At 64.9% G+C, this 57,671-nt stretch carries 56 protein-coding genes (1 of these 56 running past the window's edge); 30 read left to right on the top strand and 26 right to left on the bottom strand.

What is annotated here, in order from left to right:
- Positions 1–128: 128 nt before the first annotated feature.
- Complete coding sequence (gene dapD, locus CH294_RS16560; protein WP_032403011.1) at positions 129–1,082, bottom strand: 2,3,4,5-tetrahydropyridine-2,6-dicarboxylate N-succinyltransferase; 954 nt, start codon at positions 1,080–1,082, stop codon at positions 129–131.
- Positions 1,083–1,264: 182 nt separating this feature from the next.
- Between dapD and CH294_RS27530 the strand changes: the two genes are divergently transcribed.
- From CH294_RS27530 to CH294_RS16615, 12 genes are all read left to right on the top strand, one after another.
- Positions 1,265–1,408, top strand: coding sequence for a hypothetical protein (locus CH294_RS27530; RefSeq protein WP_155289287.1), 144 nt, complete (start codon positions 1,265–1,267; stop codon positions 1,406–1,408).
- A 45-nt stretch (positions 1,409–1,453) separates the two neighbouring features.
- Complete coding sequence (locus CH294_RS16565; protein WP_037171558.1) at positions 1,454–2,398, top strand: NHL repeat containing protein; 945 nt, start codon at positions 1,454–1,456, stop codon at positions 2,396–2,398.
- Between the two features lie 10 nt (positions 2,399–2,408).
- A complete protein-coding gene (dapE, locus tag CH294_RS16570) occupies positions 2,409–3,494 on the top strand; it encodes a succinyl-diaminopimelate desuccinylase (RefSeq protein WP_037171557.1) in 1,086 nt (361 codons plus the stop codon).
- A gap of 10 nt (positions 3,495–3,504) precedes the next feature.
- The gene (locus tag CH294_RS16575) at positions 3,505–4,293 is read left to right on the top strand and encodes a TIGR00730 family Rossman fold protein (RefSeq protein ID WP_094616618.1); all 789 of its coding nucleotides are present in this window, start codon (positions 3,505–3,507) and stop codon (positions 4,291–4,293) included.
- 26 nt (positions 4,294–4,319) lie between these two features.
- Positions 4,320–4,883, top strand: a complete 564-nt coding sequence (locus tag CH294_RS16580; RefSeq protein ID WP_094609729.1) for a TIGR00730 family Rossman fold protein — start codon at positions 4,320–4,322, stop codon at positions 4,881–4,883.
- Positions 4,884–4,975: 92 nt separating this feature from the next.
- Complete coding sequence (locus CH294_RS16585) at positions 4,976–6,751, top strand: long-chain-acyl-CoA synthetase (protein WP_094738567.1); 1,776 nt, start codon at positions 4,976–4,978, stop codon at positions 6,749–6,751.
- 36 nt (positions 6,752–6,787) lie between these two features.
- Positions 6,788–7,648: a dihydropteroate synthase gene (gene folP / locus CH294_RS16590; protein ID WP_094738568.1), complete on the top strand. Its 861-nt coding sequence runs from the start codon at positions 6,788–6,790 to the stop codon at positions 7,646–7,648.
- Positions 7,645–8,574: a glucosyl-3-phosphoglycerate synthase gene (locus CH294_RS16595; RefSeq protein ID WP_032403017.1), complete on the top strand. Its 930-nt coding sequence runs from the start codon at positions 7,645–7,647 to the stop codon at positions 8,572–8,574. Before folP ends, CH294_RS16595 begins: the two co-directional genes overlap by 4 nt.
- Positions 8,575–8,605: 31 nt before the next feature.
- On the top strand, positions 8,606–8,956 hold the full coding sequence (locus CH294_RS16600; RefSeq protein ID WP_094738569.1) for a DivIVA domain-containing protein: 351 nt from the start codon (positions 8,606–8,608) through the stop codon (positions 8,954–8,956).
- Between the two features lie 26 nt (positions 8,957–8,982).
- A complete protein-coding gene (locus CH294_RS16605; protein WP_249305345.1) occupies positions 8,983–9,561 on the top strand; it encodes a DNA-3-methyladenine glycosylase I in 579 nt (192 codons plus the stop codon).
- 96 nt (positions 9,562–9,657) lie between these two features.
- Positions 9,658–9,825 (top strand): DUF3117 domain-containing protein, encoded by a 168-nt coding sequence (locus CH294_RS16610; protein ID WP_008714277.1) that lies wholly within the window; start codon positions 9,658–9,660, stop codon positions 9,823–9,825.
- A gap of 133 nt (positions 9,826–9,958) precedes the next feature.
- Complete coding sequence (locus CH294_RS16615) at positions 9,959–10,822, top strand: methyltransferase domain-containing protein (RefSeq protein ID WP_094738571.1); 864 nt, start codon at positions 9,959–9,961, stop codon at positions 10,820–10,822.
- Here CH294_RS16615 and glgA read toward each other — a convergent pair.
- Positions 10,792–11,955 carry a glycogen synthase gene (gene glgA, locus CH294_RS16620; RefSeq protein WP_094738572.1) on the bottom strand — a complete coding sequence of 388 codons (1,164 nt, stop codon included), beginning with the start codon at positions 11,953–11,955 and terminating at the stop codon, positions 10,792–10,794. The two genes, CH294_RS16615 and glgA, sit on opposite strands and share 31 nt — an antisense overlap.
- A gap of 76 nt (positions 11,956–12,031) precedes the next feature.
- On the opposite strand from glgA, the gene glgC reads away from it, so the two are divergent.
- Positions 12,032–13,246, top strand: coding sequence for a glucose-1-phosphate adenylyltransferase (gene glgC / locus CH294_RS16625; protein WP_094738573.1), 1,215 nt, complete (start codon positions 12,032–12,034; stop codon positions 13,244–13,246).
- 101 nt (positions 13,247–13,347) lie between these two features.
- On the opposite strand, the gene CH294_RS16630 is transcribed toward glgC, so the two are convergent.
- Entirely contained in the window at positions 13,348–13,959 is a 612-nt protein-coding gene (locus CH294_RS16630; protein WP_032375949.1) for an O-methyltransferase, read from the bottom strand.
- A gap of 239 nt (positions 13,960–14,198) precedes the next feature.
- On the opposite strand from CH294_RS16630, the gene sigE reads away from it, so the two are divergent.
- From sigE to tatB, 4 genes are all read left to right on the top strand, one after another.
- On the top strand, positions 14,199–14,825 hold the full coding sequence (gene sigE / locus CH294_RS16635) for an RNA polymerase sigma factor SigE (RefSeq protein WP_052058682.1): 627 nt from the start codon (positions 14,199–14,201) through the stop codon (positions 14,823–14,825).
- 16 nt (positions 14,826–14,841) lie between these two features.
- Positions 14,842–15,168, top strand: a complete 327-nt coding sequence (locus CH294_RS16640) for a zf-HC2 domain-containing protein (protein ID WP_094738601.1) — start codon at positions 14,842–14,844, stop codon at positions 15,166–15,168.
- Between the two features lie 102 nt (positions 15,169–15,270).
- Positions 15,271–16,782 carry a trypsin-like peptidase domain-containing protein gene (locus CH294_RS16645; RefSeq protein ID WP_249305339.1) on the top strand — a complete coding sequence of 504 codons (1,512 nt, stop codon included), beginning with the start codon at positions 15,271–15,273 and terminating at the stop codon, positions 16,780–16,782.
- 18 nt (positions 16,783–16,800) lie between these two features.
- Entirely contained in the window at positions 16,801–17,250 is a 450-nt protein-coding gene (gene tatB / locus CH294_RS16650) for a Sec-independent protein translocase protein TatB (protein ID WP_094738574.1), read from the top strand.
- A gap of 168 nt (positions 17,251–17,418) precedes the next feature.
- On the opposite strand, the gene CH294_RS16655 is transcribed toward tatB, so the two are convergent.
- The 6 genes from CH294_RS16655 to CH294_RS16680 form a co-directional block, all read right to left on the bottom strand.
- Entirely contained in the window at positions 17,419–18,192 is a 774-nt protein-coding gene (locus tag CH294_RS16655) for an amino acid ABC transporter ATP-binding protein (protein WP_094738575.1), read from the bottom strand.
- A complete protein-coding gene (locus tag CH294_RS16660) occupies positions 18,189–19,646 on the bottom strand; it encodes an amino acid ABC transporter substrate-binding protein/permease (RefSeq protein WP_037153377.1) in 1,458 nt (485 codons plus the stop codon). The genes CH294_RS16655 and CH294_RS16660 overlap by 4 nt, the downstream gene beginning before the upstream one ends.
- 92 nt (positions 19,647–19,738) lie before the next feature.
- Positions 19,739–20,875: an Mrp/NBP35 family ATP-binding protein gene (locus CH294_RS16665; RefSeq protein WP_032375923.1), complete on the bottom strand. Its 1,137-nt coding sequence runs from the start codon at positions 20,873–20,875 to the stop codon at positions 19,739–19,741.
- Positions 20,876–20,936: 61 nt separating this feature from the next.
- Complete coding sequence (locus CH294_RS16670) at positions 20,937–21,809, bottom strand: murein transglycosylase (RefSeq protein ID WP_170944759.1); 873 nt, start codon at positions 21,807–21,809, stop codon at positions 20,937–20,939.
- 122 nt (positions 21,810–21,931) lie between these two features.
- On the bottom strand, positions 21,932–22,477 hold the full coding sequence (locus CH294_RS16675) for a DUF1003 domain-containing protein (protein WP_052058645.1): 546 nt from the start codon (positions 22,475–22,477) through the stop codon (positions 21,932–21,934).
- 20 nt (positions 22,478–22,497) lie between these two features.
- Positions 22,498–23,772, bottom strand: a complete 1,275-nt coding sequence (locus CH294_RS16680; RefSeq protein WP_032375920.1) for a CBS domain-containing protein — start codon at positions 23,770–23,772, stop codon at positions 22,498–22,500.
- Between the two features lie 59 nt (positions 23,773–23,831).
- Between CH294_RS16680 and CH294_RS16685 the strand changes: the two genes are divergently transcribed.
- From CH294_RS16685 to ugpC, 6 genes are all read left to right on the top strand, one after another.
- Positions 23,832–24,788: a CoA ester lyase gene (locus CH294_RS16685; protein WP_037153371.1), complete on the top strand. Its 957-nt coding sequence runs from the start codon at positions 23,832–23,834 to the stop codon at positions 24,786–24,788.
- 65 nt (positions 24,789–24,853) lie between these two features.
- Positions 24,854–25,342, top strand: coding sequence for a general stress protein (locus CH294_RS16690; protein ID WP_008714301.1), 489 nt, complete (start codon positions 24,854–24,856; stop codon positions 25,340–25,342).
- Between the two features lie 195 nt (positions 25,343–25,537).
- Positions 25,538–26,860 (top strand): ABC transporter substrate-binding protein, encoded by a 1,323-nt coding sequence (locus CH294_RS16695; RefSeq protein WP_094738577.1) that lies wholly within the window; start codon positions 25,538–25,540, stop codon positions 26,858–26,860.
- Entirely contained in the window at positions 26,857–27,807 is a 951-nt protein-coding gene (locus CH294_RS16700; protein ID WP_032403029.1) for a sugar ABC transporter permease, read from the top strand. The genes CH294_RS16695 and CH294_RS16700 overlap by 4 nt, the downstream gene beginning before the upstream one ends.
- Complete coding sequence (locus CH294_RS16705; RefSeq protein ID WP_032375916.1) at positions 27,807–28,640, top strand: carbohydrate ABC transporter permease; 834 nt, start codon at positions 27,807–27,809, stop codon at positions 28,638–28,640. Before CH294_RS16700 ends, CH294_RS16705 begins: the two co-directional genes overlap by 1 nt.
- Positions 28,641–28,645: 5 nt before the next feature.
- On the top strand, positions 28,646–29,815 hold the full coding sequence (gene ugpC / locus CH294_RS16710; RefSeq protein WP_032375915.1) for a sn-glycerol-3-phosphate ABC transporter ATP-binding protein UgpC: 1,170 nt from the start codon (positions 28,646–28,648) through the stop codon (positions 29,813–29,815).
- Positions 29,816–29,880: 65 nt separating this feature from the next.
- On the opposite strand, the gene CH294_RS16715 is transcribed toward ugpC, so the two are convergent.
- The 4 genes from CH294_RS16715 to CH294_RS16730 all read right to left on the bottom strand — a co-directional run bounded on the left by CH294_RS16715 (position 29,881) and on the right by CH294_RS16730 (position 33,507).
- Positions 29,881–30,168, bottom strand: coding sequence for a hypothetical protein (locus tag CH294_RS16715; RefSeq protein ID WP_032403030.1), 288 nt, complete (start codon positions 30,166–30,168; stop codon positions 29,881–29,883).
- A 193-nt stretch (positions 30,169–30,361) separates the two neighbouring features.
- On the bottom strand, positions 30,362–31,798 hold the full coding sequence (locus tag CH294_RS16720; protein WP_094738578.1) for an MFS transporter: 1,437 nt from the start codon (positions 31,796–31,798) through the stop codon (positions 30,362–30,364).
- Between the two features lie 142 nt (positions 31,799–31,940).
- The gene (locus CH294_RS16725; protein WP_032375913.1) at positions 31,941–32,801 is read right to left on the bottom strand and encodes a hypothetical protein; all 861 of its coding nucleotides are present in this window, start codon (positions 32,799–32,801) and stop codon (positions 31,941–31,943) included.
- A complete protein-coding gene (locus CH294_RS16730; RefSeq protein ID WP_032375944.1) occupies positions 32,791–33,507 on the bottom strand; it encodes a metallophosphoesterase in 717 nt (238 codons plus the stop codon). The genes CH294_RS16725 and CH294_RS16730 overlap by 11 nt, the downstream gene beginning before the upstream one ends.
- Before the next feature lie 104 nt (positions 33,508–33,611).
- Here CH294_RS16730 and CH294_RS16735 point away from each other — a divergent pair, with 104 nt between their 5' ends.
- Complete coding sequence (locus tag CH294_RS16735) at positions 33,612–34,196, top strand: suppressor of fused domain protein (RefSeq protein WP_094738603.1); 585 nt, start codon at positions 33,612–33,614, stop codon at positions 34,194–34,196.
- 5 nt (positions 34,197–34,201) lie between these two features.
- On the opposite strand, the gene CH294_RS16740 is transcribed toward CH294_RS16735, so the two are convergent.
- Complete coding sequence (locus CH294_RS16740; protein ID WP_094738604.1) at positions 34,202–35,170, bottom strand: lipase; 969 nt, start codon at positions 35,168–35,170, stop codon at positions 34,202–34,204.
- 140 nt (positions 35,171–35,310) lie between these two features.
- Positions 35,311–36,399: a magnesium and cobalt transport protein CorA gene (locus CH294_RS16745; RefSeq protein ID WP_032375912.1), complete on the bottom strand. Its 1,089-nt coding sequence runs from the start codon at positions 36,397–36,399 to the stop codon at positions 35,311–35,313.
- 57 nt (positions 36,400–36,456) lie between these two features.
- Between CH294_RS16745 and CH294_RS16750 the strand changes: the two genes are divergently transcribed.
- The 4 genes from CH294_RS16750 to CH294_RS16765 all read left to right on the top strand — a co-directional run bounded on the left by CH294_RS16750 (position 36,457) and on the right by CH294_RS16765 (position 39,667).
- The gene (locus CH294_RS16750; protein ID WP_094738606.1) at positions 36,457–37,293 is read left to right on the top strand and encodes a PHP domain-containing protein; all 837 of its coding nucleotides are present in this window, start codon (positions 36,457–36,459) and stop codon (positions 37,291–37,293) included.
- Complete coding sequence (locus tag CH294_RS16755; RefSeq protein ID WP_032375910.1) at positions 37,290–37,904, top strand: MarC family protein; 615 nt, start codon at positions 37,290–37,292, stop codon at positions 37,902–37,904. The genes CH294_RS16750 and CH294_RS16755 overlap by 4 nt, the downstream gene beginning before the upstream one ends.
- Positions 37,901–38,194 carry a hypothetical protein gene (locus tag CH294_RS16760; RefSeq protein WP_094738579.1) on the top strand — a complete coding sequence of 98 codons (294 nt, stop codon included), beginning with the start codon at positions 37,901–37,903 and terminating at the stop codon, positions 38,192–38,194. The genes CH294_RS16755 and CH294_RS16760 overlap by 4 nt, the downstream gene beginning before the upstream one ends.
- A gap of 267 nt (positions 38,195–38,461) precedes the next feature.
- Positions 38,462–39,667, top strand: a complete 1,206-nt coding sequence (locus CH294_RS16765; protein WP_170944760.1) for an NADP-dependent malic enzyme — start codon at positions 38,462–38,464, stop codon at positions 39,665–39,667.
- A 106-nt stretch (positions 39,668–39,773) separates the two neighbouring features.
- Here CH294_RS16765 and CH294_RS16770 read toward each other — a convergent pair whose 3' ends face one another.
- From CH294_RS16770 to CH294_RS16785, 4 genes are read right to left on the bottom strand one after another with little or no spacing between them, the layout of a single operon-like run.
- On the bottom strand, positions 39,774–40,466 hold the full coding sequence (locus CH294_RS16770; RefSeq protein ID WP_032403035.1) for an ABC transporter permease: 693 nt from the start codon (positions 40,464–40,466) through the stop codon (positions 39,774–39,776).
- Positions 40,463–41,128: an ABC transporter permease gene (locus CH294_RS16775; RefSeq protein WP_032403036.1), complete on the bottom strand. Its 666-nt coding sequence runs from the start codon at positions 41,126–41,128 to the stop codon at positions 40,463–40,465. The genes CH294_RS16770 and CH294_RS16775 overlap by 4 nt, the downstream gene beginning before the upstream one ends.
- Positions 41,125–42,276, bottom strand: a complete 1,152-nt coding sequence (locus CH294_RS16780) for an ATP-binding cassette domain-containing protein (RefSeq protein ID WP_032403037.1) — start codon at positions 42,274–42,276, stop codon at positions 41,125–41,127. The genes CH294_RS16775 and CH294_RS16780 overlap by 4 nt, the downstream gene beginning before the upstream one ends.
- The gene (locus CH294_RS16785; protein WP_094738580.1) at positions 42,276–43,250 is read right to left on the bottom strand and encodes an ABC transporter substrate-binding protein; all 975 of its coding nucleotides are present in this window, start codon (positions 43,248–43,250) and stop codon (positions 42,276–42,278) included. The genes CH294_RS16780 and CH294_RS16785 overlap by 1 nt, the downstream gene beginning before the upstream one ends.
- 206 nt (positions 43,251–43,456) lie before the next feature.
- On the opposite strand from CH294_RS16785, the gene CH294_RS16790 reads away from it, so the two are divergent.
- Positions 43,457–44,344 carry a glycine betaine ABC transporter substrate-binding protein gene (locus tag CH294_RS16790; RefSeq protein WP_094738581.1) on the top strand — a complete coding sequence of 296 codons (888 nt, stop codon included), beginning with the start codon at positions 43,457–43,459 and terminating at the stop codon, positions 44,342–44,344.
- On the opposite strand, the gene CH294_RS16795 is transcribed toward CH294_RS16790, so the two are convergent.
- Genes CH294_RS16795 through CH294_RS16805 form a run of 3 tightly spaced genes read right to left on the bottom strand, consistent with a single transcriptional unit; the run spans position 44,300 to position 47,667 of the window.
- On the bottom strand, positions 44,300–45,253 hold the full coding sequence (locus CH294_RS16795; protein ID WP_094738582.1) for an alpha/beta hydrolase: 954 nt from the start codon (positions 45,251–45,253) through the stop codon (positions 44,300–44,302). The two genes, CH294_RS16790 and CH294_RS16795, sit on opposite strands and share 45 nt — an antisense overlap.
- 12 nt (positions 45,254–45,265) lie before the next feature.
- Complete coding sequence (locus CH294_RS16800) at positions 45,266–46,099, bottom strand: SDR family NAD(P)-dependent oxidoreductase (protein ID WP_032403040.1); 834 nt, start codon at positions 46,097–46,099, stop codon at positions 45,266–45,268.
- Positions 46,096–47,667, bottom strand: coding sequence for an NAD(P)/FAD-dependent oxidoreductase (locus tag CH294_RS16805; RefSeq protein ID WP_094738583.1), 1,572 nt, complete (start codon positions 47,665–47,667; stop codon positions 46,096–46,098). Before CH294_RS16805 ends, CH294_RS16800 begins: the two co-directional genes overlap by 4 nt.
- A gap of 69 nt (positions 47,668–47,736) precedes the next feature.
- Between CH294_RS16805 and CH294_RS16810 the strand changes: the two genes are divergently transcribed.
- Positions 47,737–48,387: a TetR/AcrR family transcriptional regulator gene (locus CH294_RS16810; protein WP_094738584.1), complete on the top strand. Its 651-nt coding sequence runs from the start codon at positions 47,737–47,739 to the stop codon at positions 48,385–48,387.
- A 223-nt stretch (positions 48,388–48,610) separates the two neighbouring features.
- On the opposite strand, the gene CH294_RS16815 is transcribed toward CH294_RS16810, so the two are convergent.
- The 4 genes from CH294_RS16815 to CH294_RS16830 all read right to left on the bottom strand — a co-directional run.
- Positions 48,611–52,432 (bottom strand): multifunctional oxoglutarate decarboxylase/oxoglutarate dehydrogenase thiamine pyrophosphate-binding subunit/dihydrolipoyllysine-residue succinyltransferase subunit, encoded by a 3,822-nt coding sequence (locus tag CH294_RS16815; protein WP_094738585.1) that lies wholly within the window; start codon positions 52,430–52,432, stop codon positions 48,611–48,613.
- Positions 52,433–52,542: 110 nt separating this feature from the next.
- Complete coding sequence (locus tag CH294_RS16820) at positions 52,543–56,271, bottom strand: ABC transporter ATP-binding protein (RefSeq protein WP_249305348.1); 3,729 nt, start codon at positions 56,269–56,271, stop codon at positions 52,543–52,545.
- Between the two features lie 231 nt (positions 56,272–56,502).
- Complete coding sequence (locus CH294_RS16825) at positions 56,503–57,273, bottom strand: ABC transporter permease (RefSeq protein WP_032403829.1); 771 nt, start codon at positions 57,271–57,273, stop codon at positions 56,503–56,505.
- Positions 57,270–57,671, bottom strand: partial view of an ATP-binding cassette domain-containing protein gene (locus tag CH294_RS16830; RefSeq protein ID WP_094738608.1) — the 3' end only. It continues 690 nt past the right edge of the window; only the last 402 of its 1,092 coding nucleotides appear in the window; its start codon lies off the right edge, out of view; the stop codon is at positions 57,270–57,272. Before CH294_RS16830 ends, CH294_RS16825 begins: the two co-directional genes overlap by 4 nt.

Here is a 57,671-nt window from a genome sequence, read left to right on the forward strand (position 1 = left end):
CCAGACAATCCCACGCCAGAGCCGGCCCCCACATCACATAAGCCCATACAAACAATCCAGCCCCGCACCGAGAACACGGTGCGGGGCTGGAAGAGGTTGGCTGTAAAGCTAATTCGAGAACGTAGCTCTCAGTCGTTGGCGTGCAACACTGCGTTGAGTTCGACTCCTGTGCCCTTCCATGGCACCACCTCGACCGCGCCCGAGAGCGAGTTGCGACGGAACAGCAGGTTGGACTTTCCGGTCAGCGTCGCCGCCTTCACGACAGTTCCATCCGGTCCGCTGACCTTCGTGCCGGCGGTGATGTACAGGCCCGCCTCGACGACGCAATCGTCACCGAGAGAGATACCGAGTCCGGAGTTGGCACCGAGTAGGCAGCTCTTCCCGACGGAGATGACGTTCTTGCCGCCGCCGGAGAGTGTGCCCATGATCGACGCGCCGCCGCCGACGTCGGAACCGTCGCCCACGATGACTCCGGCGGAGATGCGCCCCTCGACCATCGAGTTGCCGAGCGTCCCGGCATTGAAGTTGACGAAGCCCTCGTGCATGACGGTCGTACCGCTGGCCAGATGAGCACCGAGGCGCACGCGGTCGGCGTCGGCGATGCGAACTCCGGTGGGAACGACGTAGTCGACCAGACGCGGGAACTTGTCGACGCCGTACACCGTCACGTGCCCGCGGGCGCGGAGCTTCGCGCGCACCGTCTCGAAGCCGTCGACCGCTGCGGGGCCGAAGTTGGTCCAGACGACGTTGGCGAGCAGGCCGAACACTCCGTCGAGGTTCTGCCCGTGCGGCTGAACCAACCGGTGCGAGAGCAGATGCAGTCGCAGATACGCATCGTGCGCGTCGATCGGGGCGTCGTCGAGTGAGGCGATGCTGGTGCGAACCGCAACGACCTCGACACCGCGCGCGTCGTCCGGTCCGACGAGAGAAGAGAACTCCTCCGGGATGTCGGATCCCTCGAGTCGAGTGGTGCCGGTCTCGAAGCCCGACCCGAGCTCGGGGCTCGGAAACCAGGTGTCGAGAACGACACCCGACGTCGTGATGTTGGCAATACCTACTGCTGATGCTCCCTGTGCGCTCACGGCAGGAAGAATACGCGGTGGGTTTCGTGCGCGGGTTCACCCGTCATCGCGGGTACGCGGACTGGTTTCCGGAATCCGATCCTGATGCCGCGTCGGTTCGTTACCGATTCGACTGTCGAGTGTGATCGCATCGGGATGCGGGTGGACGGGTAGAGGGCGGAGGAGCTGACAGAGTTTCTCCGATGACCACCCGCATCGGCTCGCGCAGCCGTGGAGCCGCCGCGGTGGTGGCGGACGGTGTCTCTTTCACCGGATTGGTGACGACGCTGGCCACGACGATCGTCCTCGGAGTCGCCCTGGGTTTGGTTGTCGCAGGCGCGTGGTAGACATGCCCATCGGCTGACAGGGGGTCGCCGAGTCTGGGGGGCGTCATGAGTTCGAGCAAGTCCACACGCACGCGTTCGGCAGTAACGGTGATCGCTGCTGCGCTGATCGCCGTGAGCAGCGCCGTTGTCGGTTCGGGCACCGCTGCCGCCGATCCCAACTGCGCCGGAGCCGGCGGTTCGTCGGCCGTGGTCACGAGAATCCCCGGGGCAGCTCTCGAAGGCCTGGCCGTCGACGCGTCGGGCCGCGCCTACGTCACCGACATCGTCTCCGGCCGGGTGTACCGCATCGATGCGCCGGGCCGGGCCGCGTACCCCATCGCGAAGGTTCCGAGCGGCGGCGGCGGAGCTCTGGCCTGGATGCCCGACGGCACACTCCTGGTTGGCTACGGGGCCGACCCTCGCGTCTTCGTCGGCGACCTCGTCAAGGCGGCCGGCATTGTTCGACTCGACGTGAACACGCTTGCCGTCACCCCGTTTGCGACCGGCCTGAGTGCTGCCAACGGACTCGCTGTCGCTGCAGACGGAACTGTGTACGCCACCAACGACTTCGGCTCGCTCATCGGTCGGATCGGTCCCGACGGTTCCGTCGACCCGGACTGGGCTCGCTTTCCGAGCGCCAACGGCGCTGTCCTCGACGCCGCTGATCAGTATCTGTACGTCTCGCGAACATTCGTGAACCCAGGGGTCAGCCGAATTCCGATCGCCAACCCGTCGGCACCGGAGAGCCTGCTCGACCTGTCGGGACTGGGCTCCTTCGCAGCGCCGGACGGCCTGACTCTCGATTCCGCCGGACGCCCCGTGGTGCCGCTCAATGCCGGCGGATCCGTCGTCCGCATCGATGCGCCGGGGGCCACCTGCGTGATCGGCACCGGTACCCGATTGACGAGCGTTGTCGCTTACGGTCGCTCCGAACAGGGTTTTTCGAGCGGACGATTGTTCGGTGCAGGCTTCGACGGCGTGGTCCGCGAGATTCCGGGACCCAAAGCCTAGGGTTGTCGGCGTGACGCTCGAACTTCATGCCGACCCGATAGATCTCACTGCTGCGCTGGTGGACATCCCCAGTGTGAGTGAGGACGAATCGCGCATCGCCGACGAGGTGGAGCAGGCGCTCCGCGAGCAGACCACGGGCTTCGAGATCATTCGGAGCGGCAACGCCGTTCTGGCCAGAACCAACCGCGGACTCGGATCGCGGGTGATGCTGGCCGGCCATCTCGACACGGTGCCCATCGCCGACAACGTGCCGTCGAGGCGGGAACACGACAGTGCCGAGGGCGACATCCTGCACGGGTGCGGAACCGTCGACATGAAGTCGGGGGACGCCGTGTTCCTGCATCTCGCGGCGACCATCGACAACCCCGCGCACGACCTGACTCTGGTGTTCTACGACTGCGAAGAGATCGCGGCCTCGCGAAACGGACTCGGCCGCATCGAGCGAGAACTGCCGGAGTGGCTCGAAGCCGACGTCGCCATTCTCGGTGAACCGTCCGGCGGTTTCATCGAGGCCGGGTGTCAAGGGACGCTGCGGGTCCGGTTGACGGCGTCGGGAACGCGGGCGCACAGTGCCCGTTCCTGGCTGGGAGACAACGCAATTCACAAATTCGGTGCCGTACTCAACCGGCTCGCTGCCTATCGAGCTCGCACCGTCGACATCGACGGCTGCGTGTATCGCGAAGGGCTGCAAGCAGTTCGGATCTCCGGTGGGGTCGCGGGAAATGTCGTTCCCGACGCCGCCGAACTCGACGTGAATTTCCGGTTCGCGCCGGATCGCAGTGTCACCGAGGCCGTCGAGCACGTTCGTGAGGTGGTCGATGGGCTCGATCTCGGCTTCGAGGTCACCGACTCGTCACCAGGTGCCCTCCCCGGTCTGAACCAGCCCGCGGCGGCTGCGCTGATCGAGGCCGCGGGCGGGCAGTTTCGGGCGAAATACGGCTGGACCGACGTGTCTCGGTTCTCGGCACTCGGCATCCCGGCGGTCAATTACGGGCCCGGCGATCCCAACCTCGCCCACAAGCGGGACGAACGCGTCCCCGTCGAGCAGATCAGCCACGTCACACAGGTTCTCCGGAGCTACCTCTCTGCCGGATAGCCTGGACGCCATGAACAGCGTCGAGGGCCCAAGCAGTTTCGAGGGACACAGCAGTTTCGAGGAACACGGCACCGAGAAGCCGGCCAAGCACAAGGGATCCGTAGTACTCCGGCGTGGCCGAAACACCGAGACGTCCACGTCGGATCAACGCCTGCTCGACGAGCGAGGATCAGGTAACTGGATTCACTCCGATACCTGGCGGGTGTTGCGCATCCAAAGTGAGTTCGTCGAGGGATTCGGCGCTCTCGCCGAGGTACCGAAAGCTGTGACGGTATTCGGTTCGGCCCGCACCCCCGTCGACCATCCCGAGTACGCCCGAGCCCGGCAGCTCGGGGCCGCTCTCGCCGGTGAGGGCTTTGCCGTCATCACCGGTGGCGGGCCGGGCGTGATGGAAGGTGCCAACCGCGGTGCGAGCGAGGCCGACGGATACTCGATCGGATTGGGCATCGAATTGCCGTTCGAGCAAGGACTCAACGAGTGGGTCGATCTGGGCGTCAACTTTCGATACTTCTTCGTTCGCAAGACCATGTTCGTCAAGTACTCCCAGGCGTTCGTATGCCTACCCGGCGGCTTCGGTACCCTCGACGAACTGTTCGAGGCGCTGACCCTGGTGCAGACCGCCAAGGTCACGAAGTTCCCGATCGTGTTGTTGGGCAAAGACTTCTGGTCGGGACTGCTCGATTGGATCAAGACGACTCTCGTGAAAGAAGGCAAGGTGTCCGAGAAGGACCTCGATCTCATCCACTGCACCGACAGCGTCGACGAGGCCGTCCGCATCGTCCGCGAGGCCCAGCAGTGAACAATCCAGCAGCGAGCAACCCAGCAGTGAGCAACCCAGCAACTGGGGGACACACGCTCAGTGTCTGCGTCTACTGCGCGTCGGGTCCCGTCGACTCCTCGTTCATCGAACTCGCTCGTGACGTCGGAACCGAGATCGGCCGACGTGGCTGGCAACTCGTCTCGGGCGGTGGCAACGTCTCGATGATGGGCGCGGTGGCCGCGGCGACGCGAGCGGCAGGCGGGAACACCGTCGGCGTCATCCCGAAGGCGCTCGTGCACCGCGAGGTCGCCGACGTCGATGCCGATGAGCTGATCGTCACCGACACGATGCGCGAGCGCAAGAAGATCATGGAGGATCGCGCCGACGCGTTCATCACGCTGCCCGGCGGTATCGGAACGCTCGAGGAACTGTTCGAGACGTGGACTGCGGGCTACCTGGGCATGCACAGCAAGCCGATGGTGATGCTCGATCCGTTCGGCCATTTCGACGGGATGATGCAGTGGATCGACGGTCTCCGGTCGACCGGATTCGTGCAACAGCGAGCACTCGACGCACTGGTCAGGACGACGACGGTCGATTCGGCCCTGGATGCGTGCGCAACGTTGTGACAGGTCACGAACCGTGCCCGCGGAGTGAGCTCCTCAAAGTTGTTACTCTCAAGTAGGGTAAGAAATCTCACACTGTCTTCGAAGGGGAGTTCATGGCTGTCGATGCCCGTCAGAAAATTGGAGTGACCGACCTCGCGGTCGCGTTGCCGAAAATGGTGACGGAGGTGCCGAGCCTGCTCAAGGGTCTGGCGGGATTCACCCGCAAGCCCGATCACAAGGTGTCGATCGGCCTGATCTTTCAGGAGGCCGCTGCCAAGAACAGCAGCCGCCCGTTCGTGCGGTTCGAGGGTGAATCGACCTCGTACAAGGACGCCAACGAGCTGGTCAACCAGTACGCCGCAGTGTTCGCCGACCACGGTGTACAGCGCGGTGACGTCGTCGGCGTGCTGAGCAAGAACCGTCCGGAGGCGCTGTTCGCCGCGCTCGCTGCTGTCAAGCTCGGTGCCACTGCAGGCATGCTGAACTACAACCAGCGCGGCGACGTGCTCGAGCACAGCCTCGGGATTCTCGACGCGAAGGTCCTGGTACTGGACGAGAACGCGCAGGAAGCTCTCGATTCGCTCGACGCGGAGCCGAAGGTGGGAGCGGTGCTGCCACTGAAGAAGCTGGCCGAGCTCGCAGCAACGGCATCGACGGCAAATCCGAAGGTCACCGCCGAGATCCAGGCCAAGGAGAAGGCGTTCTACATCTTCACCTCGGGTACCACCGGTATGCCGAAGGCCAGCCTGATGAGCCATTTCCGCTGGCTGAAATCGATGTCCGGACTGGGCAACATGGGTGTTCGGTTGCGCAGCAACGACGTCATCTACTGCTGCCTGCCGCTCTATCACAACAATGCTCTGACGGTGACGCTGTCGTCGGTGCTCGCAGGTGGCGCGACCATGGCCATCGGCAAGCAGTTCTCGGTGAGCAACTTCTGGGACGACATCCGGGTCAACAAGGCCACCGCGTTCACCTACATCGGCGAGCTGTGCCGTTACCTGCTGACGCAGCCGAAGAAGCCCTCCGACCGCGACAACTCGGTCAAGCTGATCGTCGGCAACGGTCTGCGTCCGGAGATCTGGGAAGAATTCACCGAGCGGTTCGGCATCTCCCGCGTCGCCGAGTTCTACGGTGCCAGCGAGTGCAACATCGCGTTCATCAATGCCCTGAACATGAAAAAGACCGCGGGCATCTGCCCGCTTCCGTACGCCGTGGTGCAGTACGATGAGGAATCCGGAAAGGCCAAGCGCGGCCAGGACGGCAAGCTCCGCAAGGTCGGCAACGGCGAGATCGGATTGCTGCTGTCCAAGATCACCGATCGGGCACCGTTCGACGGCTACTCCGACGACAAGGCCACCGAGAAGAAGATGGTGCGCGACGGCTTCAAGGACGGTGACGCCTGGTTCGACACCGGCGACCTGGTCCGTAAGCAGGGCTGGATGCACGTCGCGTTCGTGGATCGCCTCGGTGACACCTTCCGCTGGAAGGGCGAGAACGTGGCCACCACCCAGGTCGAGGGTGCTCTCGGCGGACACTCGTCGGTCGACGGTGCCGTCGTGTACGGGGTCGACATCGAAGGAACCGACGGCAAGGCAGGCATGGCTGCGGTGACGTTGCGCGAAGGCGAGACCTTCGACGGCAAATCGGTCGCCGAGCACCTCTACGACAAGCTGCCGAGCTACGCGGTGCCGCTGTTCGTGCGTGTCGTGGACAGCCTGGAGCAGACGTCGACGTTCAAGAGCCAGAAGGTGGCCCTACGCAAGCTCGGGTACGAGGAAGACAGTGCCAGCGATCTGTACGTGCTGCGCGGCAAGTCCGGTGGCTACGAAAAGGCGTACGACGGATACGTCGACGAGGTCGCCGCAGGTAAGGCTCCCAAAGGCTGAGCACCCGAAAGATGCGCGCGTGTCACTATTGATTTCATGAGCACCCTCTGCGGCAAACCGGTTGCGGACGACCGCGCTTTGGTGATGGCCATCGTCAATCGCACCCCCGATTCGTTCTACGACGGGGGTGCGAATTTCACCGACGATGCCGCCATGGCGTCGGTGCACCGGGCAGTCGCCGAGGGTGCCGACATGGTCGACATCGGCGGTGTGAAGGCCGGTCCGGGCGACATCGTCGACGCCGAGGAGGAGATCCGACGCGTCGTTCCGTTCGTCGAGGCCATCCGGGGTGCTTATCCCGAGCTGCTGATCAGTGTCGACACCTGGCGTAGCGAAGTCGCCAGGTTGGCCTGCGGAGTGGGCGCGGATCTGATCAACGACACCTGGGCCGGGGCAGACCCCGAGTTGGTGCGCGTCGCGGCCGCCGAGGGTGTCGGCATCGTCTGTTCGCACACCGGTGGTGCCGTGCCGCGGACGCGTCCGTATCGGGTTCGGTATGCCGATGTGGTGGCGGAAGTGATCGCGGAAGTCACCGCAGCCGCCGAGAATGCTGTCGCCGAGGGGGTGAAGAAAGATTCGATATTGATCGATCCGACGCACGATTTCGGGAAAAACACCTATCACGGGCTCGAGTTGTTGCGGCGCGTGGACGATCTTGTAAACACCGGGTGGCCTGTGCTCATGGCGCTGAGCAACAAGGACTTCGTAGGCGAGACTCTAGGGGTAGAGCTCGTCGACCGGTTGGAGGGAACATTGGCAGCGACAGCATTGGCCGCAGCAGGCGGAGCCCGAATGTTCCGGGTGCACGAGGTTGCGTCGACCAGAAGAGTCGTAGACATGGTGGCAGCGATCCAGGGGCTCCGAACCCCGGCGCGGACGGTCAGGGGTCTGGCATGACACTTGCGGATCGAACGGACGTGACCATGGCATGGTCCGAGACCAACAGCTGGGACGTCCCCGACTGGACGATCGCCGAACTGGAAGCCGCGAAGGCGGGCCGGACGGTGTCGGTGGTACTCCCGGCGCTGAACGAGGAACAGACCGTTGCCGCGGTCATCGACACGATTCATCCCCTGCTCGGGGGACTCGTCGACGAGCTGATCGTGTTGGACTCCGGTTCGACCGACGAAACAGCCGTCCGGGCGACGGCGGCAGGCGCGCGAGTCATCAGCCGCGAGGAAGCGGTCCCCGGGATCGACCCGGTGCCGGGCAAGGGTGAGGTGCTGTGGCGATCGGTCGCAGCGTCGACCGGTGATCTCATCGCCTTCGTCGACTCCGATCTGATCAATCCCGATCCGGCGTTCGTACCGAAATTGCTCGGCCCGCTGCTGATGGGCGACGGCATCCACCTCGTCAAGGGCTACTACCGGCGTCCGCTGCGGGTCAGCGGGACCGAGGATGCCAACGGCGGTGGACGTGTCACCGAGCTCGTGGCCAGGCCACTGCTCGCTGCACTGCGACCGGAATTGACGGGCGTCATTCAGCCGCTCGGCGGGGAATACGCGGGTACTCGCGAACTGCTGTCCGCAGTGCCGTTCGCGCCAGGCTACGGAGTGGAGATCGGGCTGTTGCTCGATACGTACGACAGGCTCGGTCTGCAGGCGATCGGTCAGGTGAATCTCGGCGTACGCAAGCACCGTAACCGTCCGCTGGTAGAGCTCGGGGCGATGAGCAGACAGATCGTCGGAACGATGCTGAACCGGTGCGGCATGGTCGATTCCGGTGCCGGTCTGATGCAGTTCCGGGTGGACGGTGATTCCTTCCAGCCGTTCTCGACCGAGGTGTCGCTGATGGATCGACCGGCGATGAACTCGCTGAAGTAGTCGTGTCGGGCGGGCGTGACAAGATCGTGGCATGTTGACGCTGCTGATCTACGTCGTCGTCATTGCTGTCGTCGCTGCTGCATTGTTCTTCGCGGCGTCGACAGTGTTCGGTCGCGGTGAGGAACTGGGCCCACTGCCCGAGGGAACCACCGCGACCGTGCTGCCCGCGGAGGGCGTCACCGGTACCGACGTGCGCGCGCTGAAGTTCCAGCAGACCGTGCGGGGGTACAAGCCGAGCGAGGTCGATTGGGCACTCGAACGGCTCGGCGGCGAAATCGACATGCTTCGGTCGCGGTTGTCTGCAGCGGAGGCCGGCGCACAGTTGGGGTTCAGGCCCTCTGTCGACCACGAGCCGGGCACGACCGAACCGGGCGAGCGGTGAGCGCTGTCGCCGGACCGGACGGCAGGCTGCGCTGCCCGTGGGGTGCCACCGACGACGAGCTGTATCGGGATTACCACGACACCGAGTGGGGGCAGCCTCTTCACGGGCGAAACGAACTGTACGAGCGGCTGTGTCTCGAGGCGTTCCAGTCCGGCCTGGCGTGGATCACGATCCTGCGCAAGCGCGAGAGTTTCCGGAGCGCATTCGCCGGTTTCGACCCGGAACGAGTGGCACGATTCGGCACCGCAGATGTCGAACGGTTGATGAACGACGCGTCGATCGTGCGTAATCGCCTCAAGATCGACGCTGCGGTGAACAATGCTCGGGTCATCGTCGAGTTGAACGACACCGACCTCGACACCCTGCTCTGGTCCTTTGCGCCCGAACCCAGGCCGGGGCGGCTGACGCAGTCCTCCGACGTGCCTGCTTCGACCTCCGAGTCGAAGGCTCTCGCCAAGGAGCTCAAGCGTCGGGGGCTGCGGTTCGTCGGTCCGACAACCGCCTATGCCTTGATGCAGGCCACCGGAATGGTCGACGATCACCTGTCGGGGTGTTGTGTGCAGGTCACGAATACCGACTCCGATTCCCGGTATCGAGGTCGATAGGGAAGAATAGGACTCAACACCCGTCGCCCCGCGACGAAATTTATCTTTTAGGCCGAGGCGCCGTGCTGATGGGCGCAGATCTGGAGGGAGCAGAGGATGGCGGCGATGAAGCCCCGGACCGGGGACGGTCCCCTCGAAGCAACCAAAGAGGGACGAGGAATCGTCATGCGTGTCCCGCTCGAGGGGGGCGGCCGATTGGTCGTCGAATTGACCCCCGACGAGGCCGCGGCACTCGGAGACGAATTGAAGGGTGTCACCGGCTGATAGTCACGTCGATCGCTCGTCGCTCAGCCCCGCTCGCCGTACCGGCAAGCGGGGCTTTGTGTTGTGGCGACGAGTGTTGTGGCGACGAGTGTTGTGGCGAAGGGCGTTCGTTCCGGTGTGAGAGAGGTGCTCGATGCTGACCGATGTCGTCGATCTGCTGCTGTGTCCGCAATGCCGGGCGCGCGACGTCGAATCCGGCATGGACTTCGGCGATACCGATCGGACGCTGTTGTGCGATCGAGGACATTCGTTCGACGTGGCTCGTCAGGGCTACGTCAGTTTGTCGACCGGAGACGGCGGCAAGTTCACCGGTGACTCGGCGGAGATGATCGCCGCTCGCGACACGTTCCTGGGGAAGGGCCATTTCGACCCGATCGCAGCAGCGGTCTCGGCTGCCGTTCCGTCGAACAGCGAAGTGGTACTCGACGTCGGGGTCGGTACCGGTCACTATCTCGCGGCTGTGCTCGACGCCCGTCCCGATGCCCGGGGCGTAGGCGTCGACGTCTCGAAGTTCGCTGCACGCCGTGCTGCGCGATCACACGTTCGTCTGGGGTCCGTGGTCGCGGACATCTGGAGTGGCCTACCGGTGCGAACAGAAACCGCGTCCGCAGTGACGTGTGTGTTCTCTCCGCGCAACGCCGCCGAGTTCAGCCGAGTTCTCGTACCCGACGGCGTGCTCGTGGTCGTGACACCCACTGCGCGTCACCAGCACGAGCTGCGGGGCCCACTGGGCCTCATCGGCGTCGAAGAGAACAAGACGCGCAGGCTGGGTGAATCGCTGTCCGGCTTGTTCGAGCCGGTGGCAGAATCCCCGCTCGAGTACTCGATGATGCTCTCGCACCACGACATCGAGACATTGATCGGAATGGGCCCGTCGGCGCGGCACGGTGACCCCGAGTCGCGGTCCGCAGCGCTGGCACAGCTACCGGACGGCATCGAGGTCACCGCGTCGGTGACAGTGTCGACCTATCGCCGCCGCGCCAACGCTGCGTCGTAGACGGCGAGGGTCTGCTGCGCGATCGATGCCCACGAGAACTCGGCGACGGCGCGCTCGCGTCCTGCCTTGCCCATTGCCGTCGCGAGTGTGGGGTCGAGGGCGACTGCGTTGACGGTGTCGGCCAGATTCCGCTCGAATGCGTCGGGTTCGTAGGAGTTGTAGTGCACCAGGCGTCCGGTGCGGCCGTCGTCGACCACCTCGGGGATACCGCCGACGTCCGATGCCACAACGGCGGTTTCGCAGGCCATTGCTTCGAGATTGACGATACCGAGCGGCTCGTATACCGACGGGCACACGAATACTGCTGCCGCAGTGAGTATTTCGCGGATCTTGTCGGTGGGAAGCATGTCCTTGACCCAGAACACGCCGCCCCGCTGTTCGGCGAGCAGTGCCACCGCGCGCTCGGTTTCCGCAGCGATCTCGGGTGTATCGGGCGCGCCTGCGCACAACACGAGCTGGATGGACGGATCGAAGTGGTGGGCGGCCGCGATCAGGTGCCCGACGCCCTTCTGCCGGGTGATGCGCCCGACGAAGGCGACGATCGGCTTGCTTCGATCGACGCCGATCTCGTCCAGCGTCGAGGTGCCGTGATCGGCGAACCAGCGCTCGGTGTCGATTCCGTTGCGCACCACGTGAACCCGGCTCTTGTCGAGTCGCGGATAGGCGTCGAGCACATCTTTGGCCATGCCCTCGCTGACGGCGATGACGGCGTCGGCGTATTCCACGGCGTTGCGCTCGGACCACGACGAGATGCGGTATCCGCCGCCGAGCTGTTCGGCCTTCCAGGGCCGGCGCGGTTCGAGCGAGTGGGCGGTGAGGATGTGGGGAACGTCGTACAGCTCGGCTGCGAGGTGGCCCGCGAGGCCGGTGTACCAGGTGTGCGAATGCACCACGTCTGCGCCCGAGGCCGCGTTCGCCATTCGCAGCTCGGCCGACAACGTCGTCAACGCAGCGTTGGCTCCGGCGAGAGCGGGATCCGGGTCGTGCACCTGCGCAGTGTCGCGGGGCGCGCCCATACAGTGGATGTCCACGTCGCACAGCGACTTCAACTGCGCGGACAACTCGGTGACATGAACTCCTGCGCCACCGTAGATCTCCGGGGGATATTCCTTGGTCATCATTGCTACGCGCACGTGAACGAACCTACATTCCCCAGCAGTTGTGCGTGTACTGCTCGCAAGGTTCTCTCGGTGCGGATAGGTTGAGTGGGTGAGGACACAACCGCACGTACTAGGGATCGTGCTTGCCGGCGGTGAGGGTAAACGTCTTTACCCGATGACCGCCGACCGAGCCAAGCCGGCCGTTCCCTTCGGGGGCGCCTACCGACTCATCGACTTCGTGCTGAGCAATCTCGTCAACGCCGGTTACCTCCGGCTCTGCGTGCTCACCCAGTACAAGTCCCATTCACTGGACCGCCACATCTCGCAGACGTGGCGGCTGTCCGGGTTCGCCGGGGAGTACATCACTCCGGTGCCGGCGCAGCAGCGACTCGGGCCCCGGTGGTACACCGGCAGCGCCGACGCCATCTTCCAGTCACTGAACCTGGTGTACGACGAGGACCCCGAATACATCATGGTGTTCGGTGCCGACCACATCTATCGGATGGACCCCGAGCAGATGGTGCAGCAGCACATCGACTCCGGTGCAGGCGTCACCGTTGCCGGTATCCGGGTGCCGCGCAGCGAGGCATTCGCCTTCGGGTGCATCGACTCCGACTCCGACGGCAAGATCACCCAGTTCCTGGAGAAGCCGGCTCAACCGCCCGGAACCCCCGACGACCCCGATGTCACCTATGCCTCCATGGGCAACTACGTGTTCACCACCAAGGTGCTCGTCGACGCCATCAAGGCCGACTCCGAGAACAGCGACTCCGACCACGACATGGGCGGCGACATCATTCCGGCGCTCGTCGAAGCAGGCGTCGCGTCGGTCTACGACTTCAACGACAACGTCGTGCCCGGCGCCACCGAACGCGATCGCGGGTACTGGCGAGACGTGGGCACCATCGACGCCTTCTACGACGCCCACATGGACCTGGTGTCGGTGCACCCCATCTTCAATCTGTACAACCGACGCTGGCCCATCCGTGGATCGGCCGAGAACCTGCCACCCGCGAAATTCGTTCAGGGCGGCTTGGCCCAGGAGTCGGTGGTCGGTGCCGGCTGCATCCTGTCGGCTGCCACCGTCCGCAATTCGGTGCTCAGCTCCAACGTCATGATCGACAACGGCGCTACCGTCGAGGGCAGTGTCCTGATGCCCGGCGTCAAGATCGGTAAGGGTGCCGTCGTCCGGCACGCGATCCTGGACAAGAACGTCGTCGTGGGTGACGGCGAGATCATCGGTGTGGACCACGAACGCGATCGCGAACGCTTCAACGTCAGCGCCGGGGGAGTGGTCTCGGTCGGTAAGGGCGTCTGGATCTAGAGCCTGCGGCATGTGAGTGGTAGAGCCCTCGGGTCGTTTCGAGGGCTTCACTCCTGCCTCGTAGCCCGCTACGAGCTACCACTCACATGCGGCGCAGCCGCTCACGCTCTCGACGCGCAGATCAAACCGTCGCCGAGGGGCAGCAGCACCGTCGTGAGCCGCTCGTCCTCGGCGATCGCCCGCGCGGCCGATCGTACGGCCACCGCTGTGGCGTCGCGCTGAGTGGGATCGGCGACTCGTCCACCGAGCAACGCGTTGTGCAGCACCAGAACTCCGCCGGGGCGGAGCAGTCGAACGCTCTCGGCGACGAAGTGCGGATGGTCCGCGGGACTGGCGTCGATGAACACCAGATCGTAGGTGTCGTCGGCCAGTCGGGGGAGCACGTCCAGTGCCCAGCCGTTGATCAACCGGGTGCGTGAGGGTGCAATTCCTCCGGCGCGGAACGCTTCTCGGGCCGCGCGCTGGTGCTCCGGCTCGGTGTCGATCGTGGTGAGAACGCCATCGGCACGCATCCCGTCGAGCAGCCACAGCCCGCTGATTCCTGCGCCCGTTCCGATCTCGACGACCGTCTTGGCCCCGAGCATCTGGGTGAAGATACTCAGAATCGCCCCGACCGACGGCGGTACCGGGGCGGCACCGAGGTCGATGGCGCGCTCTCTGGCTGCGATGAGAACCTCGTCCTCCTGAGCGGAGTCTTCGGCGTAGGCGAGCATCTTCTCGGCGTTGGTCGGCACGCCCCGAGGTTATCGTGCCGGAGGCTCGATCTCACGCACACATTCTCAGGTGCGCCTCAGGTGATTCATACCGGACCCACACGCGGGTCGGTCAGGCTATGGAGGAATCGAAGGTCCGTCTCGATTGCGAAGTGTGAGCTGGAACATCCGAGGGTAGTCGTCGGTTGAGTCAGAAGGACGTACGCAGTCCTGAGCAGGAGGATCCAGCTATTTACAAGATCAACGGCGATCGCGACACCGCGCGTCTACCCGAGTCCGTACCCGCGCCCGAGGACCTCAGCGGAACCGCAGTGTTCGATGCGACCGGCGAGGACTCCACCATGCCGTCCTGGGACGAGCTGGTTCGCGAGCACGGCGACCGCGTCTACCGACTGGCTTACCGCCTGTCCGGCAACGCTCAGGATGCCGAAGACCTGACTCAGGACACGTTCATCCGGGTGTTCCGCTCCCTGTCCAACTACCAGCCCGGCACCTTCGAGGGCTGGCTGCACCGCATCACCACGAACCTGTTCCTGGACATGGTCCGTCGCCGTAGCCGCATCCGCATGGAGGCACTGCCCGAGGACTACGACCGCGTCCCCTCCGACCGGCCCAACCCCGAGCAGATCTACCACGACGCGCGGCTCGACCCCGATCTGCAGTCGGCACTCGACTCGCTGGCACCCGAGTTCCGCGCCGCAATTGTGCTGTGCGACATCGAAGGACTGTCGTACGAGGAGATCGGTGCGACACTGGGCGTCAAGCTCGGAACGGTCCGCAGTCGCATTCACCGTGGACGCCAGGCGCTACGCGAGTACCTTCGAGTGCACGGGAAGGTCGACTCCGGTCACGCAAGTGTCCACTAGCTACGAGGAGGGTTGGATGACGCAGGCGCGCAAGCCCCGGCAGTTCAGCTCCACCGAACATCTGGCCAGTGAGGCCGTTGCGGCATACGTCGACGGCGAATTGCGGATGCCCGCGTACCTTCGTGCTGCCCACCACCTCGCCGAATGCCCGGAATGCGCGGCCGAGGTCGAGGCCCAGCAGCAAGCGCGCAAAGCGTTGCGCGGGGCGGGTGAGATGTCGATGCCGCACTCTCTGCTCGGCCTGCTCAGCCAGATCCCGTCGTGCGTCGGCGAGGATCGGCCGGCCCACACCAAGCGAACCTTCATGTCGTCCGTCGCCGCTGTGCGTCGCCGCCGACGCTGACGACATCGAGATCTGCCCGACTTCTCACCTGCATCGAGCCGAGTCGACCGCTCGAGTGATACTGAACTCTCACACCGACGTATGCGAGGGGTAACCGGACGCGTGACATCGAATTCGACCAGCACCGAGACCGCAGGCACCGACCCGTCGGATTTCGAGGCCGCGCAGAACGGTCCGGAAGGTCCACGGTTGCCACCGCGTCCGGTGTATCGGCCCTCCGTCGATCCGGTGTCGGCTTCGGTGTTCGGACGTCCCGAGGACGTCGACGGCTCGTTCTCGCCGCGCCGCCCCGGCGAGCAATTGCCGTCGCGTGTGTCCGTTCGACCACCCGATCCGATCCTCGCCGAGGCATTCGGACGTCCGGACGACGCTCAGGAATCGCTCCAGCGTGATCCCGACGGACACAACGACGGCGACACCGCCGCGTCGGAGCCGGCCGATCCGTGGCGTGATCCCGCGTCCCAGGTATCTCTCGGCAGCGCAGCGGTCGATACTCCACCACCTCCTGTGCTTCCTCCCGGAACCAAACTCGGCGTCCGCGACGTGTTGTTCGGACGGTCGGTATCGGTTCGAGCTCTCGTCGTACTCGGTGTCCTCGCACTCGTCATCGGCTTGGTCGGTGGCCTGTTCGGTCGCCTGACCGCCGAGGTGACCGGCGCACTGACCAGCCAAAAAGTGACGCTGACCCAGTCCAGCGGTGACGACATCCCGCGCGGGCAGATCAGCAAGGTCGCCGACGCGGTTCTTCCGTCCGTCGTGTCGATCCAGGTGACGCTCGGGGAGACCGGGGGCACCGGCTCGGGCGTCGTGATCAGCGGTGACGGCTACATCGTGACGAACAACCACGTGATCTCCCTTGCCGCGTCCGACCCGGACAACTCGACACTCGAAGTCACCTTCTCCGACGGCACCAAGGTGCCCGGCCGCATCGTCGGCCGCGACACCAAGACCGACCTCGCCGTCCTGAAGACCGAGGTCGGCAACCTCACCGAGGCCCAGCTCGGTAGTTCCGGCGACGTTCGCGTCGGCCAGGACGTCATCGCCGTCGGATCGCCCCTGGGATTGAACAAGACGGTCACCTCCGGCATCGTCAGCGCGCTCGACCGTCCCGTCGCGCTGTCGGGAGAGGGCACCGACACCGATGCGGTCATCGACGCCGTACAGACCGACGCCGCTATCAACCCCGGCAACTCCGGTGGCCCGCTCATCGACTTCGAGGGTCGCGTCATCGGCATCAACTCGGCGATCCGAAGCGAGAGCGGCGGATCGGTGGGCTTGGGCTTCGCGATTCCGGTCGACGAGGTCACCGAGGTGGCACAGAGCCTGATCCGGGACGGCGTCATGAGACATCCGGACTTCGGCATCAACGCCCGCTCGGTCATCAACGACACCTCGGCCGGCGCCGAAGTCGCCAACGTGCGCACCGACGGCCCGGCGCAGCAGGCCGGAATTGTCGAAGGAGACGTCATCACCAAGGTCGGCGATCGCACTGTCGGAGACGCGGACGAACTGGTGGTCGCGGTGCAGGAGACCACGATCGGTCAAGCGGTACCCGTGCAACTCGTCCGTTCGGGACGGCTGGTGGACGTCTCCGTCACGCCGGTTTCGGACTGACGACGTAGGCTGGCAGGCGTGTTCGGCAACATCGGTTGGGGAGAGCTCGTAATCCTCCTCGTAGCAGCTCTGGTCATCCTCGGTCCGGATCGCCTTCCCGGCGCCATCAGCTGGGTGTCCAAGTCCATCCGCCAGGTCAAGGACTACGCCAACGGCGCTAGTCAGCAGCTCAAGGACGAGCTGGGTACCGACTTCGAGGACCTCCGCAAACCGCTCGCCGACCTCAACCAGCTCCGGGGCATGACGCCGCGTGCGGTGATCACCAAGCACCTGCTCGACGGCGACGATTCGATCTTCAAGAACCCCTTGGACGACACCTTCAAGGGCAAGCCCTTCGACACCAAGCCGAAGAACCTCGGCGGACCGATGCCGCAGACAGGTACTCCTCAGAGTGGGGTGTCGATGAGCAAGGACGCGCCGAAACTCGCAGCGGGCGAGACTCCGCCGATCGACGCCGACGCCACGTAAGCCTGAACCCTTCCTCGTTCGGTCTCACCCGTCCGCGTGAATGGACCCTTGCATACGTCTGGGCGCGGCAATGGTCCATTCACCCACACCCCGCTGCTGCGTGAATGGACCACTGCACACGTCTGAGCGCGGCAGTGGTCCATTGACGCAAACGGGAGAGCGGGCGGGCTAGAGAACCTTGTTCAGGAAGTCCTGGGTACGTGGGTTCTGTGAATTGCCGAACAACTCGTCGGGGGTTCCCTCCTCGACGATGACGCCCTCGGCCATGAAGATCACTCGATCCGCGACTTCACGCGCGAAGCCCATCTCGTGGGTGACGACGACCATCGTCATACCGCCCTTGGCGAGGTCGCGCAGCACCTGCAGTACTTCTCCGACCATCTCGGGGTCGAGGGCGCTGGTGGCCTCGTCGAACAGCATGATCGACGGGCTCATGGCCAGTGCCCGAGCGATGGCGACGCGCTGCTTCTGCCCGCCGGAGAGGTTGGCCGGCTTGTAGTCCGCACGCTCGGACAGGCCCACTTGTTCGAGCAGTTTCACGGCCGAATCCTTGGCCTGCGACTTCGACATCTTCTTGGTCTCGACGGGCGCAAGCATGACGTTCTCGAGGGCGGTCATGTGCGGGAAGAGATTGAAGTGCTGGAACACCATGCCGATGTTCTGGCGCACCTTGTCCAGATCGACGTTCTTGCTCGTGAGGTCGGTGCCGTCGACGACGACCGATCCGGCGGTGATGTCTTCGAGCTTGTTGAGGCAGCGCAGAAACGTGCTCTTGCCCGAGCCCGAGGGGCCGATCACACACACCACTTCACCGTTGGCGATCTCGGCGTCGATGCCCTTGAGAACCGTGTTGTCGCCGAACGCCTTCTGCAGGCCCTTGATCGAGATCTTCGTTCCCGGACCGTTGTCGACCGGCAGGTCCTTGGTCAGTTCGGTGCTCATTTGTTGATCCTCTTCTCGAGCCGGTTCGACAGCTTGGTGAGAGCCATGATGATGATGAAGTACAGGACGCCGACGATGAGCCACATGTTGAACGACTCGAAGTTACGAGCGATGATCAAACGACCCGTCTGCGTCAGCTCGGCGAGGCCGATGACCGAGAGCAGCGACGTGTCCTTGAGCGTGATGACGAACTGATTGATGTACGACGGGATCATCGTGCGAATTGCCTGTGGCATCACCACTTTTCGCATCGACTTGAGGTAGCTGATGCCGAGGCTGCGCGAGGCCTCCATCTGTCCCTTGTCGACGGCGAGGATGCCGCCGCGGACGATCTCGGCCATGTAGGCACCGGCGTTGAGCGAGAGCGTGATGATGCCTGCGGTGAACGCCGACATCTGGAAGTTCAGCGCCGCGGGCACACCGAAGTAGATGAAGAATGCCTGCACCAGAAGCGGTGTGCCACGGAAGATGTCGACGTAGGTGGTGCCGATTCCGCGGAGCACGATGTTGGTCGAGACACGGAACAGGCCGAAGATTCCGCCGAGCACCAACGCGATGGCGATGGAAATGACGGTCAACACGATGGTCAGCCACAAGCCCTTGAGCAGCAACTGCCAGCTGCTGGCGATCAGGCCGGGGATGGACGTGTCTGCGGTGGAGGCGTCGGCGTTGAGGTAGGTGTCGAGGATCTGGTCGTATTGGCCGTTGGCTCGCAGGTTCTCCAACCCGGTGTTGAACTGCTCGAGCAACTGCGCGTTGGTGCCCTTGGCGACGGCGAATCCGTAACTGGCACCGGCTTCTTTCTCGGTGACGGTCTTGAATCCGTTGCCCTGGGTGATGCCGTATGCGAGCACCGGGTAGTCCTCGAAGGCGGCCGCCGAGTTGCCGGTGCGCACTTCCTCGAACATGGTGGCCGAGTCGTCGAAACTGCGAATGGTGAAGCCGTACTGATCTGCGATCGACGCGGCGAAGGTGGCGCCCTCGGTGCCGTTCTTGACTGCGACGGACTTACCGCGCAGATCCTCGTAGCCCGTGATCTCGTCGTTGGAATCCAGAATTGCCATCTGGACACCGGAATCGAAGTACGGCTCGGAGAAGTCGAAAGTGGCTTTGCGCTCGTCGGTGATCGACATGCCGGCGATCATTCCGTTGAACTGGCCGCTGGTGACGCCCTGGAGCGCGGTATCGAACCCGACCTGCTCGACGGTGTAGTCGAAGCCTTGATCCACCGAGATCGCGGCCAGCAGGTCCATGTCGATTCCGACGAGTTTGCCGCTCTCGTCCTGGAATTCGAACGGTGCGAACGTGGTGTCGGTCGCGATCGAGTAGTTCTGCGCGGGCGGGGCGGGTTGTGCGGATGCCAGGCCAGGGCCGAGCAGCGATCCCAGCAGGGTCATCATCAGGGCGATCAGAACCGGAACGACGACCGGCCTGATCCGATGCGGCTTCTTCATGAAGGCCACTCTCTATCGACAGTAGGATTGAAGGCAAATCCTAAGGCTTCTACCCTGTTCCCGACGTCGTTTGTCGGGTATAACCGTCGTTTCTAGAGCTTGCGGGCCGAGTCGATTCCGAGCGACATTCCGACCAGTCCTCGTTCGCGGACTGCCAACTTCGCGGCGACGGCCTCCAATGCCTGTGCCGCAGGCGATTCCGGGTTGCTCAATACGATCGGCATCCCGGCGTCACCACCCTCGCGGACGGCGGTGTCCAGGGGAATCTGGCCCAAGAGGGGAACGCTGGCACCGACAGCTTTCGTGAGTCTGTCCGATACGTCCTGTCCGCCACCGGATCCGAAGATGTCCATGCGGGTGCCGTCGGGTAGTTCGAGCCACGACATGTTCTCCACGACGCCTGCGACGCGCTGGCGGGTCTGCAGGGCAATTGCTCCGGCTCGCTCGGCAACCTCGGCCGCGGCCTGCTGCGGAGTGGTGACCACGAGGATCTCCGCGCTCGGAATGAGCTGTGCGACAGAGATCGCCACGTCCCCGGTACCGGGCGGAAGGTCGAGCAGCAGTACGTCCAGGTCCCCCCAGAAGACGTCGGCGAGGAACTGCTGCAACGCACGATGCAGCATCGGACCGCGCCACACGACGGGAGTGTTGCCCTGCGTGAACTGAGCGATCGAGATGAACTTCACGCCGTGTGCCTGCGGCGGCATGATCATCTTCTCGACCTGAGTGGGCCTGGCGTCGTTACCGAGCATCCGCGGCACGGAGTGACCGTAGATATCGGCGTCGAGCACACCGACCGACAGCCCACGAGCGGTCAGCGATGCTGCGAGGTTGACCGTCACACTGGACTTGCCCACGCCGCCCTTGCCCGACGCCACCGCGTAGACGCGGGTCAGGGATCCGGGTTGCGCGAACGGGATGATCGGCTCGGCGGAATCGCCGCGCAGGGACTTGCGTAGTTCGGTGCGCTGCTCGTCGTTCATGACGTCGAGCTCGACTGTCACGGTGCCCACGCCTGCGACGTCGGCGACGGCGTTCTTGACGCGATCGCTGATCTCGGTCTTCATCGGGCAGCCGGAGGTGGTGAGGTAGATGCCGACACCGACGGAACCGTCGGCGGATACATCGATGCTCTTGACCATCCCGAGATCGGTGATGGGTTTGCGGATCTCGGGGTCGATCACCTTCGTGAGCGCGGTCCGAACGTCGGATTCGGTCAGTACAGCCATTGCCTCATGCTAGGCGGTGGGCACTGCGTCGATGGACAGCAGGGCAGGTGCGGACACCCGATCAGTGAATGCGCGGGAGCTGGTCCGACGTCGGGACGATGCCGGTGGCGTATCCGGCCGACCATGCCAGCACGTTCGCCACGTAGGCCATCGAATTGTTGTAGCGCAGGATCGCTCTGGTGGTGGAGCCCAGGTCGCGCATGTTGGTGCCGTCGTCGCACAGGTACATGCCGGTGGCCAGGGCTGCGTCGTACAGATTCTGTGGGTCTGAGACTCCGTCGCCGTTGCCGTCGGCGTGATAGAGGTTCCACGTCGAGGGCAGGAACTGCATCGGTCCCACTGCGCGGTCGTACTGGGTGTCGCCGTCGAGTGCGCCGCCGTCGGTGTCGCGGATCACCTGATTGCCCGCCAGGGTGCCGTTCAGAACCGGTCCGAGGATGGGCTCGTGCAGTTCGCCCGAGTCGTCGACCTTGCCGTTGTTGGCGTGGGTGGACTCGACGCGGCCGATGCCGGCGATGACGGTCCAGCTGATGCCGCAGCCGGGTTGCTGCTGGGCCAGGATCCGCTCGGCGTTCTTGTAGGCGGCGACGTTGACCACCGGAATCGCGATGGGGCTGACGGCCAGGTTGGTGGGGAGCTCCGGTGTGGGCGGGATGTCAGGGACCGGCGCGGGTGCAGGGACCGGTGCCGGTACCGGAAGCTCGGCCTGCGCCACCGGCTGAGCCTGCTGGTCCTGAGTGATCGGCTGGGGGGTCTCGACCACCGAGTTCGATTCCTGCGCAGCAGGCGAGGTCTTCGCGCTGACGAACGGAATGTATTCCGTGGCTCCGGCGCTGGTGGCGGCGGTGACCAGTCCTGCGGGGACGAGACCTGCCAGAGCAATCACCGAATTCCGTCGAACCTTGGAAGTCGATGCTTTTCTGTGACGACCCACGCGTGCTGTACCTCCTGATTTCCCCGGACGACGTCCGGGGCCCGAGCTGATGACCGGGATCGAGGGTACCTGATTCGAGACTGTTCTGTTATCGGGCTGTTATCAGCGGCGATGCCGTGTGGTCAGGGCGCCGGATCGTTATCGGGCGCGTCCGGCGCACCGGCGTCGTCCTGCACCCGCGCGGCGGCCTTCTTGCGTGCTTTTTTCGGCGAGGTGACCGGTTGACCTGTTGCGTGCTCGAGCAGTGCCTTGATCTCGTCGAGTTCGCGGCGCAGGTAGTCGCGGGTGGCGACCTCACCGACGGCGATGCGCAGCGCAGCGAGTTCGCGGGCCAGGAATTCGGTGTCGGCTTTGGTCTGTTGGGCGCGGGAGCGATCCTCCTCGAGGGAGACGCGGTCGCGGTCGTCCTGCCGGTTCTGGGCCAGCAGAATCAGCGGCGCGGCGTAGGCGGCCTGAGTCGAGAAGGCGAGATTGAGCAGGATGAAGGGATAGGGGTCCCACTGCAGATTGACCGCAACGACGTTGAGGAAGATCCAGACGATGACGATGCCGGTCTGAATAGCGAGATAGCGCCCGGTGCCGAGGAATCTGGCGGCTTTCTCGCCCGACTTGCCGAGATCGAAGTCGAGATTGACGTTGAACATCCGCGATCCGCGCGGAGTGTCCATTCTCTGGCGTGCTGTTTCTTTCACTGTCCGGCCACTTCCTGATCTCGCCAGTCCTCGGGCAGCAGGTGATCGAGGACGTCGTCCACGGTCACGGCCCCGACCAGGTGGTCCTCGTCGTCGACCACCGGGCCGCAGACGAGGTTGTACGTCGCGAAGTATCGCGTGACGGCGGTGAGGCTGTCGTCGGGGGACAATCGCGGAAGAGCGCTGTCCACCACGCCGCCGACCAGGCTCGCCGGGGGTTCTCGCAGTAGCTGCTGCAAATGGACGCAGCCGAGGTACGGGCCGGTCGGTGTCGCGGTCGGGGGACGCACGACGAACACCAGGGAGGCCAGCGCAGGCGTCAGGTCGGGGTTGCGCACCCGAGCGAGAGCCTCGGCCACCGTGGTCGAGGCGGTGAGAACGACGGGTTCGGGGGTCATCAGACCACCGGCGGTGTCGGGGGAGTGCTCGAGCAGGCGACGGACAGGCGCGGAATCCTCCGGATCCATCAGGCGCAGAAGCGATTCCGCCTCGGTCTCGGGCAGCTCGCCCAGGAGGTCGGCGGCGTCGTCCGGGTCCATGGCCTCGAGCACGTCGGCACCACGGTCCACGCCGAGGTAGTGCATCAACTCCACCTGATCGTCGTCGGGCAGCTCCTGAACGACGTCCGCGAGCCGCTCGTCGTCGAGAGCTCGCGCCACCTCCATGCGGCGCTTGACGGGCAGCTCGCGCATCGCGTTCGCCACGTCGGCCGCGCGAAGATCCTCGAACTGCATGAGCAGCTGCGCCACACCCTGATCGGGCATCGACAGCTCGTTCTGCGTGAGCCCCTGCACGTGCTGCCAGTCCACGACGTGGATCGCGCCGCGGCGGGCGAGGCGCTGACGCTGCTTACGCACAGCCACTCGGGCGACCACCCAGTCCCTCGTTCGGGTGAGCTCGATACCGAGGTCGACGACGATGGAATCGGCGTCGTGCAGCTCGTCGAGCTCGGGGTCGTCGACGCGCACCTTGGAGTCGAGGATCTGCGCGAACACCAGAATCTCGTTGGCGCGCTGGGTGAATCGGCGCAGACTGACGTTTCCGGTCGTGAGTTGAACGGAGTTGGGCTCGATACTGGTCACGCGGAGCATCGGCACGAAAATTCTTCGGCGAGTTGCCAATTCGACCACCAGGCCGAGGACTCTCGGTTGCGCTCTGCCGACGCGCATCGAGATGACCACGTCGCGAACCCGGCCGATCGATTCGCCGTCGGGGCCCAGGACACCCAGGCCTGCGAGCCTGGCCGCGAATACCTTGCTCAGTGCTGCCATGATGGCAAGGTTAGAGGCTGGGCAATACAGAGTATGAATCAGACAGGGGTTGTGCTGCGGTGAATGCGTCGGGCCTACGGCGATCGGTACTGGCAGTTCCGGGCAGTTCGGACAAGATGATCGCCAAGGCCAAGGGTCTGCCTGCAGACGCGATTTTCCTCGATCTCGAAGATGCCGTCGCACCCATCGCGAAGGTCGAGGCTCGGGCGCGCATCGTCGATGCGCTCAACTCCGATGGCTGGGGCGATCAGATCAAGGTAGTGCGCGTCAACGACTGGACGACGCAGTGGACGTACGGCGATGTCATCGACGTCGTCTCGGGTGCAGGCCGCAATCTCGACGCCATCCTGTTGCCGAAGGTCGAGTGCGCCGCGCACGTACAGGCGTTGGACCTTCTTCTCACTCAGCTCGAGAAGGAGCACGGTCTCGACGTCGGTGCAATCGGGATCGAGCCGCAGATCGAGAGTGCACGCAGCCTGCGCAACATCGACGAGATCGCGACCGCGAGTCCCCGGGTGCAGACGTTGGTGTTCGGGCCCGCGGATCTGATGGCCAGCGTGAACATGCGCACCCTCGTCGTCGGCGAACAGCCGGTGGGATACGACACCGGCGACGCCTATCACCACATTCTGATGACCATTCTGCTCGCCGCACGGACCCACGGACTGCAGGCGATCGACGGCCCGTACCTGCAGATTCGCGATCTCGACGCCTTTCGTCGGGCGGCGGGCCGCACGGCCGGCCTCGGTTTCGACGGTAAGTGGGTACTGCATCCGACGCAGATCGAGGCCGCCAACGAGATCTTCGCGCCGCTCCAATCCGACTACGACAAGGCCGAGATGATTCTCGACGCCTATGAGTTCCACACCTCCGCGGCGGGAGGCGCGCGCGGTGCGGTGATGCTGGGCGACGAGATGATCGACGAGGCGAGCCGCAAGATGGCGTTGGTCGTCTCGGCGAAGGGTCGCGCGGCCGGCCTGACACGCACGACGACGTTCGAGCCGCCCACCTCCTGATCCACGGTGTGTTCGCGGACAGAACAATGGGTGTGACGGTGTCCGTTTCGGGGCACAATGGAGCCATGACCAATCCCCTCTCTCAGTCCGGTCGCCCAGGGCAGGGACTGCCGACGCCGCCCTCCGGTTGGCCCATCGGTTCGTACCCCACCTATGCCGAGGCGCAGCGCGCCGTCGACTATCTCTCCGACGAAGAGTTCTCGGTGCAGGACGTCACGATCGTCGGCGTCGACCTGATGCAGGTCGAACGCGTCCTCGGCCGCCTCACGTGGCCCAAAGTCATTGGTGGAGGCATCGTTTCGGGTGCGTGGCTGGGAGTGTTCCTCGGCCTGGTGCTCGGCATCTTCAGCGAGAACATCTTCGGAGCCCTGCTCATCGGCGTCGGCGGCGGCATCATCTTCGGGTTGATCTCGGCCTCCATTCCGTACGCGGCCACCAAGGGGCAGCGAGATTTCGCGTCGAGCATGCAGTTGGTAGCGGGTCGATACGACGTCCTCTGTGAGCCTCGAACGGCGGAGAAAGCACGCGACCTGCTCGCCAAACTGTCGATCTGATCACACCTGGTGGACGACCAGGCAACCGACAGGTAACGGAATAGCCCCAAATCGCCCTCTATGCCAGTGAGTTCGGTTACGTTTCTTTCGTGCACGGCAGTCCCACACAGTGTGCTGCGCGAGTAATTGAACGTACGGAGGCGGAAAGTGCCGAGACATCGTGGTCGTAGGCGTGGCAAAGCGACGAGAATAGGGGTGTTGGCAGCAGCGGCTCTGGTCACGAGTCCGTTGCTCGCAGCGTGTGGTTCGTCCGACAGTTCGGTTCCGGTTCTGAGTTTCTACACCGCCGCAGACGGCGCAGAGCAGTACGCCGCTGCGGCGCAGGTGTGTTCGGATGCCTCGAACGGTCGATACCGCGTGGAGCAGCGGACGCTGCCCAAGAGCGCGAACGATCAGCGTCTCCAGCTCGCCCGACGCCTCGCCGGAAACGACAAGACGCTGGACCTGATGACGCTCGACGTGGTGTGGACGGCCGAATTCGCCGAAGCCGGATGGGCATTGCCCGTCCCGGAAGACCTGTCCGCGAAGCTGCGCGACGGCTCCACGCTCGAAGGACCGCTCGCCACCGCGGAATGGCAGGACCAGCTGTATGCGGTTCCGCTCAACTCCAACACCCAGTTGCTCTGGTATCGGCCGGACGAGGTGCCGGACGGGGTACCGCCGCAGACGTGGGATCAGCTGATCGACGTGGCCGAGGCCAATGCGGCCGCAGGCAAGCCGGGGCAGATCGGCGTGCAGGCCAAGCAGTACGAGGGCTTCATGGTGTGGTTCAACTCGCTGCTCGAGAGTGCGGGTGGTTCGGTCGTCGCCGAGGACGGAACGACGGTGACGCTGAACGACACTCCCGAGCATCGCGCGGCCACCGAGAAGGCCCTCGAGATCATCAAGCGGGTCGCGACGGCCGACGGCCACGACCCGTCGGTCTCGCAGAGCGACGAGGCGACGGCCCGGCTCGGGATGGAATCGGGACGGATGGCCTTCCAGGTCAACTACCCGTTCGTGTTGCCCGGCCTGAAGGAGAACGCGATCGCCGGTGCCGTCTCGTTCCTCGATCTGGCGAACGTGCCTGCCGACCAGCAGGACGCGCGGATCGCCGAGGTCTTCCGTAGCGCGCCCTATCCGGAGGTGAATGCGGGCGAGCCCGCGAAGGTCACCATCGGTGGATTCAACATCGGCGTCGCCAAGACGACCCAGCACGAGGATCTCGCGTGGGAGGCCGTCGAGTGCCTCACCAACGAGGAGAACCAGCGCAACAACGCCATCAACGGTGGTGTGCCGCCGGTGCTGAAGTCGCTCTACTCCGATCCGGAATTCCAGGCCTCCTATCCCGCATGGGAAGGCGTGCTCGGTTCCATCGAATCGGCGGCTGTGCGACCCGTTTCGCCTGCCTACCAGAGCATCTCGATTCTGTTGACCGATGCGCTCAACCCACCGCAGAACATCGATCCGGTAGCCGACGTGGACAAGCTCGCAGATCTGGTCACCAAGGCCGTCAATTCCGAAGGGTTGATTCCATGAGTGCTCCTACCGATTCAGAGCCCCAGTCGCAGCCTCTGGACAAGCAGGCAGCCCTGAAGAACGTCTCCGACGGCAAGAAGGCCGAACGGCGGCTGGGACTGCTGCTCGTCGCACCCGCAGCGATCCTGATGATCGCCGTCACCGGCTATCCGATCATCTACGCGTTCTGGCTCAGCCTGCAGAAGTACAACCTTGCGTTCCCCGAGGATCGTGAATTCGTCGGCATCTCCAACTACGTCACGGTGCTCTCCGACGGGTACTGGTGGACGGCGTTCGGCGTCACGGCGGGCATCACGATCATCTCGGTCATCATCGAGTTCGTCCTCGGCCTCGCGGTGGCTCTGGTCATGCACCGCACCATCTTCGGCCGCGGACTGGTGCGCACCGTGGTGCTCATCCCGTACGGCATCGTGACCGTCGCCGCGGCGTACAGCTGGTACTACGCATGGACCCCGGGCACGGGATATCTCGCCAATCTGCTGCCCGACGGTAGTGCTCCGCTCACCGAGCAGTTCCCGTCGCTGGCGATCGTCGTGTTGGCGGAGGTGTGGAAGACCACGCCGTTCATGGCGCTGCTGCTCTTGGCAGGGCTGGCGCTGGTGCCCGACGATCTGCTCAAGGCCGCCGAGGTCGACGGAGCAGGCGCGTGGACCAGGTTGATGCGCATCACGATTCCGTTGATGAAGCCGGCGATTCTCGTCGCGGTGCTCTTCCGCACCCTCGACGCGTTCCGCATCTTCGACAACATCTACGTGCTCACCCGAGGTAGCAACGAAACCGGATCGGTCTCGATTCTCGGTTACAACAACCTGTTCGGGGCGTTCAACCTCGGACTCGGGTCGGCGATCAGCATCCTGATCTTCTTCTGCGTCGCGATCATCGCGTTCGTGTTCATCAAGTTGTTCGGTGCCTCGGCACCGGGATCCGACGACGGAGGCCGCAAGTAATGACCACTGTTACGCCTCGCAAGAAGGTCGGTTGGACGGTAGTCAACGTCCTCGTCCTGCTCTATGCACTCGTTCCACTGCTGTGGATCATCAGCCTGTCGTTCAAGTCGACGGCCACCATCGCCGACGGCAACTTCATTCCGCGTTCGATCACCTTCGACAACTACAAGGGCATCTTCTCGACCAATCAGTTCACCTCGGCATTGGTGAACTCGATCGGCATCGGACTGATCACCACGGTGATCGCCGTGGTGATCGGCACGATGGCCGCGTATGCCGTTGCTCGCCTGGACTTCCCGGGAAAGAAGGCACTCGTCGGTGCAGCGCTGCTCATCGCGATGTTCCCCCAGATCTCGCTGGTGACACCGCTGTTCGACATCTCCCGCTCGCTCGGACTGTTCGACACCTGGCCGGGACTGATCATTCCGTACATCACCTTCGCATTGCCGTTGGCGATCTACACCCTCTCGGCGTTCTTCCGCGAGATTCCGTGGGAGCTCGAAAAGGCAGCGAAGATGGACGGCGCGACGCCCGCACAGGCGTTCCGCAAGGTCATCGCCCCGCTGGCTGCCCCCGGCATCGTCACCGCCGCCATTCTGGTGTTCATCTTCGCCTGGAACGACCTGCTCCTCGCCATCTCGTTGACGGCAACGGAACGTTCGGTCACCGTCCCGGCGGCCATCTCGCAGTTCACCGGTAGCTCTCAGTTCGAGGAGCCCACGGGGTCGATCGCGGCGGCAGCAGTCGTCATCACGATCCCGATCATCATTTTTGTGCTCTTCTTCCAACGACGTATCGTGGCGGGCTTGACGTCCGGCGCAGTGAAGGGATAACCGTCATGGCCGAAATAGTTCTCGACAAAGTCACCAAGCTCTACCCCGACGGCGCGGCTGCTGTGAGCGACGTCGACATCACCATCGCCGACGGCGAATTCATCATCCTCGTCGGGCCGTCCGGTTGCGGAAAGTCCACCACCCTCAACATGATCGCCGGACTCGAGGACATCTCCTCGGGCGAACTGCGCATCGCGGGGGAGCGGGTCAACGAGCGTGCTCCGAAGGATCGCGACATCGCGATGGTGTTCCAGTCCTACGCGCTGTACCCGCACATGACGGTGCGGCAGAACATCGCCTTCCCGCTCACTCTGGCGAAGCTCTCGAAGTCCGAGATCAACACCAAGGTCGAGGAGGCAGCCAAGATCCTCGACCTGAGCCAGCACCTCGACCGCAAGCCGGCGAACCTCTCCGGTGGTCAGCGGCAGCGAGTTGCCATGGGCCGCGCCATCGTTCGCACACCCAAGGCCTTCCTGATGGACGAGCCGCTGTCCAACCTCGACGCGAAGCTGCGTGTGCAGACGCGCGCCGAGATCTCGCGGCTGCAGAAGCGCCTGGGCACCACCACCGTCTACGTCACGCACGATCAGACCGAAGCCATGACCCTCGGCGATCGCGTCGTGGTGCTGCGCGGCGGACTGGTGCAGCAGATCGGGTCGCCGCAGGAGCTCTACGACAAGCCGCGAAACCTGTTCGTGGGCGGCTTCATCGGATCGCCCTCGATGAATTTCGTTCCCGGACAGCTCACCTCGAACGGCGTGTCCACCGCGCTCGGTGAGATCGACATCCCGCTCGAGCGGATGGATGCGATCAAGGCCAAGAACCCGGGCCGTGAGGTGGTCGTCGGCATCCGCCCCGAGCATTTCGAGGACGCGGCGCTGATCGACGGCTACCAGAAGATGAGCGGTGCCACCTTCACTGCCACCGTCGACGTGCTCGAGTCGATGGGCAGCGACAAGTACGTCTACTTCACGCTCAAGGGTGCGCGCGTCGAGTCGAGCGAGCTGCAGGAGCTGGCGGCCGATGCGGGTATCGCCGATCTCGGTGGCGCACAGGTCGTTGCACGTCTGGCGGCCGAGTCCAAGGCCGCCGAGGGCGGTCAGGTGGAACTGTGGTTCGACCCGGCGAAGATCTCGGTGTTCGACCAGGCCTCGGGTGCCAATCTGACGCTGTAGTGCCCACGGCAGTGGTGTGGTCGAGTGCCCCAGACGGGGCACTCGACCACACCACTGCGCAGCACTCAGAACGCCGAACCGGTGGTCGGTAACTGGTACCCCTGGAAGAAGTCGAACGGCACCACGTTCGGTGCCGGGTTCTGTAGCTGCGGTGCCGGTGCCTGTGGGAACAGTTCGGGCAGGCGGAACTGATCGGGCTGCTGGTTCTGCTGATACTGCGGCGCGCTGTGGTCACGATCGTCGCGGTCGGACCACAGGGGATCGGCCGACGCGGTGCCGGTGACTGCCACCAGGGGGATGGCCACCAATGCTCCGGTGACTGCTGCGCGGGTGAGAATCTTCTTGGTGTTCATTCGGTGTGCCTCTCGTCGGTGTTCGTACCTCCACGACACTAGGTACGCATGAGGTCGCCCGAAAGGCAGATTCGTTGACTCCCAGTAGATTACGAGTTTCCTGCCAGGGGCCTCGACCAGCGGTTGGACGGTCCATGTCCTGGTCGGAGGAGGGTGTTACCTGTCAGGCCGCTGTGAGGCGGTCGGCAGTGCGTCATACCGGGATGTTCGACGTGGTGGTCGGCTCGGACTCGGCCACTCGCACCGATTCCCCAGCGGCGGGGGTGCTCCTGATGGCCAGGGCAGCGAGTACGACGACAAGGCAGGCCACCGCGCCTGCGACGAAGGCTGCGGTGTAGACGCTTTCGCGGGCAACGGCTGTTCCGCCGATGGTGAACATGGCCAGGACGGTGGACAGAGTGGCGCTGGCAATCGAGGTACCGACTGTCCGGACGATCGAATTGACGCTGTTCGCCACCCCGGTGTCCGCTGCGCTGACCTCGGCCATGAGCAGGTTCGGCAGGGCAGCGAACGCAAGACTGACGAACATGTTGATGACGATGCCTGCGGTGATCAGCTGCCAGGTGTGATCGTGGGCGAGCGCGACGAAAACGAATCCGAACAACCCGATCACGGCGCCTGCGATCAGTACTCGGCGCGGCCCGAACGAGCGGATGAGGCGGCCACTGACGACGGCTGCGACCACTCCGACGGCCGCGCCGGGCAGCAGATAGACGACGCTCGCCTGGAGAACATTCGCGGTGAAGCCGTACCCGGCCACGGCTCGTGGCGTCTGCACGAAGTACGAGCAGGCGAGGAAATTGACGAACATCCCGATTCCGACGAACAGGGTGGCGACGTTGGTGGCGAGCAACGGGCCGTGGGTGAGCATGCGGGGTGCGACGAGTGGTTCGTCGGTGCGCTTCTCGAAGTTCCACCAGATGGCCCCCGCGACTACACCGACAACCGCGCAGCCGATGGTGGCAACCGAACCCCACCCCCAGGTGCGGCCCTGGGTCAGGGCGAGGAACAGCAGAAGCAGAGTCACCGCGAGCAGTGCAGCTCCCCACCAGTCGACGGTGCCGCCACTGGTTCTCGGACGTGCCGGTACACCGAACCAGGCGATCGCGAGGGCGAGCACCACGAACGCAACAGTGAGCCAGAACACGCGGTGGTAGTCGGCACCGTTGGCCGTCAGCAGCCCGGTCAACACCAGTCCGAACCCGCCGCCGACGCCGAGTGTGCCGGACAGGACGGCCATCGAGCCCACGAGCTTACGAGGAGGCATCTCGTCACGAAGGACGGCAAGCGCGATGGGGAACAGTGCGTAGGACACGCCCTGCAGGACCCGGCCGACGATCAGCCACAGCAACGAGTGAGTCAGGGCCGCAAGCAGAGATCCGGCGAGGACGACGGTGAGCACACCGATCAGCACCGGACGCTTACCGTGCAGGTCGGCGAGCCTACCGATGACCGGGGTGGCGATCACCGCCGCGAGGAGATTGGCCGTCAGTACCCATCCGGCGGCGGTGGTGCTGACCCCGAGTTGGGTGCCGATGGTCAGCACGATGGGGACCACCATCGTCTGCAGAACGGCGAGGGTCATGACGATGAAACAGAGTCCGGGCAGCAGTATGCGGCGGGTGGACATGAAAGAACGACCTCGTCAGGTATCGACGATGCAGTGGAACCGAGACGAACAAAGTGATGAACGCATCTAAGTAGCTATCAGATGTAGGTGTACCAGGAAAGCGGGTTCGGGAAACCACGGCCGGGCATCGACGCGGGTAGTACTACGGCCGGGTGGGTTTGCCCAGCGCTTTCTGCCGGAGTTCGCTGACGATCTCGTCGTTCCAGACGTGTTCGCGCACCAGGCGGTAACGCTCCCGGCTCATCCAGAGGTACGCCTCCGCGTCGGTGCGATCCTCGAGGATCTCGGCCGCGCGCACCATGCGCACCACCGGCAGGTACTCCTCACCGAACCAACGCCGCGCGACGGTACCGCGGTCGACGAATTCACCGACCTCCTGCATCAACCGGAAGCCCCACGCCTCCACCGACTCGCTGAGTTGGGCGTAGTCGAACGGATCGGTCACCTGGACGGCCTCGCGGGCCTTGCCCACCAACGGGACACGACTGAGGAAGATGCGCCGGTGATCCTTGATCAGCAGGTCGCCGCGTCGGGTGATGCCCTCGGGGGAGATGCGCGTGATGATCTCGGTGACGACGGCGTCGATCGACGTTCGGTGCATGGCGAACGCGATGGACACTCGATGATGGCCGTCTACGACGAAGTGCATGCCGCCGATGCGGTACACCTGGATCGGGGGCATCGCCTCGCCGCGGCGTTGAGCGGCTGCAAGTCGCTGCCAGCGTTCACGAATGCGCGCCGACGTCGGGCGGAAGAAGCGGTCGAAATCGCGAGTGCGGTCGACGCTTCCGACGATGGTCTCGACGCGAATGACCTGCAGTCCGAGGTGACGCTCGCCTACCTTGCCGAGCGCGGCGACCACCTCGTCGAACGGCAGGATGGTGTTGACGTCGTCGGGTTGACGCCGGAGCCATCCGACCAGACGGGCGACGTCGGCGCGTCGGCGCTGGCGGGTGAAGTCGTTCTCCGCATCGGCGGCCGGAAATCCGGTGTCACGTGCCATGCCTGCGCCTCACGATCCTCGGTGCCTCGAATTCGGTTCTCTGTCCGCCCGGTTCGATCTCGAGCAGGGTGTACCCGACGGTGTTGATCACCGCTGCGCCGTGCAGGGTCAGATCCTCCGGCGTTGCGCCGTGCGGATGAATATGGCCGTGCAACAACAACTGTGGGGCGAGTCTTCGCGTCACCTCGTCGAGGCAGTCGAAACCGATGTGTGCGGGGTCGGTGTCGTCTCCGACGCCGAGCGGCGGACTGTGGGTCAGCAGAATGTCCAGGGGCCGAAGGTCTTTGCGGACGTTGCGATGCCACGCGAACGTCCGAGTCAGGGTGCGTGAGCGTCGACGTTGCTGCCGCTGGGTCCACTGGTTGGGCCCACCGTTGTAGCGGATGGACCCGCCGAGACCGGCGATCCGCAGGCCCGCCGCGGAGACGATTCGGCGATCGACGTTGACGGCTCCGACGGGTCCGGGCCAGGTGGTGGGGAGCCCGGCGCGCATCCATCCCGCACGTCCGGCCGAGTAGCCGGTGAGGTCCGCGTCGTGGTTGCCGGGAACGAATACGCACGGCGCGTTCAAGGCATCGGTGAGGTATTCGAGGTAGTCGAACGGAAGGTCGCCTGCGCCGAGAATCAAGTCGACTCCGAGCGACTTCACCTGCGGACTCCACAGGGATTCGATCGTTTCGTCGGACACTGCGAGAACGGAGACCACGGGTACGACGGTACCCACCTCCGCTGCGTGGCACCTCCGAACGGACTTCTCGGGCATCGGTGGTGTTGGATGGGTCAGGTGAGCGACAGTGTTGGATGGGTCACGTGAGTGACAGTGTCATTGCAGCGGTACGCGCACATCTGCTGACCGAGATCGGCGACGAGAATCCTTCGTCGGCGTCGGTGACGTTCCTCGGCCTCGAGCCGCTGGACGTCCTGAGATTCGGCGCGGACTCCGACGTGGTCCGGTACGTCAGTCTCGGCTGTTCCCGGCACCCCATGGCCGATCCCAACGAACTCGTCGCAGATCCCTCGCGTGGCCCCCGAGCCGAACTGGTGCTGACTCTCCGAGGCGGCGCAGGCGTGGCCTCGGGCGTGCACAAGAGCCTGGCCATCCTTGCTGCGTCACCCGCGGTGGAGGGCGTCGTACTCGTCGAGGACGCGCTGCTCGATCTGAGTGAGCCGCTGTGGACCAACGCGCCGTTCACCGCCGTGCTGCTCGGCGCGAGCGACATCGCAGACCTGACATTGCCCGAGCCCTACGATCCGGTTCGCTTTCTGGCCGCCGTGCCTCTCACCGGCACCGAGGCAGCCTGGGTGCGGTTGCGCGGAGCCGATGCACTGCGTGAGGCCTGGGCCGAGGCGGGAATCGACGTCCGCGATCCCAACCGGTCTGCCGCCAGCCTCTGACGAAGTCACCGCGCGTAGGACGCCAATTCCGGTTCGGCGGTGACGGAATCGTCGATCAGGTGCCGAGGTACCTGAGCCAGATACTTCAGTCCGGTGATCGCCGCACGCGCGTCGTAGCGCAGGTTCGGCATCGCGGTGGTGAAACACAGATCGTCCGAGATGCGCTCGCGCACAGCAGGTCCGTCGTGTTCGAGCGCGTCGAGGACGAGATTGAAGGCGACGTTGTCGCCGATGATGTTGAAGTGTTCGACGGGCCGCAGCGGACAGATGTCCTGGACGGCGATGTTCGCGGCTCCAGCGAGAGTGCTGGCGTGCGGTTGCGGATAGATGAGCTCGTCCAAGCGCGTGAAGATCGAGGTGTAGCTGGGTCCGACGGGCAGCGGACGGGCCGCCAGCGCGGTGAGGAACTTCGATCCGGTGGCGATCTGCCAGTTCGCCGGCGGGCACTCCTGCGTGTCGTCGCACCCCGAGCGGGCCGAGTCGGTGCCGTTGTACGGGGTGGCGAGGGAGATGAAATCCGACACCAGGGCAGGCAGGTCCGGCCAGAACGTCAACGCCCACAGCTCGTCGAGCGGGCCGTGCTGGTGACCCATCAGGACGACCTGGCGACCGCTGTCGGCTGCCATCGTCCGAACCGCGTGCACCACGTACTGGGCGGCGACCTGTAGGTCTCCGTACCCTTCGTCCGGCAGCGAGAGGCTGCACACCGGTATGCCTGCGGCGGGCAGTGACTGCAGGTAGTTCCAACCGAACGATTGCTGATCGGTGGCGAAAGCAGGGGTGAGCAGAACCGGATCACGGGTGGCCTCGTGCACATCCGTGGTGCACGTGAGTGCCTTGTCGAGATCGGCCTGCGCGACGGTCAGCGGCGGACCGACGGGATCGGCGTGAACCGGCTGAGCCGACGCGGCCCCCGGTGCGGACGAACAGATCACGGCGACGGCCACGGCCGATACCAGCGTGCGGATTCTCATCGATCCCTTCCGAATGACAATGCAGGGCTTCTGCAGTCTCATCCGGCGAGGACAGGTGGGTTCGTCACCCGGCGGCGTTCGGGGCAATCACCAACAACCGGCGCTCGACGTTGGACGACGTCCAACGTCGAGCGTGGCTGCTAGAGCCAGTCGTTCTTGTGGAACGTGCGCCACAATCCGATGCAGACGCAGGCGACGATCCCGGCGATCAGGTGGTAGCCGTAGGTCCAGTGCAGCTCGGGCATGTTGTCGAAGTTCATCCCGTAGATGCCCGCGACCATCGTCGGCACTGCCGCGATCGCCACCCACGCCGAAATCTTGCGCATGTCCAGGTTCTGCTGCATCGTCACCCGGGCCAATGCGGCGTCGACCAGCGAACTGAGTACCTCGTCGTACTCGGAGATCCGCTCGGCAACGGTGGTGTGGTGGTCCTGGACGTCTCGTAGATACCGTCGCACGGCCTTCGGCACGCTCGGTTCCTGCACCAGACGAGCCAACGGCGTCGACAGCGGCGTCACCGACCGGCGCAGCTCGACGACCTCACGCTTGAGCAGGTAGATGTTCTCGATGGGCACGTGGTGGTGCGGGGAGAACACCTCCTCTTCCATACCGTCGACGTCTCGCTCGATCGACTCGGTCACCGCCAGATACTCGTCGACGACGTGGTCGGCCACAGCGTGCAGCACCGCGGACGGCCCGAGTGCGAGCTGTTCCGGGTTCGCTTCGAGGCGCTGACGGACGCCGGCCAACCCCGAATGCTCACCGTGCCGGACGGTGATGACGAAGTCGCTGCCGACCATCACCATGATCTCGCCGCTCTCGACGATCTCGTTGGCGGTGGTCACCGACTCGTGCTCGACGTACTTCACCGTGCGCAGCACCAGGAATGCGACGTCGTCGTAGCGTTCGAGTTTCGGTCGCTGGTGTGCGTGCACGGTGTCCTCGACCATCAATTCGTGCAGTCCGTAGCACTGCGCGATCGCGTTCATCTGATGGTCGTCGGGCGCATGCAGGCCGACCCAGACGAACCCCTCGCCGCGCGCACGTACCTCCGCAATGGCCGAGGTGTGGGTGAATCTGCCGGGCAATCGGGAGCCGTCGACGTACACCGCGCAGTCGACGATCGCGCGGGCCGTGGGCACCGGAATTCTCGGGCCCGGATCGTGTGCGGCCTTGGGTCCTCGTCGATGCAGCGACGGTAGCGACGGTCGAGGTGGAAGGGACGGCATGGCGGGCAATCGTACGCCAGCAAAACGACGAGACGGAGAGCCTGGAACACTGGCGAGGTGCTCATCGATCTTCATACCCACTCGACGGCGTCCGACGGTACCGACAGCCCGGCCGAGCTGGTCCAGGCGGCGTCGGCGGCGGGACTGTCGGTGGTGGCGCTGACAGACCACGACACCACGTCGGGCTGGGACGAAGCGGCCGCGGCCGTTCCTCCCGGTCTGACGCTCGTGCGCGGTATGGAACTCTCGTGCACCGGACGCGGTGAGGACGGCGAACCGGTTCCCGTGCACCTGCTCGCGTACCTCTTCGACCCCGAGAACGAGGCGTTCGCGGCCGAGCGAGCGCGTCTGCGCGGCGAACGGGTGACGAGGTTGCGAGCCATCGCCGAGAACATGGCGGCCGACGGTCTGCCGATCGATCCCGACGCGGTGTTGGCCTCGGCCGGTGCCGCAGCCGGACGTCCCCATCTCGGTCGAGCTCTGATCGACGCCGGATACGTTCCGGACATGAACGCCGCGTTCGCCGGTCCGTTGGCGACCAGCGGCCAGTACTACGTGGAGAAGGTGGACACTCCGCTCGAGGCTGCGGTACAGATGATCGCAGCAGCAGGCGGGGTGAGTGTGCTCGCGCATGCTCGGGCCCGCGCGCGCGGACGCATCCTCGACCTGGACCACATTCGAGAACTGACGCCGTTGGGGCTCGGCGGAGTAGAGGTCCATCACATGGATCATTCGCCCGAGGACACTGTGGTGATGGCCGATCTCGCCGCCGAACTGGACCTGATCGTCACGGGGTCCTCGGATTACCACGGGACCAACAAGACGGTGCAACTCGGCGAATACACCACTGCCCCGGACCAATACGACCGAATAGTTGCGGCGGCTCGCTCATGACCTTCGATGTGACGCTCTACCTGACCGTGCTCATCACCCTGTTCGTCATCATGGACCCGCCGGGCGCTATCCCGGTGTTCCTGTCCCTGGTGGGCCGCAAGAGCAAGGAAGCTCGCAACAAGGCCGCATGGCAGGCACCCGCCGTCTCGCTGACCGTCATCTCGGTGTTCGCCATCGGCGGTCAGGCGATTCTGAGCTACCTGCACATCGGCATCCCGGCACTGCAGGGCGCGGGCGGATTGCTGCTCCTGCTCATCGCCCTGTCGTTGCTCACCGGCAAGGGTGCGGGCGGCGACTCCGCGGCGGAGGACGTCAACGTCGCCCTCGTGCCGCTCGGGACTCCGCTGATGGCAGGTCCCGGTGCCATCGCCGCGGTGATCGTCTACGTCAGCCAGGCCGACGGTGACGCGGGCTCGTTACTGGCAATTGCGTTGGGCATCATCACTATTCACGTGCTGTTCTTCTTGATCTTGCGATTCTCGACCGTACTGATCCGTCTTCTCGGTGAAGGTGGCATCTCGCTGCTGGCGCGTATCGCAGGTTTGTTGCTCGCCGCCATTGCGGTGCAGTTGATCGCGGATTCGGTTCGCGGATTCGTGGCCGGCGGATGACCGGGGCCAGGGCGGGAGCGGGGCTCCGCTTCCTGCGGGGGTTCAGCGGTGTCGTCACCGCGGGTCTGGTGGTGCTCGCGATCGGTGTCGCCGTCACTCAATATCTCGGACACTCCCGCGGATTCCCCGGGCCAGGGGGTCTCTCCGTCGCTGCGCACATCGCTGCTGCCGTGGTGGCCGTCGTCGCCCAGCGCATCGCGGATCATCGTCGCGGGTTCTCCGCGTTCGTCGGTGCACTCGCCGTCTTCGTCGTCACGGGCCTGGTGCTGTGGACACAGTGGTGGCAATGACGACAGGGGTGGCAATGAGGACAGCAGACGGGGTTCGCTCCTGACTCTGTGGTCAGGTGGCCGAGCGGTGTGGCACACTGAGCCCACCGGTAGGGCTACAGCCCATCGCTGATCGTGTCGGCACACCCGCCGCACCTGCGAGACACGCTTTCGGCAGTTTGCAGCCAGCACTGGCGCACTCCGAGCGCTCTCCATTCCCAGAACCACTCACTTCGTTGACATGCGTCGCCTTGCTGGTCGAGGTCGACAGTGCGAGGAGCTTTCACCGTGACGGCAGTCGAAGACACCACAGCACCGAACTCGGCACCGGCAGTGCCGGCCGCGATCACCGACGAGGAGATCTTCGCCGGGCATCTCGGCGGAAAGCTGTCGGTCGAGTTGGCGGCGCCGCTCGAGACCCAGCGCGATCTGTCCATCGCCTACACCCCTGGAGTGGCCCAGGTCAGCCGCGCCATCGCGGCCGACCCGGCGCTCGCCAAGCGCTACACCTGGACCGATCGCCTCGTCGCCGTCATCTCCGACGGCTCTGCAGTGCTCGGCCTGGGCGACATCGGCCCACGGGCGTCGTTGCCGGTGATGGAGGGCAAGGCGGCTCTGTTCAAGAAGTTCGCCGGTCTCGACTCCATCCCGATCGTCCTCGACACCAACGACGTCGACGAGATCGTCGAGACCATCGTGCGGATGCGGCACAGCTTCGGTGCCGTCAACCTCGAAGACATCTCGGCCCCGCGCTGCTTCGAGATCGAACGCCGGGTGATCGAGGCGCTCGAGTGCCCGGTGATGCACGACGACCAGCACGGCACCGCCATCGTCGTCCTCGCTGCGCTCAACGGGGCAGCGAAGGTTCAGGGCCGCAACACGTCCGAACTGAAGGTCGTCGTCTCCGGAGCCGGCGCAGCGGGCGTCGCCTGCACCAACATGCTCCTGCTGGCCGGTATCCCGGACGTGGTGGTGCTCGACTCCAAGGGCATCGTCTCCTCCGATCGCCACGACCTCACCAGCGTCAAGACCGATCTCGCTGCGCGCACCAACCCGCGTGCACTGTCCGGCGGAGTGGCCGAGGCATTGGCCGGAGCAGATGTGTTCCTCGGTCTGTCCGCAGGCAAGGTCGACGAGGGCTGCATCGCCTCGATGGCCCCGGAGTCCATCGTGTTCGCGCTGTCGAACCCCGATCCGGAGATTCACCCGGAGGTGGCGAGAAAGTACGCCGCCATCGTCGCGACCGGACGCAGCGACTTCCCGAACCAGATCAACAATGTTCTCGCCTTCCCCGGTGTGTTCAAGGGTGCGCTCGACGCGGGCGCTCGCCGTATCACCGAAGGCATGAAGCTCGCCGCTGCCGAGGCAATCCTCTCGGTTCTCGGCGACGAGTTGGCTGCGGACAAGATCGTGCCCAGCCCACTCGATCCTCGTGTCGCCCCGGCCGTTGCGGACGCAGTTGCGGCAGCAGCGCGAGCCGAGGGCGTCGCGTAGGAAAACGGAAGAAACACCGGCGAACCCAGCCCTACCAGGGCCAGTGGTTCGCCGGTGTCTTTCGTTCGAAGACGCCTTCGTCGAGCGGCTTTCGGTTCGAGTCGATTCAGACCTTCGCCAGTCCGGTCGGCATCCGGCGCAGCCGTCCGGTTCCCGGAACGGATGTCCACACTGCGAGAGCGAGCAGTCCGTCGACGACGAGGGTCAGCACGGCCACCAGGATCGCGCCGACCAGAACCCGCTGGTAGTCGTACAGCGCCAGGCCGTCGAAGATGTAGCGGCCGAGCCCACCGAGGTTGACGTAGGCCGCGATCGTTGCGGTGGCGATGATCTGGAGAGTGGTGTTGCGGAGTCCGCCGAGGATCAGGGGGAGCGCATTCGGAATCTCGACCCGAAGCAGGACTTGGGTTTCCGTCATGCCCATCGCCCGGGCGGCGTCGACCACGTTCGCGTCGACGTTGGCGATACCGGAGTACGTCCCGGCCAGCAGCGGCGGGATACCGAGCAGCACCAGCGCGATGATCGGCGGCACCAGCCCCAACCCGATCACCAGAACCAGGAACACCAGGATGCCGAGGGTGGGCAGCGAACGCAGTGCGTTGACGAGGCCGACGATCACCGCTTCGCCGCGTCGTAGATGACCGATCAACAGGCCGATGGGTACGGCAATCACTGCTGAGAGCAACACCGCCAGCAAGCTGTACCACATGTGTTCGATCAGCCGTGCACCGATTCCCGTTGGCCCCGACCAGTTTCCGCCGTCGAGGATGTACGAGAACGCCTCCGAGAACAGATTCATGCGCGTGCCTTCTTCTTCGACGAGCCCGTGCCGAGGCGCGTCCACGGGGTGAGCCGACGTCCCAGTAGGAACAGGGCCGCGTCGAACACCAACGCCAGGAACACGATCGAAATGATGCCCGCGAATATCTGGTCGGGGTAGTCACGCTGGTAGCCCTGCGTGAACAGCTGACCGAGGCCGCCGATACCGATCACCGAGCCCACCGAGACCAGTGAGATGTTCGTGACCGCGACGACCCTGATGTTGGCGATGAGTACCGGAAGTGCCAGTGGCAGTTCGACGGTCACTGCTCGGCGCAGTGTCGAGTAGCCCATCGCCTCGGCGGAATCGACGACGGCGAACGGTACCGAGTCGAGTGCCTCGGGAACCGCGCGCACCAGCAGCGCCGTCGAGTAGACGGCCAGAGCGATCACGACGTTCAGCGGATCGAGAACGGGCAGACCGACCACGGCCGGGATGGTGACGAACAGGGCCAGCGACGGAAGGGTGAACGCAATACTGGCCACCGTCAACGTGATACGACGAACCCAGCGGGTGTTGCGAATGACGGTGCCCAGCGGGATGGCGATCAGCAGTCCGACGAACAGCGGGACGAGCGAGAGATATAGGTGTGTCTTCGTGTAGCCGAGAACGACATCGAAATTGTCGAACAGCCAGGTCACTGGTCTGTGTCCCCGGCCGTGAGGAAGTGGTGCCGGTTGCGCTCGGAGTCCTCGGACTTGCGTTGTGCAGCAAGGTTTTCGAGTATCTCCGCACCGTCGACACTGCCGACTGCCGCCCCGGACGAATCGACCGCAACCCCGATGCCCGACGGCGACGAGATTGCCGAGTCGAGTGCCTGGCGCAAATCTCCGCCCTCGAGGAACAACGACCCGCCCGCCGCCGTGCTCTCGTCGATGCTTCGGCCGTCGCGCACCTTCTCGACGCCGGTTGCATCGATCCACCCGAGCGGACGCCGCTGCGAGTCGACCACCAGGACCCATTGCCCCTGGTCGAGTCGAAGACTGCTCACCTCGTCCTGCACGGCCGTGTGGATCGGGTGCATCGTCACCGACTGCGCCGACCGGAACGACAGGCCTCGGTAACCACGGTCGCGACCGACGAAACCCGCCACGAACGGGGTGGCAGGTGCAGCGAGTACGGTCTCGGGCTTGTCGTACTGCTGCAGTCGGCCCTGTGGTCCGAAGACCGCGATGTGATCACCGAGCCGGACGGCTTCGTCGATGTCGTGGGTGACGAAGACGATCGTCTTCTTCAGATCGGCCTGTAGGCGCAGCATCTCGGTCTGCAGTTCCTCGCGAACCACCGGGTCCACCGCGCTGAAGGGCTCGTCCATCAACAGGATCGGCGGGTCGGCGGCCAGTGCACGGGCCACCCCCACCCGCTGTTGCTGCCCACCGGACAGTTGCGCGGGGTAGCGCGAGGCGAACGCCGGGTCCAGGCCGACACGCTCGAGGACGTCGAGTGCAGCTTTCCGTGCTGCGCGACGAGATTCGCCGTTGAGCACGGGCACCGTGGCGACGTTGTCGACGACGGTGCGATGCGGAAGCAACCCGGCACTCTGGATGACGTAGCCGATGCCCCGGCGCAATTTCACGGCATCGGTGTCGGCGATGTTGCGACCGTCCACCGTGATCACGCCCGAGGTGGGGGTGATCATGCGGTTGATCATCCGCATCGAGGTGGTTTTGCCGCAGCCGGACGGCCCCACGAACACGGTGAACGAGTGTGGCTCGATCACCAGGTCCAAGGAGTCGACCGCCGTGGTGCCGTCCTGATACGTCTTGTTGACGTGCTCGAAGGTGATCATCAGCTGACCGGCTGGTCCAGGCCCTTGTCCTTGACCCACGCCGCTGCTGCTGCCGCCGGTTCGACCTTCTCGTCACCGGACACCGAAGTGTTCAGCGCGATCAGCTCTTCGGTGGTGATCTGCGCCGACACGGCGTCGAGAACCTGGGTGAGCTTGTCGGACTGCTTGGCCGTACGCAGCACCGGGATGATGTTCTGGGCGGCGAAGTTGTTCTCCGGGTCCTCGAGCACCACCAGATCGTTCTGCGCGATCGCAGGCGACGTCGTGAAGATATCCGCGGCAACGACCTGTCCGGAGACCAGAGCCTCGACGGTGGCAGGCCCGCCGCCGTCCGAGATCGGGATGTAGTTGCCGGCCGAGATGTCCAGGCCGTACTTGTCGCGCAGACCCGGCAGACCGCCGACGCGCTCCTGGAATTCGGGAGTACCGGCGAAGGTCACGTCCGAGGAGAACGGCGCGAGGTCGCCGATGGTGGTGAGGTTGCGCTCGGTGGCGGTCTGACGAGTGACGACGACGGCGTCCTTGTCCTCGCCGGGGGCCTGGGCCGTCACGGTGAGGTCGTCGCCCAGTGCGGCGGGCAGGGCCGCCAGCACGTCTTCGGAGGACGTGGCGGTCGCGGACTCGTCCAAGTACTGCAGCAGGTTGCCGGTGTAGTCGGGAATCATGTCGATCGACCCGTCACGCACTGCGGGGATGTAGGCCTCGCGACTGCCGATGTTGAGCTTGGTGCTCACCTCGAAACCGTTGGCGCGCAGTGCCTCGGCGTAGATGTTCGCCACGGTCTCCGACTCGGGGAAGTTGGCGGAGCCGATGATGATGGAGTTCGTGTCGCTGTTGGTCTCGCCGCCACCGCTGGAGAGTGGATCCGAATTGCCGCCGCAGGCGGTCAGGGCGGTGACCGAGAGAGCGAGTGCGGCAACAGCTGCCACCGCCTTCGGAGCGGAGAACGCACGCGTGATTCGGGAGGTGGTCATGGTGTCCTTCCATCGGTTCGGGCACAGTCCTACCCATCTCCGCCGATGGGCCCCTGGGGGCATCGGAAGAACCAGGACTCGGGCTGCTCGGGATGGTAGTCGAAATCAGCGTGCCCATAAGGTTGGTTCGACTACCGTCTCGTTCGCACTAGTGCCCCGCGGTCGGGATCGGTAAACCACACGGGCAGTGAACAGGAGAAAATACAGTGCGTTCGTCGGTTCTGGCCACGGCGGTGGTGGTATCGATCGCCGGACTCCTCGGCGGCTGCAGTACCGCCGAGTCGGCCGACCCTGCTGGTGAGCCCATCGTCGTCGGATCCGGCAGCTCGGACATCTCTCGCCTGCTCGCACAGATCTACGCCGGTGGTTTGCGCTCGACGGGGGTGGACGTCGAAGTGAAGGACGGCCTCGGTGATCGGGCCGACTACCTCGCGGCCCTCGATCGCGGCGAGGTGTCCGTGGTTCCCGACCTGACCGGCGACCTGTTGCGCACCTTCGACACGCTCGCAGGCGCAACCGAGGCCGAGGACGTGTTCACCGAGCTGAACCGCTCACTGCCCGCCGGATTGTCGGTGGGGGACTACGCGACGGCCGAGGATCGATTGGCGATTGCAGTTGCTCCCGACTCGGCGTCGGACGACGGGGAGACGGTCGCCGAATTTCTGCGTCGGGAAGATGTGACAGTGGGGACGGTCGAGGGGGAGGTACATCCGATGGACGTGAGGACAGAGGGCGTGGGCAGCCCGAGCTTCACCGGGGCCGGATTCTCGGAGTTCATGGTGTACCCGGACGCAGAGTTCGCCGTCGACGACCTGAATTCGGGTGCTGTGGACGCTCTCGCAATTCGCACCGCGTCGTTCGGCCCGCTGGCGAAAGATCTCACAACGCTGCCCGACGACGAGCACGTCTATCCGGCGCAGAACGTCGTTCCGCTCTACCGCAACGGGGTGCTGAGCGAGAGTGCGCTGAGGTCGTTCTCGGTGGTGGCGGGGGAGCTGACGACAGCGGACCTCGCCGACATGATCGGCGAGGTCCGTGGTGGTGTTGCGTCAGGCGATGTCGCTGGCCGCTGGCTCGGTGAGCACAACCTGTGAGGCGTCGTTCGTCGAGGCCCTGACCTTGCGGCCCAGATAAGCGCCCATGTGCTGGACGGCCTCGGCTGCCTCACGCAGGATCGACGCCTGCAGATGAGCCACGTGCCAGAGCTTCTTGTACTCCACGTGTTCGAGCTCTGCGCCGGACAGGCGCAGCTTGTCCGCGAACGCGGTGATCTGTGCGTACAGGACCTCGTCGGTGCCGACGTGCATGACGATCGGGGGCAGGCCGTCCAGGTTTCCCAGAAGTGGTGCGAAGCCCTGATCGAGCGGATCGCCCGCGCCCAGATACGCATCGGCCGAGCTGTACGACCAGCCTGTGTTGACCACCAGATCGCGATCCTTCGGGGCGTCGCGCGCACCGGGATCGACCCACGGCGAGATCAACCCGAGGGCAGCCGGGCTCGTCCCGTCGTCCACCAGTCGTCGGGCGGTGGCGACCGTCAGACCGCCGCCGGCCGAATCGCCCGCGATGGCAATGCGATCCGGGGTGAAGCCGTGGACACGAACCAGCTCGCGGAATGCCGCCACGGCGTCGTCCAGACCGGCCGGGTACGGATTCTCCGGTGCCAGCCGGTAGTCGAGCACGTAGACGGCACTGGCCGATTCCCGGGCCAGGTGCGCGGCCAACGAGCGGTGCGTGTTGATCGATCCGATCGTGTACGCGCCGCCGTGGAGATACAGAATTGCGGTGTCGCGTTCGGTCGCCCCGACGGTGACACGCTCGGCGCGGCGTCCGGCGAGCGTCAACTTCTGCGCGACGGTTCCGTGCGGAAGCGTCTGCAGCGGAGCCCCGGCTTCGAGGATCATCCGCTGGGTGCGAAACGAGAACCGCGGATTCAGCGCGAGTCGGTAGAACGGCTTCAGTGCGGCCGCAACGATCGGCAGGGGAACGTAGAAGGCTTTCACGACGTGACCCGCCTACTTCTTGGTGCGCGGCAGCGCGCGCCTGGAGACGGCGACGATCAGGCCCTGGTATCGCGAGCCGGTGATGCGCTGCAGGAGATCGAGGGCGATCGCATCGGAGCCGATCAGCACGCGTCCCTTGCCCTTCTCGACACCCTTGAGGATGGTCTTGGCCGCGTCGAGCGGGGTGGTCTTGGCGAGCTTGGTGTCGAAGAACTTCGCGAAGTCTGCCTGGTCGTAGTTCTCGGCGACGGTGGCGTTGCGCGCGATGGCAGTTTTGATGCCGCCGGGGTGGACGACGGTCACCTTCACCGGTGCCTTGGAGATCAGCATTTCCATGCGTAGCGACTCGCTGAACCCACGGACGGCGAACTTCGCTGCGTTGTACGCGGACTGCGACGGGATCGCCAGCAGGCCGAAGAGGCTGGAGATATTGATGATGTGGCCGTCGCCGGAGGCCTGGATGTGCGGCAGAAATGCCTTGGTGCCGTTGACGACTCCCCAGAAGTCGACGTCGACGATGCGCTCGATGTCCTTGAACGAGGACTTGTCGACGTCACCGTGGTACGCGATGCCTGCGTTGTTGTAGATCTGGTTGACCTTGCCGAAGTGCGCGACGACGGCCTCGGCGTAATCGAGGACGGTCTCGCGCTGGGAAACATCCAGGAAATCCGACTTGACCTCGGCGCCGAGTGCCTCGACTCGTCGGACCGTCTCGTCGAGTCCGGCGGTGTCGACGTCGGACAGTGCCAGTTTCGCTCCACGCCCGGCCAGCTCGAGGGCCAATGCCCGGCCGATTCCCGAGCCCGCGCCGGTGACGACGGCTACCTTGCCTGTGAATGTGCTCATCGAGCGGCCACCTTGTCTGTGTTGTTGCCGGTGCCGGTGTCTGCCGACGATCCGGAGGAGAGGTCTGCGCTGGCGACGCTACGGTACGCATCCAGATCGAACTGCTTGGTCATTCTGCGGAACTCGAACGTGAAGCCGGGCCACAGTGTCGTGTTGTTGCCGTGCTTGTCGAGGTACCAGCTGGCGCACCCGCCGTTCATCCACACGCTCTTGGAGAGCTGGTCCTGCAGCGTCACGTTGTACTCGTCCTGCACGTCCTTGCGCACCTCGATGGTGCCGATGTCGTGCTTGTCGATGGTGTTCAACGCGTCGACCAGGTAGTTGATCTGCGACTCGATCATGAAGACCATCGAGGTGTGTCCGAGGCCGGTGTTCGGCCCCACCAGGAAGAACATGTTGGGGAAGTTCGCCACCGCTGCGCCCTTGTAACCCTGCTGGCCGCCGTCGTCGAAGGTTTCGGCCAACGTGCGACCGTCCTTGCCGGTGATGCCCTGGTATGCCGGGGAGTCGGTGACGTGGAACCCGGTGGCGACGACGAGTGCGTCGATCGGCCGCTCGGTGCCGTCCTTGGTCACGATGGATCCTTTGCGGACCTCCGCGATGCCGTCGGTGACGAGATCGACGTTGCTCTGGGCGAGAGCCGGGTAGTACGCATTCGAGATCAGCATGCGCTTGCAGCCGATGCGGAAGTTCGGCGTCACCTTGGCGCGCAACGCCTTGTCCTTGATCTGGGTGCGCAGGTGGTTCTCCGACGCCCACTGCAGGGGCTTCATGAAGGCCGGAGCCTTGGCCAATCCGACGACCTGGGTCTCACGCATCGCGTAGATGCCGGCGCGAGAGAGACGTTGGAAGCCGGGAACGTGCTTGAAGGCGAAGCGTTCGAGCTTGGTGTACGGGCGATCGGCGCGCGGGAGGATCCAGGGCGCGGTGCGCTGGTACACGTCGAGGTGCTTCACCTGGCCCGCGATGGCGGGCACGATCTGGATTGCCGACGCGCCGGTGCCGATGACGGCGACGCGCTTGCCTGCGAGTGAAACATCGTGGTTCCACTGGGCGGAGTGGAAGACGTCGCCCTCGAAGTCGTGAATGCCCTTGATGTCGGGCAGATTCGGCTCACAGAGTGCGCCGACGGCCGAGACGACGATCTTCGCGGTGTAGTTGCCCGAGGTGGTCTCGACGTCCCAGCGGTTGGACTCGGCGTTCCAGCGAGCCGAGGTCACATCCGTGCCGAACACGTGCTTGTCCATGACGCCGTACTTGCGCGCCACCCCGGCGATGTACTTCTGGATCTCGGGCTGCGTGGAGAACGACCGGGTCCAATCGGGGTTCAGGGCGAACGAGTACGAGTACAGGTGCGACGGCACGTCGCAGGCGGCACCGGGGTAGGTGTTGTCGCGCCAGGTGCCGCCGACGTCGTGGCCTCGTTCGATGACGACGAAGTCCTTCTTGCCTGCCTTCGTCAGCTTGATCGCCGCACCGAGGCCGGCGAATCCGCTGCCGATGATCAGCGTATCGACGTGACGCGGCGACGTTGCACGGTCCGAAGTGTCTGTTACGGGAAGACTCATGTAGGGGAGCGTAGAAGCTTATTGAGTGTGAGTCAATAGTTATTGACTAATATTCAGTAGGGTGGTTGCATGGCGTTCGTGAACAGCCCCGGCGCGACGACGAAGAGGACCAGACTCAGTCCCGAGCAACGCCGAGCTCAGCTGATCGAGCTCGGTACCGAAATGCTCGCCGACCGACCTCTGGAGCAGATCTCCGTCGAGGACATCGCAGACCAGGCAGGTGTCTCGCGAGGCCTACTGTTCCACTATTTTTCGTCCAAGCAGGAGTTTCACCTCGAAATAGTTCGCGAGGCCTCCCGGTCGATGATCGAGCGCACCGCCCCCGACCCAGACCTCGAACCTTTCGAGATTCTCCGCGACTCCATCGCCAACTACGTCGACTACGTCACCGAGAAGCGCGACACCTTCATCTCCCTGCTTCGCGGCACCGCGAGCGGAGACCCCCTGATGCGCGAGGTGTTCGAGCAGACCCGCACCACCATGGCCGAGCGCACTCTCGTCCAACTCGCAGGCCTCGACATGGACGTGACCCCCACCATCGACCTCGCCGTCCGCGGTTGGATCGCTTTCGTGGAGGAAGCGACCATCACCTGGCTCCGGGATCCCCACATCAGCCGTGACGAACTCATCGACCTCAATGTCAACGCCCTGCCTGCCGTCGCCCTGGCTCCGAGCATGATCTCCGCACTCCTGGGCACCGACGTCGACGCCGACGCCTGACCAGCCCCCATCGCGACGTCCCGCCCCCGCCCCCGCCCGCGTCAATGGACCATTGCACCGCTCAGACGTATGCAGGGGTCCATTCACTCGTGTCCGGGGTGCGCGTGAATGAACCATTGCACTCTTCAGACGTATGCAAGGGTCCATTGACGAGGAACGGGGGGCCAGCAACGACAACAGCGGCCCACTTCCGAAGAGGTGGGCCGCTGTCGTTGTCGGAGATCTAGTCTTCGCCGACTGCCTTGAAGGCCTCGTCGATGATTTCGAGTTGCTCGACGGCGTGCACCTTGCTCGAACCCGACGACGGTGCGGACATTGCGCGACGCGAGATGCGCTTGATGCCGACCAGCTTCTCGGGCATGAGCTCGGGCAGTGCGAGACCGAAGAACGGCCATGCACCCTGGTTCGCAGGCTCTTCCTGAACCCAACGGAATTCCGTTGCGTTCGGGTAGCTTTCGAGCGCTTCCCGGATCCGACGGACCGGCACGGGGTAGAGCTGCTCGACGCGGACGATCGCGACGTCTTCGCGGTTGTCCTTCTGCTTACGAGCGAGGAGCTCGTAGTAGAGCTTGCCGCTGACCATCAGCACTCGCTTGACCGCGCTGCGATCGCCGGTGCCGGTGTCGTAGGTGGGCTCGTCGAACACCGAGTGGAACTTGCCGTCGGTGAAGTCCTCGATGTTGCTCACTGCTGCCTTGTTGCGCAGCATCGACTTCGGAGTGAAGACGATCAGCGGGCGACGGATGCCGTCACGCGCATGCCTGCGCAGCAGATGGAAGTAGTTCGCGGGGGTCGAGGGGAGTGCGACGGTCATCGAGCCCTCGGCGCACAGCGTCAGGAAGCGTTCGATGCGTCCCGATGTGTGGTCGGGACCCTGACCCTCGTGGCCGTGCGGCAGCAGCAGCACGACGTCGGAGAGCTGACCCCACTTGGCTTCACCGGAGGAGATGAACTCGTCGATGATGGACTGTGCGCCGTTGACGAAGTCGCCGAACTGCGCTTCCCACATCACCAAGGCGTCCGGGTTGCCCACGGAGTAGCCGTACTCGAAGCCGACGGCCGCGAACTCGCTCAACGCGGAGTCGTAGACCATGAACTTGCCGGGGTTGTCGCTGCCGATGTTCTGCAGCGGGGTGTACTCGGCACCGGTCTTGCGGTCGATGATCACCGAGTGCCGCTGGGTGAATGTGCCGCGGCGGGTGTCCTGGCCGGAGAAGCGAATATTGCGTCCCTCGTCCACCAAGGATCCGAGTGCCAACAGCTCGCCGAAGGCCCAGTCGACCTTGCCCTCGTGCGCCATCTCCCGACGCTTCTCGAGCACCGGCTTGACGCGCGGGTGCACGTTGAACCCGTCCGGGACGTCGAGGTGCGCATCGCCGATGCGGTGCAGGACGGCCTTGTCGACGGCCGTGGTGAGCTTGGCCGGCAACTGCTGGTCGAGTTCGACCGATTCGCTGGGCTCCGGGGTGTACTTCTCGAGTTCGCGTACCTCGTTGAAGACGCGTTCGAGCTGACCCTGGTAGTCGCGAAGAGCGTCCTCTGCTTCTTTGAGCGAGATGTCACCGCGGCCGATGAGCGATTCGGTGTAGCTCTTGCGGACGCTGCGCTTGGTGTCGATCACGTCGTACATCGCCGGCTGGGTCATCGAGGGGTCGTCGCCCTCGTTGTGACCGCGACGGCGGTAGCAGATCATGTCGATGACGACGTCCTTGTGGAACTTCTGACGGAAGTCCACCGCCAGCTGAGCAACCCAGGCGCAGGCCTCGGGGTCGTCTCCGTTGACGTGGAAGATCGGCGCTGCGATCATCTTGGCCACATCGGTGCAGTACTCGGACGAACGCGAGAACTCCGGCGACGTGGTGAAGCCGACCTGGTTGTTGACGACGATGTGCACGGTTCCACCGGTGCGGTAACCCCGCAGATCGGACAGGTTCAGTGTTTCGGCGACGACGCCCTGGCCGGCGAAGGCCGCATCTCCGTGCAGCATCAGCGGCAGGACGGAGTAGCCACCCTGGCCGGTGCCCTTGTCCAGCAGGTCCTGCTTGGCGCGGACGAGACCCTCGAGAACAGGGTCGACGGCTTCGAGGTGCGACGGGTTCGCGGTGAGCGAGACCTTGATGTCGTTGTCCCCGAACATCTGGATGTAGGTGCCCTCGGCACCGAGGTGGTACTTCACGTCGCCGGAGCCGTGTGCGGCGGCCGGGTTCATGTTGCCCTCGAACTCGGTGAAGATCTTCGAGTAGGGCTTGCCGACGATGTTGGCGAGGACATTGAGCCGGCCGCGGTGCGGCATGCCGATGACGACCTCGTCGAGGGCGTACTCGGCGCTCTGGTCGATGACGGAGTCCATCATCGGAATGACCGCTTCCGCGCCTTCGAGCGAGAAGCGCTTCTGCCCGACGTACTTGGTCTGCAGGAAGGTCTCGAACGCCTCGGCCGCGTTGAGCTTGCTCAGAATGTACTTCTGTTGCGCCACAGTCGGTTTGACGTGCTTTGCCTCGACGCGCTCCTGCAGCCACGAGACCTGCTCGGTCTCGAGGATGTGGGTGTACTCGACGCCGACGTGGCGGCAGTACGAGTCGCGCAGCACGCTGAGCACGTCGCGCAACTTCATCTTGTCCCGGCCGTGGAATCCGCCGACCTTGAACTCGCGGTCGAGGTCCCACAGCGTCAGGTCGTGGCTGATCACGTCGAGGTCCGGATGCATCCGGAACTTGTCCTTGGTGAACTGCAACGGGTCGGTGTCGGCCATGAGGTGACCGCGGTTGCGGTACGCCGCGATGAGCTCGAGCACGCGGGTGTTCTTGTCGACCGTGCCCTCGGGCAGATCCTTGCGCCAGCGAATGGGCTCGTACGGGATCTTGAGCGAATGGAACAGCTCGTCGTAGAACTCGTCGCTGATCAGCAGGTTGTGGATCGTCTTGAGGAAGTCACCCGACTCGGCACCCTGAATGATGCGGTGGTCGTAGGTCGAGGTCAGCGTCATGAGCTTGCCGACGCCGAACTCGGCGAGACGCTCGTCGCTGGCACCCTGGAACTCTGCCGGGTACTCCATTGCTCCGGCACCGATGATGGCACCCTGGCCGTTCATCAGACGCGGCACCGAGTGCACGGTTCCGATTCCGCCGGGGTTGGTCAGCGAGATGGTGACGCCCTGGAAGTCCTCACCGGTGAGCTTGCCGTCGCGGGCGCGCCGGACGATGTCCTCGTACGCGTTGTAGAACTGCGTGAACGTGAAGTCCTGCGTGTTCTTGATGGCAGCGACGACGAGCGAGCGGTTGCCGTCCTTGCCGGGCAGGTCGATCGCCAGACCGAGGTTGATCGCGGCCGGAGTGACGGCGTTCGGCTTGCCGTCGACCTCGGCGAAGTGGCGGTTCATGTTGGGGAACGCCTTGACGGCCTGCACGATGGCGTAGCCGAGCAGGTGTGTGAACGAGATCTTGCCGCCGCGGGTACGAGCGAGGTGGTTGTTGATGACCAGACGGTTGTCCACCATCAACTTCGCCGGAATCGCACGCACACTGGTTGCAGTCGGAATCTGCAACGAGGCCGACATGTTCTTTGCTACCGCTGCTGCTGCGCCGCGCAGGATCTTGCTCGACTCTTCGCCGAATTCGGCTGCTGCCGGGGCTGACTTCGCCGGAGCGGCCTTCTTCTCGGCAGGCTTTGCAGCGGCCGCAGGCTTTGCGGGCTCGGCCTTGGGGGCGGCGGCTTTCGGGGCAGCCTTGGGCGCTGCGGCCTTCGGAGCGTCGGCCTTGGGAGTGCTGTCCTTCTGCGGAGCCGAGGCGGCAGGCTTGGCGGGAGGCGCGGGTGCTGCGGGGGGAGCGGACTTGGCCGAACTACCGTTCGAGGCTGCGCCGTTGCCGTTACCGGACGCACCGTTCGAGCTGCCGGCGGTCTCGTCGGTCACGGCCTCGGGGTCGTAACCGGTGAGGAACTCGTGCCAGCTCGCGTCGACGGAGGAAGGGTCTTGCTTGAATCGCTGGTACATCTCGTCGACCAGCCATTGATTTTGTCCGAATTGGGTAGTAGAGCTGCTGCTCACGGCAGTAGTTCGCCTCGTTTCTGTCTTCGTTCCCGTTCAGCGCGCGTACAAGTCCAGGCTAGACCTTTGGTCCAGCTCACGTGCGCCCGGGACGTAGCTGTGATATGTACTCACCGGTAACCATCGGCCTCGTTGTCGATGACTCCTTGGACTATCGAATTATTCCCCCGGTTCGTTTCGGCCGCAGTCCACAACCGAGCGTAGAAACCGCCCTGGGCGCGAAGGTCCGAATGCCGTCCGGTCTCCACGATACGTCCGCCGTCCACGACGACGATCAGATCTGCCCGTGCGGCGGTCGCCAATCGGTGCGCGACCACCACTGCTGTGCGGGTACGAACGACGGCATTGCTCGCCGCGAGGACGGTGCGTTCGGTGGCCGGATCGAGCGTGGCGGTTGCCTCGTCGAGGAGGAGCAGATCGGGGTCGACCAGTTCGGCTCGCGCCAGCGCGATCAGTTGCCGTTGGCCTGCGGAGAGCCCCTGGCCGCGCTCTCCGACGGGTTGGTTCATGCCGCCGCGAAGTGCGGCGATAGTGGTCAGAGCGCCCACCGAGCGAGCCGCGTTCTCGATGTCGGCGCGGCTGGCATCGGGTCTGCCGTAGGCGATGTTCGACGCGACGGTTCCGGTGAACAGGTGCGCTTCCTGCGGTACGACGCCCAGTCGTTGCCGATAGTCGGACAGTCGATAGTCGCGCAGATCGTTTCCGCCGACGCGCACCGATCCGGAGGTCGGATCGTAGAACCGGGCCAGCAGTTTCACCACGGTGGATTTGCCCGCTCCGGTGCGCCCGACCAATGCGACCGTGGTGCCGGCCGGGATGGTGAGAGATACCTCACTCAGTGCGTCGGAGTGAGCTCCGGCATAGCGAAACCCGACGTCGACGAGGTCGATGTCGGCACGGAGGCGTCCGCCAGGAAGCGCGGTGGTGTTCGCGGTCGTGGCGGTCTCGATCGAACTCGTGGTGCGCAACAGATCGCCGATGCGTCCGACGCCGACCCGTGCCTGCTGGTAGCCGTCGAACACCTGCGAGAGCTGCTGGATCGGTCCGAAGAGCAGTCCGAGATACAGGACGAACGCCACGAGGGTGCCTGCGGTGGTGGTGCCGGTGGCGATCTGATGTGCGCCGACGAACACGACGACGGCGAGGGCGATGTCGGAGAGCAACGTGATGAGCGGAAAGAACACCGAGATCGCGGTCTGCGAGCGCATTCGGCTGGATCGGTAACTGTCGGAGCGTTCCGCGAACCGGGATGCGGCGTACTCCTCACGCCGGTACGCCTGTGCGGCGCGCAGGCCCGTGACGTTCTCCTGGAAGTCGGCGTTGACGATCGAGATGCGCTCGCGGGACGTCGAGTACGCCGCCGACGAGATCCGGCGGAAGACCACGGTGGCCACGGCGAGGGGCGGCACGACCGCCAAGGCCACCAGGCCGAGAGTGAGGTCCGTGACGAGCAGGGCGGCCGCGATACCGACGACGGTCAACACGCTCACCACAGCGGTCGATGCCCCGGTCTGGATGAACGACGACAGTGCATCGACGTCGGTGGTCATCCGAGTCATGATGCGGCCCGAGAGCTCACGCTCGTAGTAGTCGAGGCCGAGTCGCTGAATGTGCGCGTAGCTGCGAACTCGGAGGCCGAACAGCACTCGCTCGCCTGCCCGCGCAGTGATGACCGTCGTCCAACAGACGACGAACCAACTCGCCGCTGCCAGTACGACGCCGATCGACGTGGCGATCCACAGCGTGTTCGAGTCTCCGCGCGCCACTCCACTGTCCACCGCGTAGCGAACGAGTGAGGGAAAGGCGATGGAGGCCAACGAGTCGAGTGCAAGCAGAACGACCACGGCGGCGAGCAACATCCGGACCGGGCCGAGCAGTCTCGACAATCGGAATCCCGGGTCGGGTCGACGGAGATCGGATCCCGATGCGCCCGGGTCCTCGGTTGCCGGAGGCAGGGCCGCGACGGCCGCGGATATGGCGGGTGTCGGTGCCAGCGAGCCGAACGCCCCCGCCATCGCAGTTCCGTGCCCACCGCCGCCTCCGGGCGCTGCGACGCTGTTGGGCTCGGCCGACGATTCAGGCGCGGTCTCGGGCCACAGCGTCTCGGCAGTGGGCTGCTCGATCGGGTCGTGGGCCGGCTCGGTGCCCGGTTCGTCGTCACCACCGGCCAGGAGAGCGCGGAACAACGGACAGCGCCGGTCGAGTTCGTCGACCGTCCCGGTGTCTATGATCCGACCGTTGTCGAGTACGGCGACGCGGTCGGCCAGTGTCAGGGTCGAGCGGCGATGAGCGAGGACGAGAGTCGCCCGCGTCCGGATGCCACGCAACGCGTCGAATATTGCTGCTTCGGTCTCCGCGTCGACGGCGGACGTGGCGTCGTCGAGAATCAGAATTCGCGGTTCCACGAGCAATGCGCGCGCCAGGGCGATGCGCTGGCGCTGTCCTCCGGAGAGTGTGAGCCCGCGTTCGCCGACCAGGCTGTCGTATCCCTCGGGCAATGCGTCGATGAAGGTGGAGGCCTGCGCCAGGCGCGCCGCGCGCTCGATGTCGTCGGCAGTGGCGTCGGGCCTGCCGAGGGCGATATTGGCGGCGATGGTGTCGGAGAACAGAAACGGCTCGTCGAACACCAGTGACACCGCCTCGCGCAGTGACGTGGAGTCGAGGTCGTCGATATCGATCGAAGTGCCGTCGGACGTCAGCTCGATGTGCCCCTCGGCAGGGCGGTAGAAGCGGGGCAGCAGGAGGGCGAGTGCGGTTTTCCCGGAACCCGCATGTCCGACGACGGCAACGGTCTCCCCGGGCGAGATGGTCAGGCTCAGATCGGTGAGTACGTCCCGCTCGGGCTCGAACCCGAACGTCACCTCACGGATTCGAACCCCGAGAGGCCCGTCGGGCAACGGAAGAGGCCGCGCCGGTTCCGGGTCGGACGGCTCGGTGTCGACCACCTCGTAGACGCGCTCTACGGCCGCGCGCGAGAGCTGGGCCATGATCACCACGGACGAGACGGTCCTGGTGACGGCGGACAGCGTGGCGACGTAGGTCGCGAAGGCCAGGAACGTGCCGATGGTGATGTGGCCCTGCAGCGCGAGGTATCCGCCGAGGGCGATGACTCCGACGAGACCGAGCTGCGGAATGGTGGCCATCGACGGCGCGAACCGCGAGTTGATCTTCGCCGACCGCATGCGCTCGGCGAACAAGGTGCGACCGAGCTGTTCGATCCGATCGACCGCGCGGGCTTCCTGACCGAAGCCCTTCACCACTCGAACCCCGGTGACGGTCTCTTCGACATGCTGCGCCAGATCGGCGGCACGCTGTTGAGCAGACCAGGTGGCGGCGAAGAGAGTCGGCCGCATTCGGTAGACCACGATGCTCACCGCGGGAACGATGAGGATTGCGACGACGGTGAGCAACGGCGATAGATACGCCATCACCACCAGGGCGAGGACGAACTGCAGTATCGCTCCGGCCGAGAGCGGCACCATGGCCAGTAGACCCTGGACGAGTTGCAGGTCGGTGATCGATCTCGACACGACCTGGCCGGTACGGATCTCGTCCTGTTTGCGACCGTCGAGCCGCTGCAACGATGCAAGCAGATCCAGACGTAGATCGTGCTGAACGTCGATCGAGAGCCGGCCGGCGAGCATGCGCCTGCCGAACTGGCAGGCGAATCGCACCAGACCCAACAGTGCGATCGCGACGGCGACCGTGAGAATCACGTCGCCTTTGCCTGCGGTCGCGTCGTCGATCGCCACTCTGGTGAGCAGCGGGAACGAGATGTCGATGACGGCGGCGATCATCGTCACACCCAGTGCGCCCAGCGCCGTGCGCCGGTGCAACATGCATTGCGCTGTCAGGCGGCGGACCCAACCACGTGGGGCGCTCGACGCTGCGCTGTCGGCCGGGACATCATCACGTGGCGGAACGGACTGGACGAGGGTGCCGTTGTTCGCCGCGTCGCGATCAACTGCCGCGCCGCGGTTCGTCACCGAATTACTGTGTGCCATCGATGAACCAAAGTAGACCCGATCACCGACAGCATTCGTCGGCGATCGCGGGTACCGGTTCCGACCTCAGTCGATGTCGCGGGTGCGGGCCAGAAACCAGCCGCCGCCGGTGAGGATCGCGGCCCACAATGCGAGCCCCAGCGGTGCCCACGGCCACGACGCCAGATCGCCCGCGTCGTCCAATTGTGTGGCCGCCATCGTCGGCAGGGTCAGGTTCGACGGCAGCACGGTGGCAACAGGTCCCAACCCCACCCCGAAGAGGATCAGCGAGAGCAGACCCTCGCCGAACGGCAGCCAGGCGACGAGCACGATGGCCGCCCACGTCGGAGATTTCAGCAGCAGGCCCAGCCCCGCACCGATGATCGACCACAGCACGACGGCCAGCAGGCACGACGCGACCACACCGATGAACGGGCCGTCGAGCATCACGGTCCGGTCGTTGAAGATCAGCAGACAGATCAGGCTGGCCAGCAGTACGACCAGGCCGTACCCGAGTCCGAACAGAGCGGTGACGATGAGTTTGGCGGCGATCACCCCGTCGCGGCCGCGGGCCGTCAAGAAGCTGGTGGTGATGGTCTTGTGGCGAAACTCGGTCCCGGCATTGACGGCACCGAAGATCCCGGCGAAGAGGATTGCGGCTCCGGCGGCGACGTACAGGCCGATCGAGGCGACACCACCCGAGATATCGAGGTCCTCCTCGTACGGACCCAACTGGTTCGCGATCACCGAGGTGATGACGGACGCGAAGATTCCGACGACGATCGGCGCGATCGCGAGTGCCCACCAGAACTTCAGCGTCGTGACCTTGCGGATCTCCGACGTCAGCAGCGCATTCATCGCCGGCCTCCGTTCCAGTTCTGCGGCGGTCCGTATTCGGGCGGAGGTGGGCCGTAACCCGGAGGCGGGCCGTAGCCGGGCGGACCGTAGCTCTGCGGCGGACCGTAGTTCTGCGGTTGCGCATAACCCTGCGGTTGTCCCGGCGGCGGCCCGTACGGATTCTGACCGACCGGTGCCGCGGTGTACTGCCCCGCCGTCATCGACAGGAACACCTGCTCGAGATCGACGTGCTCTGCGGTGGTGCCGAACACCGTGACATCGGCGGTTGCGGCGATACGTGTGATCGTGGCCGCGTCGGTGCCTGCGACGCCGATGCGGCCGTCGGGCAGGAGCTGGGTGTCGTTGAGGCCGTTCGATGCCAATGCGATCGCCAGTGTCGCCGGGTCCGATGCCGCCAC

This window comes from Rhodococcus sp. 14-2483-1-1, from assembly GCF_002259335.1.
GTDB lineage: Bacteria > Actinomycetota > Actinomycetes > Mycobacteriales > Mycobacteriaceae > Rhodococcoides.

Coding starts and splice junctions, on each gene's coding strand:
- CH294_RS16715 (WP_032403030.1), bottom strand. CDS start 30,168: ATGAACACCAAGAAGATTCTCACCCGCGCAGCAGTCACCGGAGCATTG.
- CH294_RS16700 (WP_032403029.1), top strand. CDS start 26,857: ATGAGTGCTCCTACCGATTCAGAGCCCCAGTCGCAGCCTCTGGACAAG.
- CH294_RS16780 (WP_032403037.1), bottom strand. CDS start 42,276: ATGATCACCTTCGAGCACGTCAACAAGACGTATCAGGACGGCACCACG.
- CH294_RS16585 (WP_094738567.1), top strand. CDS start 4,976: ATGGCTGTCGATGCCCGTCAGAAAATTGGAGTGACCGACCTCGCGGTC.
- CH294_RS27530 (WP_155289287.1), top strand. CDS start 1,265: ATGACCACCCGCATCGGCTCGCGCAGCCGTGGAGCCGCCGCGGTGGTG.
- CH294_RS16770 (WP_032403035.1), bottom strand. CDS start 40,466: ATGAATCTGTTCTCGGAGGCGTTCTCGTACATCCTCGACGGCGGAAAC.
- CH294_RS16800 (WP_032403040.1), bottom strand. CDS start 46,099: ATGAGCACATTCACAGGCAAGGTAGCCGTCGTCACCGGCGCGGGCTCG.
- CH294_RS16630 (WP_032375949.1), bottom strand. CDS start 13,959: ATGCTCGCCTACGCCGAAGACTCCGCTCAGGAGGACGAGGTTCTCATC.
- ugpC (WP_032375915.1), top strand. CDS start 28,646: ATGGCCGAAATAGTTCTCGACAAAGTCACCAAGCTCTACCCCGACGGC.
- CH294_RS16665 (WP_032375923.1), bottom strand. CDS start 20,875: ATGGCTGTACTGACCGAATCCGACGTTCGGACCGCGCTCACGAAGGTG.
- CH294_RS16760 (WP_094738579.1), top strand. CDS start 37,901: ATGACCGGGGCCAGGGCGGGAGCGGGGCTCCGCTTCCTGCGGGGGTTC.
- CH294_RS16675 (WP_052058645.1), bottom strand. CDS start 22,477: ATGGACACTCCGCGCGGATCGCGGATGTTCAACGTCAATCTCGACTTC.
- folP (WP_094738568.1), top strand. CDS start 6,788: ATGAGCACCCTCTGCGGCAAACCGGTTGCGGACGACCGCGCTTTGGTG.
- CH294_RS16825 (WP_032403829.1), bottom strand. CDS start 57,273: ATGAATGCGCTGCTGACGTCGGAGATCCGCAAGGTCACGACGCTGAAG.
- CH294_RS16680 (WP_032375920.1), bottom strand. CDS start 23,772: ATGGCAGCACTGAGCAAGGTATTCGCGGCCAGGCTCGCAGGCCTGGGT.
- CH294_RS16785 (WP_094738580.1), bottom strand. CDS start 43,250: ATGACCACCTCCCGAATCACGCGTGCGTTCTCCGCTCCGAAGGCGGTG.
- CH294_RS16805 (WP_094738583.1), bottom strand. CDS start 47,667: ATGAGTCTTCCCGTAACAGACACTTCGGACCGTGCAACGTCGCCGCGT.
- CH294_RS16820 (WP_249305348.1), bottom strand. CDS start 56,271: ATGTTGCACCGGCGCACGGCGCTGGGCGCACTGGGTGTGACGATGATC.
- CH294_RS16595 (WP_032403017.1), top strand. CDS start 7,645: ATGACACTTGCGGATCGAACGGACGTGACCATGGCATGGTCCGAGACC.
- CH294_RS16745 (WP_032375912.1), bottom strand. CDS start 36,399: ATGCCGTCCCTTCCACCTCGACCGTCGCTACCGTCGCTGCATCGACGA.
- CH294_RS16600 (WP_094738569.1), top strand. CDS start 8,606: ATGTTGACGCTGCTGATCTACGTCGTCGTCATTGCTGTCGTCGCTGCT.
- CH294_RS16575 (WP_094616618.1), top strand. CDS start 3,505: ATGAACAGCGTCGAGGGCCCAAGCAGTTTCGAGGGACACAGCAGTTTC.
- CH294_RS16755 (WP_032375910.1), top strand. CDS start 37,290: ATGACCTTCGATGTGACGCTCTACCTGACCGTGCTCATCACCCTGTTC.
- CH294_RS16610 (WP_008714277.1), top strand. CDS start 9,658: ATGGCGGCGATGAAGCCCCGGACCGGGGACGGTCCCCTCGAAGCAACC.
- CH294_RS16690 (WP_008714301.1), top strand. CDS start 24,854: ATGACCAATCCCCTCTCTCAGTCCGGTCGCCCAGGGCAGGGACTGCCG.
- CH294_RS16720 (WP_094738578.1), bottom strand. CDS start 31,798: ATGTCCACCCGCCGCATACTGCTGCCCGGACTCTGTTTCATCGTCATG.
- CH294_RS16725 (WP_032375913.1), bottom strand. CDS start 32,801: ATGGCACGTGACACCGGATTTCCGGCCGCCGATGCGGAGAACGACTTC.
- CH294_RS16740 (WP_094738604.1), bottom strand. CDS start 35,170: ATGAGAATCCGCACGCTGGTATCGGCCGTGGCCGTCGCCGTGATCTGT.
- CH294_RS16655 (WP_094738575.1), bottom strand. CDS start 18,192: ATGAGCACCGAACTGACCAAGGACCTGCCGGTCGACAACGGTCCGGGA.
- CH294_RS16810 (WP_094738584.1), top strand. CDS start 47,737: ATGGCGTTCGTGAACAGCCCCGGCGCGACGACGAAGAGGACCAGACTC.
- CH294_RS16565 (WP_037171558.1), top strand. CDS start 1,454: ATGAGTTCGAGCAAGTCCACACGCACGCGTTCGGCAGTAACGGTGATC.
- CH294_RS16640 (WP_094738601.1), top strand. CDS start 14,842: ATGACGCAGGCGCGCAAGCCCCGGCAGTTCAGCTCCACCGAACATCTG.
- CH294_RS16660 (WP_037153377.1), bottom strand. CDS start 19,646: ATGAAGAAGCCGCATCGGATCAGGCCGGTCGTCGTTCCGGTTCTGATC.
- CH294_RS16615 (WP_094738571.1), top strand. CDS start 9,959: ATGCTGACCGATGTCGTCGATCTGCTGCTGTGTCCGCAATGCCGGGCG.
- CH294_RS16705 (WP_032375916.1), top strand. CDS start 27,807: ATGACCACTGTTACGCCTCGCAAGAAGGTCGGTTGGACGGTAGTCAAC.